Genomic DNA, 57671 nt, shown 5'->3' with positions numbered 1-57671 from the left:
CACACGGTTTCGGACTGGTAGAGAACCTGGCAGTGCAGGCAGTTGATGCACTCGTTCGGGTTGATCTCGCCGGTCTTGTGGATCGCCTGCACCGGACACTGGATGGCGCAGGTCTGGCAGGGGTTTCCGCATTCGTGGTAGCGCTTCAGCCAGTCGAACATGCGCATGCGCGCGGGGATGGCGAGCGCCGCGCCGAGCGGGCAGAGATAGCGGCAGTAGAACCGCTCGACGAAGAGCCCGGCGACGAGAAGCGCGACGGCATAGGCGACGAACGGCCAGGCGCGGATGAACTTCAGGATGATCGCGGTCTTGAACGGCTCGATCTCGGCGAGGTGTTCGGCCTGCTCGACGCTCATCAGCGACACGCCGAAAAGCCCGAGGAAGATCATGTATTTCACCGGCCAGAGCCGCTCGTGCAGGCCCCATGGCAGCGTCCATTGCGGGATGCGGAGCTTGCGGGCGATCTGGTTGGTCAGCTCCTGAAGCGCGCCGAAGGGGCAGAGCCAGCCGCAATAGGCCCCCCGCCCCCAGAAGAGCAGCGCGGCGGCGACGGCGAACCACAGGATGAAGGTCAGCGGATCGAGCAGGAAGGCCTGCCAGCTGAAGCCGCTGACGAGGCTGCCGAACAGCGCCATCAGGTTCACCACCGAGAGCTGCGCATTGGCGTACCAGCCGAGGAAGACCAGCGTCACGGTCAGGAAGACGATGCGGAAGATGTAGAAGCCGCGGGCGTTCCTGACCGCATAGGTCTGGAAGAAGAACACCCCGGTCAGCACCGCCAGCATGCCGGCGAGCACGACGATCTTCAGCTTCGAATCGCCCCAGATGCGCTTCCAGAGGTCTGCCTGCGCCGAGCCTTCCTCCTGCGGGGGGACGGCGGCGACCTCCTTTGCGGGCGGCGCGACGGCGCGCAGGTATTTCTGCGGCAGCTGGTAGCCGAGATCGAAGGTGTGGAAGACCTTCTCGATCGGCCCGACCTCGCGCTGCGCCAGAAGCTGGATGCGGAAAGGCTTTGCGGGATCGAAACCGACGCCGGCCGGGATGCGGAACAGGTCCATCTCGGAAAATTCCGGCGCGCCGGCAAGTGCGATGGCGCCGAGGCGGCGATGGTCGCGGTCGCGGAAGCGCACCGAGACGTCGTCCTGGATCAGCACGATGCGGTCGAAGATGCCGCCGCGCACATAGCCCGAGCCCTTGAAGGAATAGAGGCCGCGGCCCACCACGGCGATGGCGTTCTCGCCCTCCTTCAGCCAGCCCTTCAGGTTGGCCTCCTCGGCCGGACCGAGCAGCGCCTTGCCGATGGCCGGCACGGAGACCAGCGCCGCCTGCATGTCGATGAAGGTGGTCTGCGGCGCCTCGGTCAGCGCCCGGTCACGGGCGCGAACGTCCGGATGTTCGGCGAAGGCGGCGTTGACCTGTGCAACGTCGAGCGACAGCCGGCGCAGCGTGCCGTCCCCTTCCGCCTCGATCCAGTCGGCCGGCGCGGCGGCATCGGGATCGATCTCGAAACGGGGGCCGGCGCTTTCGGTTTCCGGGGCAAGGCCGCCGAGGCCGAGCGCGCGGGCGACCTTCAGCCCCGAGCGGACGATGGAATCGTCGATCACCATCACCGTCACGGTCGCGCCGGAGATGATGTCCACCTCATGCGCCGTGCCGCCGGACTTCGCCTCGGCGACGAGGTCGAGGCCGGCATAGCTGGCGACCAGCGCCTTCACCTTGGCCTCGGGAATGCCGATGAGGACGATGGGCTCGGAATGCTTGACGAGCTGCACGCCGACGATCTTCGCATCCTTGCCGACGGCGACGAGCGTGTGGATCGGCTTGCCGGAATAGCCCGTCGTGCCGACGAAATCCGAGGTCATGAAGACCCAGGCCACCGTCTCGCCACCCTTGAGCACCGGCGCCACCACCAGGTCGTCGCGGATCGGCCCGAAGCCTTCCGCACCGGGAACCAGATCGGAGGCCGTCGCGGCGGGCAGATACTGCTGCAGGACCGAGGCCGCATGGGCGGGGACGGCGAGGCACAGGCCGATGCAGAGCAGAAGGACGAGACGGATGAATTTCATTCCAGGGCGTTCCAGCAAATCGTTGCCGGAGCATTGGAATGTTCATGCCGAACGGTCGTTGCGCTAAATCAAACGGACGAGAATAGTTCCCGTCCATCCGTACCCGATGGCGAGAGCCCAAGCCCCGCCCCATGCGCCATGGCGGCGCTCACGGCCACTGCTTCGCCCATTCCCGCAACTCCGCCCTGGCCTTTTCCGGCCAGTCCTTCACCGGTGCGGGAAAGACCGCGATCTTTCCGCCATCCGGCTTCCAGGCCGCGTAGGCGCGGCGCTCGCCGGAGGAAAGGAAGATCAATCCCGCCTCGTCGAGGCAGGCGTGTGGCCGGCAGGCCGTGCCGACGAAGTCGTCGCCCTTGAATTCACCGCTTCCCACCCCGGTCATCAGCGTCTGGAAATGCTCGAAATCCGAGCCGAGCACCATCTTGAGGCTCGCGGCGATCTCGCCGTTGCCGAAGGCGTCCGAGGGATGGGCGAAGGTGCGCTCGCGCAGATTGGCCCAGCCGCTCGCCGCATCCGCCTGGAAGGCGACGGAAGCGAGCGGCGCGATGCCGCGCTCGGCGGTCCATTGCCAGCGCTCCGTTTCGCGGCCGGGGACGCTCACCGTCGAAAAGACGAGGCCCGCGCCCTCGACGGCCCAGGATACGGAGACGCAACTGTCGATGGGCCCGTCTATCCGCGGCGCGCCGCGACCGGGAAAGGACAGGACGAACGGCGCGCCGTCGCAGGCATTGCCGCCGCCCGAGCTGGTGCCGACGAGCGCGAGGGTATCGCCGAAGGCATAGACGTCATCGAGGAAGACGATCTGGTTCGTGTGCAGTTCACGGCCGTCGACGACGAGCACCTTCTCGAAGTCCTTTTCCCTGATCTCGACCGTGTGGCCGGCGACCTTCGCCAGCTCCACCCCACGGGCCGGGGTCAATGCACCGAGAAGAAAACCAACCAGGGAAAACGCGCGAACCCATTGCCGACTCATGAAAATCTCCTGCATTTGCCCCGAACTTGCTTTGCAGGGCTTCGGATCGCAATGGCACGGGCCGCATTTTCGATGATGTCGTTGCCAAAGCATTTCAATCCGAATGAACCGGCGCCCTGCGCCGTTTCCGATATGTCGATACCTTCAGGCCAAATCATTTTCAGGCAGACCATGACCTTTCCCACGATCAAGCTTCCCGCCCGTCCCCTCGCCCTGCAGCGCGGGGCGATCTCCATCCCGCTCGCCTACTACTTCTCCACGCCGATCCTGTTGGCGATCGCCGCCTTGATGATCTTCATGGAAGCGCCCGGCATCCTGCGCGACTATACGATCAGCCAGAATCCGCTCATCGTGGAAGGCAATATCGACGGGAGCTGCAAAACGCGGAAAGCCTTCTTCACCACCTGCGAGGTGGACCTTTCCTACGAGCAGAACGGCCAGCGCTACGACAAGAATGTCGAAGTCATGTTCGTCGACCTCCATAGCGGCGACTACGAGACGGGCCTCGTCGTTTCGGCCGATCACCCCGAGCTTGCGACGATCACGCTGGGGCTGGACATGCTCTGGAACCGGATCATCACGCTGGCGGTCTTCACTCTCCTCCTCGGCGGCGGCGGCCTTGCAATGATCTTCTTCGCGTTTCGCATCTTCCGCGCCCGCGGCCAGTTGCAGAACCCCGCACCCCTCACCGTCATCCCGGTCGAGATCACCGGCATGGAGACGAAGCGCGGCCGCCTTGCGGTCACCTATGCGGACCGGCTGAGCGAGCGGAAGACCAAGCGGGTCGCCCATACCCATTTCGAGAGCGGGCACGAGCCGATCATCGTCGGCGATGCCGGCAGCCACCCGGTCGCCCTCGCCGTCTGGCACGGCGCCACGTCGCTGCCCGTCCTCCTCGACGATCGGCTGGAGCGGATCGAGATGACGCCCGAGGAGCGCACTCAGGCGCTGGAGCCGCTTTACGCATCGGCGGCCGCGGCCGGCCACGGGATGGCGGCAGCCGCCCCCGCGCCGGCAAAAAAAGGCCTGTCGCTCGCGCGGCGGCTGGGGCTTGCGCTCCTCGTCGTGCTGCTCATCGTCGGCGGCATTTTCGGATACTGGCTCTGGTACGTGACCAGCGCGCCCTCGCAGTACAATTCGCCGGGCATGGACATCAACAACATGATGCCGGAAGCGCTCAACCGGTGGGGCTGCGACCAGCTCAAGGCCCGCTTCGGCGACGGCCTTGCTCCCTTCGGATGCACGGCCGCGGACTACCAGAGCTGGAAGTAATTCCGGGGCGGAAACCCTGATCCGGCGCGCGTCCCGATACCGAAGGGGCGCGCGCTTTCCCCTGCGACGCTATTGCGCTTTCATCGCGGGAATCCTTGCGCTAAAAGTGGTATCCACAATACCTTTTATCCACCGGTGACCGGATATCACGGATGCGGATGACGCTTCATACCGACTATGCCCTGCGCATGCTGATCTACGTCGCCACGCGGCGGGACGGGGCGTGCACGGTGAACGACGTCGCCGGGGCCTACGGGCTTTCGCGCAACCATCTCCTGAAAGTCGCGCAGACGCTGCGCGATCTCGGCCTCGTCGAGACGACGCGCGGCCGGGCCGGCGGCATCCGCCTGGCGCGGGCGCCGCGCGAGATCGGCATCGGGGCGCTGGTCAGGGCGACGGAAGAGGAATTCTCGCTGGCCGAATGCATGCAGGCCGGGGGGCGCGCCTGCGCCATCTCGCCCGCCTGCCGGCTGAAGGGCATGCTGCACGAAGCGCTCGGCGCCTTCCTGTCCGTGCTCGACAAATACACGCTTGCGGATATCGTACGCGACAGGGCCTCGCTCGGCCCGCTGCTCGGCATCGATCTCGCGGCGGCGTGAAGGAAAGGGGAACGCAATGCTATCCGGATTGACGGTTTCGGAGCGCCATGCCGCGCTCTTCGTGCTCGGCGCGCTGGCGCTGGTAGGGCTTGCCATGGCGGTGGCCGGCCAGGGCGATCCGCTCGCCGTGCACGGCTATATCGTGCTCGCCTTCAGCCTCGCCTTCGGCTTTGCGGTCCTTTCCGTCCTCTTCGCGCCCGAGCCGCCGGAAAGCCGGCTTTCGGAATATTACGACGATCCGACGCGGGTCGGCATCATCCTGTCGCTCGCCTGGGCGGTCGCCGGCATGTTCGTCGGCGTCTGGGTGGCCGCGCTGCTCGCATGGCCGGAGCTGACCTTCGTGGATTCGGCCTGGGCGAGCTTCGGGCGGCTGCGGCCGGTGCACACGTCCGGCGTCATCTTCGGCTTCGGCGGCAATGCGCTGATCGCCACCTCCTTCCACGTCCTCCAGCGCACCTGTCGCGCGCGGCTGCCCGACCAGTTCAGCCCATGGTTCGTGCTGATCGGCTACAACCTCTTCTGTCTCGTCGCGGCGACCGGCTACCTGATGGGCCTCACCCAGTCGAAGGAATATGCCGAGCCGGAATGGTATGCCGACATCTGGCTGGTCATCGTCTGGGTCGTCTATTTCCTGATCTACATCCGCACGCTCCAGCGCCGCAAGGAGCCGCATATCTACGTGGCGAACTGGTACTACATGGCCTTCATCCTGGTCGTGGCGGTGCTGCACATCGTCAACAACCTCGCCGTGCCGGTCTCCTTCGGCCATGCGAAGAGCTATTCGCTGTTTTCCGGCGTGCAGGACGCCATGACGCAATGGTGGTACGGCCACAACGCCGTCGCCTTCTTCCTGACGTCCGGCTTCCTCGGCATGATGTACTACTACCTGCCGAAGCGCGCGGAGCGGCCGATCTTCTCCTATCGGCTCTCCATCATCAGCTTCTGGGGCATCACCTTCATGTATATGTGGGCGGGCGCGCACCACCTGCACTACACCGCCCTGCCGCAATGGGTGCAGACGCTCGGCATGACCTTCTCCATCGTGCTGCTGGTGCCCTCCTGGGCGTCTGCCGGCAACGCGCTCGCCACGCTCAACGGCGCCTGGCACAAGGTGCGCGACGACGCGACGCTGCGCTTCATGATGGTCGCCGCCGTCTTCTACGGCCTCTCGACCTTCGAGGGCTCGTTCATGGCGATCCGTGCCGTCAACTCGCTCTCGCACTATACCGACTGGACCGTCGGCCATGTCCATGCCGGCGCGCTCGGCTGGGTGGCAATGATCACCTTCGGCTCGCTCTATGCCCTCGTGCCGTGGATGTGGAAGACGGAACGCATGTATTCGCCGAGGCTCATCGAGGTCCACTTCTGGCTCGCGCTGGCCGGCACCGTCGTCTACGTCTTCGCCATGTGGAATTCGGGCATCATCCAGGGCCTGATGTGGCGCACCTACAATGACAGCGGCACGCTCGCCTATTCCTTCATCGACAGTCTCGTGGCCATGCATCCCTACTATATCGCCCGCGCCTTCGGCGGCCTGCTCTTCCTCGCCGGCGCGGTGGTCTGCTGCATCAATGTCGGCATGACGATCCGCATGGCGCGCCGTGCGCAGAAAGCTGAGGCGGGCGGCGACGTCCCCGTCCTCGCACCGGCAGGAGAATGACCATGAAGGAATTCTTCCACCGTAAGATCGAGCGCAACGCCATCGGCTTCGTGCTCGCCATCGTCGGCGTCGCCTCCATCGGCGGCCTCGTCGAGATCGCCCCGCTCTTCACCATCCACGAGACGGTGGAGGACGCGCCGGACATGCGGCTCTACACGCCGCTGGAGCTGGCCGGCCGCAACATCTACATCCGCGAGGGCTGTTACGCCTGTCATTCGCAGATGATCCGCACGCTGCGCGACGAGGTGGAGCGCTACGGCCCCTATTCGCTGGCCGTGGAATCGAAATACGACCACCCGATGCTCTGGGGCTCCAAGCGCACCGGGCCGGACCTTGCCCGCCTCGGCGGCAAGTATTCCGACGCCTGGCACGTCGCCCACCTGATGAACCCGCGCGACGTGGTGCCGGAATCGGTGATGCCGCGCTACGGCTGGCTGAAGACCAACGCGCTGAGGATCGACGATCTCGGCGAGCACCTTTCCGCCCAGCGCACGGTCGGCGTTCCCTATACGGACGAAATGATCGAACATGCGGTGGCGGACGCCCGCGGCCAGGCGAACCCCGACGGCAACGAGGCCTCCGGCGTCAGCGAGCGCTACGGCGAGAAGACGAATGTGCGCGCCTTCGACGGCAATCCGGGCCTGCTGACGGAGATGGACGCACTCGTCGCCTATCTCCAGATCGTCGGCCAGCTCACCGGGGCCGCCCACCAGGAAGCAGCAGTGAAGGAGGAATGACATGGACGCGGATCACGGCACCATCGTCGCCTTCGCCAAGAGCTGGGGCCTGTTCTACCTCATCGCGATGGCCGTGGGCGTGCTGATCTACGCCCTCTGGCCGGGCAACCGGAAGCGCTTCAACCGCGCGAAGAAGAGCATTCTCGACAAAGACGACCGGCCGGGGGACTAGACGATGGCAACGGAAAGAAAAGATCCCGCCACCGGGCGGCTGACCACCGGGCATGAATGGAACGGCATCGAGGAGCTGGAGACGCCGATCCCGCGCGTCGTCATCTTCTTCCTGACGGTCACCACCCTGTTCGCCATCGGCTACTGGATCCTGATGCCGGCCTGGCCGCTCGGCGTCACCTATACGAAGGGCCTGCTCGGCATCGACCAGCGCGCCGTCGTGACGAAGCAGGTCGAGGACGCCGCCGCGACCCGCGCGGCCTGGACCGGCCGCATCGCCGAGGCGAGCCTCGAGGACATCGCCGCCAACCCGGACCTGATGAACCATGTGCGCGAGACGGGCCGCACGCTCTTCATCGACAATTGCGCCGCCTGCCACGGCACGCGCGGCACCGGCGGGCCCGGCTTCCCCAACCTTGCCGCCAAGGCCTGGCTCTGGGGTGGCGAGCCGGACACCATCGCCGAGACGATCCGCATCGGCATCAACGCCACCAACGAGGAGACGCGCGTCTCGCAGATGATGGCCTTCGGCCGCGACGGCGTGCTCGACGACAGGCAGGTCCGCGCCGTCGCCGCCTATGTGCGCTCGCTCTCGGACCTGCCGATGGGGGCAAGCGACAAGGCGCTGGTCGAGGACGGCAAGCAGGTCTTCGCCGACAATTGCGTCGCCTGCCACGGCGAGGACGGGCATGGCAGCACGGATGTCGGTGCGCCGAACCTTACCGACGCGACATGGATCTACGGCAGCGACGCGCAGACGGTCTACACCACGATCTATTCCGGGCGGCAGGGCCACATGCCGCACTGGGAGGGCCGGCTCTCGCCGGTCGACATCAAGATCCTGGCGCTCTATGTCGGCACGCTCGGGGAGGTCGCCCGATGAACACGCTTGCGGAAAAGCCGCGCCTCAACTGGCGGCTCGTCTCCTTCCTGATCGTCGGGGCGGGCGTGCTGGTCTTCATCGGCGCCAATGCGCATCTCGTCCATGTCGCCCTCTCCTCGCAGCCCGACTGCGTGGAGCACCTGAAGACGCAAGGCCGGGACGGCGCATACCGCGCCGCCGGCCCGGCCTGCTGAACGGAGGAGACCCCATGGGAACGACCGAAAAGACCGGCAACGCGCCCCTGCCGCTCGCCGAGCAGCGCCGCCGCCGCCTTCCCGCCAGCGCCGCCCTCGGCTGGCTTTCCGCCGGCTGGCGTGACCTCTGGCACACGCCGCTGCCGAGCCTCCTCTACGGGCTTGCCGTCTTCCTTATCTCCATCGCGGTGGTCTGGTGCCTCTTCCGCTGGGAGCTGGACTATATCCTCTTCCCGGCGCTCGCCGGCTTCATGGTGGTCGGCCCGCTGGTGGCGATCGGCCTCTACCGCAAGAGCCGGGACCTGGAGGACGGCATCGCGCCGAGCCTGTCGCGCATGATCTTCGTCAAGGCCGCTTCAGGCGGGCAGGTCTGGTATACCGGCGCGATCCTCTGCTTGCTGATGGTCGTCTGGATGCGCGCCGCGGTCATCATCTATGCGCTCTTCGTGGGGCTTCGCCCCTTCCCCGGCCTCGACGGTGTCGTCGCCATGCTGTTCTCGACGCCCGAGGGGCTCGGCATGCTCGTCGTCGGCACGGCGGTGGGCGGGCTCTTCGCCGCCTTCTCCTTCGCCATCAGCACCTTCGCCATCCCCATGCTGCTGGCCGAGAAGACGGATGCCTTCACGGCCATGGGCACCAGCATCTCGCTGGTCTTCCGCAACCTGCCGGTCATGCTCGCCTGGGGCGCCATCGTGCTCGTCCTCACCGCGCTCGGCATCGCCACGGGCTTCCTCGGCCTCATCGTCATCTTCCCGCTGCTCGGCCACGGCACCTGGCACAGCTACAGGGCGATCCGATGAGGGGCCGGCCCGCGCCGCAGCGCACCATCGTCATCGACGGCAAGCCCCTGCCGGAAGTTCTGGACGAGGCGATGGTCCATGCCGTCGTCCACGGCTTCTACGACGAGATCCGCAGGGACGACCTGCTCGGCCCGATCTTCAACGGCCATATCGCGCCGGCGGACTGGCCGGTGCACCTTGCGAAGATGTGCGATTTCTGGTCGGCGACGCTGCTGCGCACCGACCGCTACGAGGGCCGCCCGCTGCCGCCGCACCTCGCCATCCCGGAGCTTCAGGAAGCGCATTTCCGCCGCTGGCTCTCGCTCTTCCGGGCGACGGTCGAGCGGCTCTGCCCGCCCGAAGTCGCCGATCTCTTCCTCGACCGGGCGCTGCGCATCGCCCATTCCTTCCGCCTCGCCATCGCCTTCCACCGCGGCGAGGATTCCATGGCGATCGCGCCGATCTCGCGGGACATGCTTTCCAAGGATGCGCCGCCGGACGGCAAGGGTTGAACCGGCATCAGCCAATCGTCACAGAGCGGTGCTAGACTAATGCGATTGTGATCGACGCATTCGCAGGAGCCGCAGCATGAGTGTCACCCTTGCCCAGATGAAGGCCGTGGAGGCGCTGTCGCGCACGGGGAAGTTTTCCGCCGCGGCCGAGGAACTGGGCATCAGCCAGCCGACCGTCTCCTCGCAGGTGCAGGCCTTCGAGCAGCTCTGCAAGCGGCGCATCTTCCAGCGCAAGGGGCATACGGTGAAGGTCGCGGCCGGGGCGCAGGAGCTGATCGCGAAGATCCGCGTCACGCTGAAATGCCTCGCCGACGTCAACGAGGCGCTCTATTCCGAAGCGCGCATGGAGCGCGGCACGCTCGGCGTCGGCTTTTCCGCCCATCGCCTGATCATGCCGGCGCTGACCGCCTTCGTGCGGCGCTATCCGGCGATCCACATCAACACGCAAGGAGGCCCCTCGCTCTCCCTGCTCGGCGACGTGCTGAACGGCGATCTCGACCTTGCCGCCGTCTCCATGCCGCTCGCCGACGAGCGGCTGTTCTGCGAGGAGATCCTGCGCAGCCGCATCGTCATCTACGGCCCCAAGGGGCATCCGGCACTGCAGGGCAGCGCGCTGACGCTGCAGCAGCTCGCCCCCGAAAAGCTCGTCCTGTGGAACCGGATGTCCGGCACGCGCTCGACGCTCGACCTCGCCGCGCGGCAGGCGGGCGTCACGCTCAACTGCGTGCTGGAAGTCGCCACGCTCGACGTCGCCTATGCATCGGCGGCCGCCGGCATCGGGCTCGGCTGCGCCATCGAGGGCGAGGTGCAGGCGGACAGCAATATCGACGTGGTGCCGCTGGCCGATCCGGAACTTTCCATCGGCCACTATCTCGTCTGCCTGCCGGAATGCCGCGAACATGCCGCCGTCGAAGCGTTTTTCGGCATTGCCCGCGCCCATTACGGGCTGGCCGGCGGCCCGGTTCCCGGCGACGGATCAATCGATCATAGACAAAATCTATGATTTAGCGCGTTTCATATGCCTGTCATATAACAGGGCTAGCTGTTCCCTCGAACTCAATCCCCACATTCGAGAGGGCTCCCGATGAAGAACCACCTTTTCGCCGCCACGCTTTCGCTGGCTGCGCTTGCCGCCGGCTCGGCTTTCGCCGAGACGAGGCTGACCGTCTACACCGCCTTCGAGGCCGAGCAGCTCGAGGCCTACAAGGCCGCCTTCGAGAAGGCGAACCCGGACATCAAGATCGACTGGATCCGCGATTCCACCGGCGTCGTCACCGCCAAGCTGCTCGCCGAGAAGGAAAACCCGCAGGCCGACGTGGTCTGGGGCCTTGCCGCCACCTCGCTGCTGCTGCTCAAGCAGGAAGGCATGCTGGAAGCCTATGCCCCGGCCGGCGCCGACAAGCTGGACCCGCGCTTCCGGGACGAAGCCAATCCGCCGGCCTGGGTCGGCCTCGATGCCTGGTCTGCGGCGCTCTGCGTGAACACCGTCGAGCTTGAAAAGGCCGGCGCCGCCATGCCGAAGAGCTGGGCCGACCTCACCAAGCCGGAATACAAGGGCATGATCGCCATGCCGAACCCGGCCTCCTCCGGCACCGGCTTCCTCGATGTCGCCGCCTGGCTGCAGATGATGGGCGAGGAGAAGGGCTGGTCCTACATGGACGCGCTCGACGCCAACATCTCCAGCTACATGCATTCCGGCTCCAAGCCCTGCAAGGACGCCGCCCGCGGTGAAGTGACCATCGGCATCTCCTTCGACTTCCGCGGCGCGCAGGAAAAGACCCGCGGCGCACCGGTCGAGGTGGTGGTTCCGGAAGAAGGCATCGGCTGGGATGCGGAAGCCGCCGCCATCGTCGCCGACACGGACAAGCTGGACGCGGCCAAGAAGCTCCTCGACTTCTCGATCTCCGAGGACGCGATGAAGCTCTACAACCAGAACTACGCGATCCTCGCCGTTCCGGGCATCGCCCAGCCGGTGGAGAACTTCCCGGCCGACGTCGACAAGAAGATGATCAAGAACGACTTCCAGTGGTCGGCCTCCAACCGCGAGCGCATCCTGACCGAATGGGAAAAGCGCTACGGCAGCAAGAACGAGCCGAAGGGCTGATCGCGAAACCCCTCCCCAACCCCTCCCCACAAGGGGGAGGGGCTTACCTCGCCGCTCCGTTTGCATTCGATTTCGAGCAGTGAGCAAGCCTCTATCCTTCTCCCCCCTTGTGGGGGAGATGCCGGCAGGCAGAGGGGGTCTTTTCCCGTATTTCCATTTCCACAGGCAGAGGCAACTCATGCAGACCGACAACCTGAAGCACCAGCCGCATGTGCGGATCGACCACGTCACGAAATCCTTCGGCGATTTCTCCGCGCTGCGGGACGTCTCGCTCGATATCTGGCCGGGCGAGTTCATCTGCTTCCTCGGCCCGTCCGGCTGCGGCAAGACCACGCTTTTGCGCGCCATTGCCGGCCTCGACATTCAGAGCGAGGGGCAGATATTCATGAACGGCCGCGACGTCTCGGCCCTGCCGCCCTCTCAGCGCGATTTCGGCATCGTCTTCCAGTCCTATGCGCTGTTCCCCAACCTCACGGTCAACCAGAACGTCGCCTATGGCCTCGTCGGGCGCGGCCTGAAGCGCGCCGAGATGGACAGGCGCGTCGCTTCCCTGCTCGATACCGTCGGCCTGCCCGACCAGGGCAGGAAACATCCGACGAAGCTTTCCGGCGGCCAGCAGCAGCGCGTGGCGCTCGCCCGCGCGCTGGCGACCGAGCCGAAGCTCCTCCTCCTCGACGAGCCGCTTTCCGCGCTCGACGCCAAGGTGCGCAACCACCTGCGCCGCGAGATGAAGGACCTCCAGCGCAATCTCGGCGTCACCACCATCATGGTCACGCACGACCAGCACGAGGCGCTGACCATGGCCGACCGCATCGTCGTCATGAGCGGCGGCCAGATCGAGCAGGTCGGCACGCCCGAGGAGATCTACCAGAACCCGGCCAGCGCCTTCGTCGCCGATTTCGTCGGCGAGATGAACTTCATCCCCGCCGAGATCGTCGCCGACAACCGCGTGCGCATCGGCCGCATCGAGTTCGACGCCGACACGTCCGGCCAGCGCGAGCGTTCCGTCCTTGCGGCCGTGCGCCCGGAGGATGTCGTCGTCAGCACCGCCGACGGCCGGCCGAACAGTTTTCGCGCCCGCATCGAGGAGGGCGAGTTCCTCGGCTCCTTCTTCCGCGCCCGCTTCGGCGGCGGCGATCTCGGCGAGAACAGCCTGCGCGCCGACGTCGCCATGCACGACATCCGCAACCTGAAGCTCCGCCCCGGCGAGGAAATGCCCGTCGCGATCCCGCGCGAGCGCATCCGCGTCTATGCGCAGGCGGTCTAGCAGCTCCAGGAAAAGTGCGAAGCGGTTTTCCGTCCGGAACTGCGCCAGAACAGAGAGAAACCCATGCCGGATATCGCAGCCGCCCGCGGCATCGTCATTCCCCCCGCCTATCGCCGCACCCGCATCCGGCCGAAGCTCGCCGGCGACGAGCTGATCCAGCGGGGCCTCCTCGGCCTCGTCATGCTCTATCTCGTCGTCGCGCTGGTGCTGCCGCTGTCGCTGGTCGGCATGAAGGCCCTGCAGACCTTCCACTTCCCGCTGCAGCAGGTGAGCGTCGAGTTCCGCAAGGACGGCGCCTGGACGCCGCAGGGCACGCTGGCCGACTGGGCGCTGAAATCCGGCTTCGTGCAGAACCCCGACCTTATGCCGAGCGAGCGCAGCCGCATCGAGCCCGCCGCCATCATTCCCAAGCGCGAGCGCCGCGACATCGAGGCCGTGCGCCTCAGCGACACCTCGCCCGCCGGGGGCCTCATCGTCATCGGCGGCAAGCCGACGCTCGGCAAGACCGTGGAGGTGGCGAAGGCCGACTTCGGCGCCGTGCAGATGAAGCCGGCCATGGCCTACGGGCTCGACAATTTCGCCTTCTACTTCCGCACGGCGAGCCTTCGCCAGTCGATCTTCAACTCGCTGATCGTCGCCATGCTCGTCGCCGGCATCGTCACGCCGCTTTCCTTCGCCTTCGCCTACGGGCTGATGCGCACCCATATGCGCGGCAAGGGCGTCTTCCGGCTCATCGCCTCCATTCCGGTGCTCGTGCCCTCGCTGCTGCCGGCCATCGGCCTCGTCTATCTCTTCGGCAAGCAGGGCGTGCTGACGCCGATCCTCCTCGGCGTGCCGATCTACGGGCCGCTCGGCATCGTGCTCGCCTCGGTCTTCTTCACCCTGCCGCATGCGCTCGTCATCATGACCGTGGCGCTCTCGGCCAGCGACCAGCGGCTCTACGAGGCGGCCGAGGTGCTGCGCGCCTCGCCCTTCCGCATCTTCCGCACCGTGACCCTCCCCGGCGCGCGCTACGGCCTGATCTCCGCCTTCTTCGTGGTCTTCACGCTCGTCGTCACCGATTTCGGCGTGCCGAAGGTGATCGGCGGCGATTTCCCGATGCTGGCGCTCGACATCTACAAGCAGGTGATCGGCCAGCAGAACTTCCAGATGGGCGCGGTCGTCTCGCTCGTCCTGCTGCTGCCCGCCATCGTCGCCTTCGTGGTCGACCGCATGGTCAGCCGCCGCCAGGTGGCGCAGATGACGGCGCGCGCCATGCCCTATACGCCGAAGGAGGACAAGCGCCGCGACCGCGTCTTCTTCGCCTTCTGCGCGGTTGTCTCGCTGTTCCTGCTTTCGATCATCGGCATGTGCCAGCTCGCCGCGCTCGCCAGGTTCTGGCCCTACGACCTGACGCCCGGCCTGCAGCACTACGACTTCAACCGCATGGACGGCGGCGGCTGGCGCTCCTATGCCAATTCACTGCAGCTCGCCGTGCTGGTCGCGACCATCGGCGCGGGCATCGTCTTCCTCGGCGCCTATCTGGTCGAGAAGACACGCAATTTCGAGACGCCGCGCCTCATCATGCAGATGCTCGCCATGATCCCCATGGCGGTGCCCGGCATGGTGCTCGGCCTTGCCTATATCTTCTTCTTCAACAACCCTTCCAATCCGCTGAACTTCATCTACGGCACGATGGCGATCCTCGTCGTCTGCACGATCAGCCATCTCTACACCGTGCCGCACCTGACGGCGGCGACGGCGCTGAAGCAGCTCGACGGCGAGTTCGAGGCGGTCTCCATGTCGCTGAAGCAGCCCTTCTGGCGCACGCTCGGCCGCGTCAGCATACCGGTCTGCTTCCCCGCCATGGCGGAGGTGTGGATCTACCTCTTCGTCAATGCCATGACGACGGTCTCGGCGGTGGTCTTCATCTATTCCTCCACCACCACCCTCTCCTCCATCGCCGTGCTCAACATGGACGATGCCGGCGACATCGCGCCGGCCGCCGCCATGGGCATGATGATCTTCTACACCAATGTCGTCGTCCGGGTGCTGCACGGCTGGGGCGCGGATGCCGTGGTGCGCCGCCTCCAGACCTGGCGCACGCGCTGAACCGGGAAACCACCATGCGCAGCAATCAGGGATTCGATCTCGTCGTCGTCGGCGCCGGAATCGTCGGCCTCGGCACGGCACTCGCCGCCGCCCGCAAGGGCAAGAGGGTCGCCGTCGTCGAGCGCAACGCCAGGGCCGTCGGCGCCTCCATCCGCAATTTCGGCTTCGTCACCGTTTCCGGCCAGAAGGCCGGCGAGCATTGGGCAAGGGCCCTCCGCGCCCGCGACGTCTGGGCGGAGATCGTCGGGCAGGCCGGCATCGAGGTGGTGCATCGCGGCCTCGTCATGCCGGCCTATCGCAGGGAGGCCGCGGACGTGCTCGACGCCTTCCTCGAAACCCCGATGGGCGCCGATTGCCACAGCATCACACCGGGCAAAGCGCTGGACTACGTGCCGGCGCTTCGCGAAAACGGGATGCGCAGCGCCCTCTACAGCCCGCACGAATTGCGGGTGGAATCGAAGGACGCCATCCCGAAGCTCGCCGCCTGGCTGGAAGAGAAGCACGGCGTCTCCTTCCACTGGAGCACTGCCGTCACCGGCATCGACGGCGAGCGCATCGAGACGAGCCGCGGCATGCTGAATGCCGGGGCGGTCGCCGTCTGCCCGGGCGACGATTTCTCGACGCTCTTTCCCGGGCGCATCGCGCCCTACGGCCTGAAGGTCTGCACGCTGCAGATGCTGCGCATCGCCCCTGCGGCGCCCGTGCGCTTCGGCGCGGCCGTCATGTCGGACCTCAGCTTCGGCCGCTACGAGGGCTTCGCCGACCTGCCGGAAGGCCGCGCGCTCGCCGCCCGGCTCGATGCCGACTGCGCCGAGATGCGCGCCGCCGGCATCCATGTCATCGCCGTGCAGTCCTCGGACGGCTCGCTGGTCGTCGGCGACAGCCATGTCTACGGCAACGCCCCTCAGCCCTTTGCCGAGGAGCGCATCGACGACCTGATCCTCAAGGGCTTCGACGAGATCTTCGACATGCCGGGCCGGCGCGTCACGGCGCGCTGGGTCGGCACCTATGCCTCGGCCAGCGACCGCACCGTCCTCGTCGACCGGCCCGCCGACAATATCCGCCTCGTCATGGTCACGGGCGGCACCGGCGCCTCGACGGGCTTCGCGCTCGGCGAGGAGGTCATTTCCGATATCTATGCTTAGGAGAACATCATGAGCCATCTCAAGGCTGTCGTCTTCGATTGGGCCGGCACGGTCATCGACTTCGGGTCCTTCGCGCCGATGGGCGTTTTCGTCGAGGCCTTCCGCCGCTTCGGCGTCGAAGTTTCCATCGCGGAGGCCCGCGAGCCGATGGGCCGGCCGAAATGGGACCATATCGAGGCCATGCTCGCCCAGCCGCGCATCCGCGCCGCCTGGGCGGAAAAGCACGGCCGCGCACCGGCGACCGAGGATATCCAGGCCGTCTACGACGTCTTCGTGCCGCTCAACGAGGAGGTCGTCAGCGACTATTGCGACCTCGTGCCCGGCACGGTCGAGACCGTCGCGGCGCTGCGCGGGCGGGGCCTGAAGATCGGCTCCACCACCGGCTATACGCGCTCGATCATGGCCCGCGTGCTGCCGCTTGCCGAAAAGCAGGGCTACGCCCCCGACAACCTCGTCTGCGCCGGCGACCTGCCGCACGGCCGTCCGACGCCGATGAACATGTACAGGTGCTTCCTCGACCTCGACGTCTGGCCGGCCTCTGCCGTCGTGAAGGTGGACGATACCGGCGTCGGCATCGACGAGGGCCGGGAAGCCGGCACCTGGACGGTGGGCCTCGCGCTCTCCGGCAACGAGGCCGGCGTCACCGCGGACGAACTCGCCGCCCTGCCGGAAGCGGAGCGCAAGGCGCTGCGCGAAAAGGCAAGCGCCGCCCTCGGCCGCCACCGCCCCCACTACATCATCGACACGGTCGCCGACCTGCCGCCGATCATCGAGGAGATCGAGGCGCGCATGGCAAGGGGCGAAAGGCCCTGACACCCGCGCGGCGTCCGGCGAATGGCCACCGGATGGCGCCCGCAGGAGCGGCACCATGCTCCGGCCACTTTCGCCGGCTCATGAAAAAAGGCCCGCCACCGGGGCGGGCCAAGTCGCTCGGGGAGTAAAAGCCGAGCGGGGGAAATGAAACTTCATGTGTGGGCGCTGGCACGCTTACCCCAAGCCGCGAGTGCGAGGCCGCCGAGAACAAGCGCCACACCCGCGGCGAACAGCAGGCCGAGCCTGTCGCCGAACAGAAACGCACTGGCGCCAATACCGAATACGGGTTGCAGATATTGCACGCTCGCAGCGATGCGGGCGGGAACAGCCTTCAGAAGATAGAGCCACAGGATCAGCCCGATCACGGTGACCACGACGCCGAGATAGACGATGGCTGCCAGAGCCTGTGCGGTGATGCCGACAGGCTGGCGGGACATTTCCCAGCCCGCGAGCGGCAGGACCGTCAGGAGCCCGACGAGCATGTTCCATGCCGCGACGGGCAGCAGGCCGTACTTCTCCGCCAGTTCGGCGCTCCAGATGTAATAGGCCGCGATGCCGGCGGACGAGATCAGCATCAGGGCCACCCCGGAGACCGTCGTTCTCGACATGTCGTCGACGCCCGGTCCACTGCCGACGGCGACGAGGGCGATTCCAAGGAAAGCGGCAAGGAGGCCGCTCCATTGCAGCGGCGTCACCGACTGCCTGAAGCGGATGGCGGCCAGGATGACGATGAACAGCGGGATGGTTGCCGAAAGGATGGTCGCAACGGAGGCCGACGTGCCCTGCACGCCGAAGGACTGCGCGACGTTGCCGAGCGTGATGCCCATGACGCCGAGGCCGATGATGGGAAGAACCGCCTTTGCGGGAACCCGCAGTTCCCGCCGAGCCAGGAACATCATCAGCGGCACGGCGACCATGAAGCGGAGCGCCGTCAGGGTCATGGGCGGGATGCTGCCGAGGCCAAGCTTGGTGATCGGGATCGAAAGTCCCCACATCAGCGCCAGCAGGAACATGGCTCCGAAGCTCTTCATCGAGAGGGAACCTATCGAGGTGAGCGATTGCGGCGCGACGGTTACGTCAGGGGAATTCTGAGACACTTCCAGGGGGCCTTGCGGATTGGCACTCGCTTGCGACTGTGTCATGTGTAGGCCGGGATTTACCCGCCCGACAAACCATTTGTTCTCACAGGACGCGTGATGCCAGATCACGCATATGACCATGACCGACCAGCTTCCCCCGCTTCAGACACTCCGGGCCTTCGAGGCGACGGGGCGGCGCCTGAGCATGACGCTCGCGGCGCAGGAGCTCCACCTGACCCACGGCGCCGTGAGCCGCCAGATCAAGGCGCTGGAGGATCATCTGGGCGTGCCGCTCTTTCGCCGCCTCACCCGCAGGATCGAGCTGACCGATGCGGGGCAGGCTTTCTTCAGCACGGTGACGCGGCTCCTGTCGGAACTGGCGCGTGAGGCGGAGGAACTGCGCCGGAAGAACGACACGTCCCGCCTGGTCGTGAATTGCAGCGTCTCCTTTGCCAGCAAGTGGCTAACGCAGCGCCTTCATCGGCTGATGGCGACCTCTCCCGATCTCGATATCCATCTGGAAGTAACCGACGCACCGGTGGATTTCGCGGCAGGCCATGTCGACGTGGCGCTGCGCTATGGCGACGGCGAGTATGCCTTCGCGGCATCCGAGCGCATCATGAACGAAACGGTCTCGCCGGTCTGCTCCCCTGACTATCGCGACAGGATGGGCGGGTTCCATGCGATGGACGATCTGGCGAAATGCCAGCTCATCCACGAGATCGGGATGAACACGACATGGGAACGGTGGTTCGCGATGATGGCGCTGCCCTATCCGGGCAGGCGCGGCCCCGGATACAGCCACGGCAGCATGTCCATCGACGCTGCCGTGCGCGGGGCGGGTGTCGCGCTCGGCCGGAGCGTCCTCGTCGCGGAGGACCTTGCCGCCGGCCGCCTGATATCGCTCTTCCCGCAGGCGACGCTTGAAGTCGAATGGGGCTACGACCTGATCTACAGGATCGGCAATCAGGACCACCCGAAGGTCCGCATTTTCCGGGACTGGATCCTGCGGGAAGTGCGGGAGTTCACGCGAAGCACGCAGCCGTGACACGCCCGCTTTCAGCGTAGAGCCTCCATGCCGCTCCTAGGCGAACATCGCGCGACGCGCCCACGGGCGCGCAACCGCCAACGCGACAAGGGCGGAAGCTGCCATCGTCACGGCGGTCAGGACAAAGGGGCTCCACCAGCCGACGTGATCGAACAACAGGCCGCCGGCAAATGCGCCCGACGTGATGGCGAACTGGATGAGTGCGACGAACCACGCTCCGCCTTCCTCAAGACGATCGGGAATCGTCCTGGTCATCCATGTCGTCCATGCCGCCGGAACAGGAGTCGTGAACAATCCCCAGAGAAGCAGCAGGCCCGCCGTCGCGAAGGCGAACGAACCGAGGCCGACGAGGGCGAGCGCGACAATCACCAGAAACGCGGGAAAGCCGATCAGGACGTGCCCCATATGGGAGCGCAGAATGCCGGGAATCAACCAGGTGCCGCCGAGACCCGCAAGACCGACCCCGAGGAGGACGAGCGAGAGCGCGTTGACGTCGAGGAGCGTGATGTCTTCGAGAAACGGCCGCAGATAGGTCGATAGTGCGAACTGCCCCATGAAGAACAGGATCATCGCGGTCATGCCGAGTGCGAAGGTGCGGTTCGCCATGAGGGCGAACGTCCGGCCGAGCGATCCATGCCGGGCGCCCGGCATCCGGGGAAGGACGGCAAGCTGCCAGAGGAAGGCGGCGGCGCCGATCGGCACCACGATGAAGAACGCGCCGCGCCAGCCTATCAGGCCGCCGAGGAAGCTGCCGAGCGGGGCCGCGATCACGGCCGCGAGTGCACTGCCGCCCTGAAGCATGGCAAGCGCCTTCGGCACGTCGGACGTGGAGGCGATGCGGGCGATGATCGCCGTCGACAGCGACCAGTAGCCGCCGATCGATATGCCGATGAGCGCGCGGCCGATCATGAACACGAGATAGTTCGGCGCGAGCGTCACGATCAGACCGGAGGCGACGAGCACGATGGTGTAGCCGAGGACGACCAGACGACGGTCGAAACGGCCGAGCACGACGTTGCTGAACAGAGCCGTGAAGACCGCGAAGAAGCCGGAAATCGATATCGCCTGCCCCGCCTGGCCGGCGGTGATCGCGAGTTCATCCGCGATCGGCGTGAGAAGGCTGACAGGCATGAACTCGGAGGCGACGAGCGTGAAGGAGGTCAGCATCATGCAGATGACGGCGCTCCACGGCGTCGTCCGGATTTCGATTTTCATGTCGTATGCGGTGTCCATATCGATGTTTCGCTTCAAAAGGGGCTGTTCATGGAATCCGGCGAGGGGTGCGTGTTGCCGTTGGGGCATCCCCGTGCGCCGGGACGCCATGTCCGACGATGGCCGGCCCCTATCGGGGCGCAGCGCCTGCCTCGCTTCGTCGAGAGACAAGTAGCACCCTTCGATAATGCGGATTAGCTGCCGCAATTTGCATGGACTTATCGAGTTCGGCTATTAATGGAGAAAGCCCGTCAACCAGAGAATCCAGCATGGCCCGCGGAAATTTCAACGAACTGCTGCTTTTCCTCGCGGTCGCCGAGGAGCGAAGCTTCACCAGGGCGGCCGCCAAGCTCGGCGTTGCGCAATCCACCCTGAGCTACGCGGTCAAGGAACTGGAAGCCCGGATGGGGCTGCGGCTGCTGACGCGGACGACGCGCAGCGTGTCGACCACCGAGGCCGGGGAGCGTCTCAAGCAATCGCTCGGACCGCGCATCTCGGAGATCGAGGCCGACATCGAAGCCCTGATGGCCTACCGTGACAAGCCTGCGGGCACGGTCAAGATCACCTTGTCGAACCACGCAATGGAGAGTGTGGTCTGGCCCAAGCTCGCGCCGATCCTCGGGGAATATCCCGACATCAAGCTGGAGCTCAGCGTCGACAACTCGTTCCGCGATATCGTCCAGGACGGTTTCGACGCGGGCGTGCGCCTTGGCGAGAGCCTCGAGAAGGACATGATCGCCGTCCGGATCGGGCCAGACTGGCGGCTGGTCGCCGTCGGCTCGCCGGGCTATTTCACGGCGCATCCCGTACCGACCACGCCGCAGGAACTGATGCGCCACGATTGCATCAATCGGCGGCTGGACCGCGTGGGGGGCCTCTACGCCTGGGAATTCGAGAAGAACGAGGAAGAGGTGCGGGTGCGGGTGGAGGGCCGGTTCACCTTCAACACCGACAACGAGATGGTGAATGCCGCATTGCAGGGATACGGCATTGCCTTTGTGCCCGAGAGCTATGTCGAGGAGCATGTCAGGGAAGGACGCCTGACACTCGTCCTCGAGGACTGGACGCCGAAATTTCAAGGCTACTACCTCTATTATCCGAGCCGCCGGCAAAACCTGCCGGCGTTCTCGGTTATCGCGGACGCTCTTCGCGAGAGGGGGGCCTGAGCCTGTCGAGCCTGCGATAAGAATAAGGCCGCAGACCCAGGCGATCCCGATCAGAGGTTTTCCCTGTAGAAGGGGATCAGTTTTGCGAGCGCCTGCCCGACCGGCTCGGGCTTGTCATAGAGGTCGTAATGCGACCAGCCCTCGATCACGACCAGTTCCTTCTTCTTCGAGGCGGCACGGCCGATGATCTCGCAGCCGTCGCGATAGGCGCCAAAGGCGCCGACCTGATCGCCGACAACGACGCAGAGCGGCTGGGTCAGGAGGACTTCGGCCAGGTGGAAGGCATCCCAGCCAACGGCCGCGGCCTGATGCGAGGGCATCGAGCGATTGAGGCCGTTCGGCTGCCGGCCGCGCGGCGTGCGATAGTATTCGGTCGCCTCCAGGGGATCCCGATCCGTGACGCCGAGGCGTCGGGCCTCTGCCGGCGACGGCGGCAACAGGTCGTCGACCTTGAACTCCGCGCCGCGGGCCTCGGCCGTGCGCTGCCTGGCCATCGCTTCCAGCGCACCAATCGGATCGTAGCCGGTGAAGCCTTCACGCATCAGCCGGCCGTAGTTTGCGCCTGTGACGGTGCCGACGGCCTTGATGCGCCGTTCGGTCATCGCGGCATTGATCGAATAACCGCCACCGCCGCAGATACCGAGCACGCCGATGCGGTTCTCATCGACATAGGGCAGCGTCACCAGATAGTCGGTGACGTGGCGAAAATCCTCGACGCGCAGGGTCGGGTCTTCGATGAAGCGTGGCTCTCCCCCGCTCGCCCCCTGGAAGCTGGCATCGAAGGCGATGACGACGAAGCCTTCCCTCGCCAGTGCAACGCCATAGACATTGCCCGAGGTCTGGTCCTTGCAGCTCCCGATCGGATGGGCGCTGATGATGGCCGGATAGGTCTTCGACCTGTCGAAGTCCGGCGGAAAATGGATATCGGCGGCGATGTCCCAGGACATGTCGCGGTTGCGGATTTTCACGGTTTCCATGATGCAGTCTCCTCTTTCGTCAATTCCGATTGACTGGTGGCCGGATCGCTTCGGGCGAGGTCACATGAAGGCGGGCTTGCCGCCATCCGTTCCGGGCTTGTTGATGCCGATATTGCGATTGCCGAGAGGGCCGGACGCCTCGGCAAGCTGGACGACCACGGCCGCGACGCTCCTGCGCGACACTTCCGTTCCCTTGAACGGTTCGTTGCGTTCGGTGAGTTCGAAATCCACCTCTTCCGCATCGGTCAGCCATGCCGGACGCAGGATCGCATAATCCAGCCCGGAGGCCTCGATCAGGTCGGCGGCCTTGCGATAGGGCGGAAGATAATCGCCGATTTCGCGGTTGTTCCACTCGCCGAACTTGCCGGGCACCTCGTCGTAGATTCCCAGCGTCGTGCAGAAGACCAGCTTTTCCGTACCGGTCTCCTTCATGGCGGCGATGATCGCAGCTGCCTGCAGATCGATATCGCCTGCAAGGTTTGCATAGACGATGTCCTGCCCGGCCACCGCCGCCTTCAGCATGGCACCGTCGAGCACGTCGGCCGCGATCACGCGGGCATTGCCCGGAATGTCCCGGCCGAGCCTCTTCGCATCGCGCAGGAACAAGGTCATCGCGACGCCCTCCCGCCCCGCCAGCATGTTCACGACATGGCGGGCGATCTGGCCGCTCGCACCGAGGATCGATATCTTCGTCACGGTCATCTCCTTGCAGATTTCCCGGGAAGCGGGCACCTGCCGCTTACCATCCGTCGACAAAGATAATCCCCTGGACGGCTTCGAAAAATCCGGGCATTCTTCAATGAGTTTGAAGCCTACCTTCACAATTAGGAGCCCATGGACCGTAATCTGCTTCCCGCGCTCGCGGCATTTGCGGAAGTGGCCCGCGCGGGAAGCTTTACTCGCGCGGCCGCCCAGATGCGCATTTCGCCTTCCGCGCTTTCGCAGATCATCCGCACGCTGGAAAAACGGCTCGATGTCCGTCTGCTGAACCGTTCGACCCGGTCGGTGTCCGTCACCGAGGACGGCCGCAGGCTTCTGGCCGAGGTGAATCCGGGCCTCGCGATGATCACGGATGCGGTGGGCAATCTCGGCGCCTCGGCGAGGCGCCCGACGGGCGAACTGCGCATCAATACCTCGGGCTTTGCCGCCCGCTATTTCCTGGAGCCGCATCTCGGCGAATTCAGACGGCGTTATCCGCTCGTCCATCTGGAAATCATCATCGACGACGGCCTCGGCGACATCATCGGCGAGGGATGCGACGCGGGCATTCGCCTGCGCGAGAGCGTCAACGACAGCATGATCGCCATTCCGATCAGCCCGCCCATGGCGATGGCGGTGGTCGGTTCCCCCGCCTTCTTCGCGGGAAAGCCCCCGCCGCAGGTGCCGTCCGAGCTTGAGCGGTTCGACTGCGTGGGCTTTCGGCCCAGCAGAGGCGGCGGCCTCTATCGCTGGGATTTCACGGACCCGGCGACCGGACGACAGTTCGAGATCGCCCCGCGTGGAAGCCTCGTCACCAACAGCGACGAGATGATGATAAGCGCGGCGCTGCAGAGCGCGGGGCTCGTCATGCATATGGAAATCGCCCTGCGCGAGCATATAGCCGGCGGGGCGCTGCTGCGCGTGCTCGATGCCTGGTGTCCGCCTTTCGACGGCTTCGATCTCTATCTGCCCTCTCGCGAGCAGATGCCGGCGAAGCTTCGCGCGCTGGTCGATTTCCTCGTCGAGAAAAGGGACGCTCTTTCCGAGCCTTAGCCGCTCCCGCTCCCTCCAGCCATCCCAGGCGATTCCGATACCGGCAGAGGTCGGGGCCGCCCCTTCCGGAGGCTGGCGGCGCGTTTCGCGCGCCTCTCATGCATTCCACGTAAAGAGCCCTGTTCATTTTGTATATTTTATGCAAATCTAGCTCGACAATAGACTGGCAAGCCGCCCCGGCAAGGAACTGGCAATGACGTCAATAAACCTTTCGCTCGATCGAATCCGGTCGATTACGATGCTGGCGCTCACTCGCAACGGATTTTCGGACAAGCAGGCGCGCGCCGTTGCGGATGTCGTCACCCGGGCGGAAGCGGACGGTTGCCAATCCCATGGACTGTACCGTGTGCCGGGCTATGTCGCGGCCGTGCGGTCGGGACGAGCCAACGGGGCCGCGGAACCTCGAGTGAACATGCGGGCTCCCGGCGTCCTATATGTCGACGGCGACAGGGGTTTCGCGCCGGCCGCCTTCGAAGCCGCAAGGACCGCACTCATCTCCGCCGCGCGGCAAAACGGTATCGCGGCGCTGGCATGCGGAAACACGCATCACTTCTCCGCCCTGTGGGCGGACCTCGAACCGCTGATTGCAGCCGATCTGGTGGCATGGTGCTATGTCGTCGGGCAATGCGCCGTCGCGCCCCACGGCGGCGTGCGGCGACTGCTGGGCACGAACCCCGTGGCCTTCGGCTGGCCGCGACCCGAAGGGGGTGCCTTCATCTTCGATTTTGCGACAAGCGCCGCCGCGCGCGGTGAGGTCGAGCTGCGGAACCAGGCGGGCGAACGGCTCCCCGAGGGATGGGCCATCGACAGCGAAGGAAACCCGACCGTGCATGCCGGAAGCGCCTTGGGCGGCGCGCTTTTGCCGTTCGGCGGTCACAAGGGTTCGGCCTTGTCGATGATGGTCGAGCTGATCGCCGGCCCGCTCATCGGTGAACGCACAAGCGGCCAGGTCGCCCGCCTTGACATTTCGGACGGAGGACCTCCGCCGGGCGGCGAGCTTTTTGTGGTCATCGATCCGGGCGTGTTCGGCGTTGACGCCCGCGAGGCCGGGGAAGGCTTCTTCGCCGAAGCCTTGTCTCAGCCGGGCGTCCGGCTGCCGTCGCAGCGGCGATACGAAACAAGGAAGAGAAGCGAGGCCGACGGGGTGGAGGTTTCTTCGGCGCTCCTGCAAAAGATCGAGATGCTCGGTCACGACGCCTGAACGGGCGCGCGCCCGCTGGCTCCCCGAGCTTCGTTCTCACGCCCACGACTGCCCGCACCATCCCTGCCGGATTGGACAGGCCTCTTTCAGCATCATATAAATCAACAAATCGATTTCATGAGAGACGGGCGATACGGCATGGCAACGGTCGGCAAAGGGTTGATGCACAAAACCATGGCCGAGGCCGCTGCGTCCGCCATCCGCGAACGCATCCTCGGCGGCGCCTATCCACCGGGAATGCGGTTGCGTCAGGACGCACTGGCGGAAGAGTTCGGCATGAGCCGGATTCCGATTCGAGAAGCCCTGCTGGTTCTCGAGCGGGAAGGCATCCTCACGATGATGCCCCACCGCGGAGCCGTCGTCGTCGAACTGTCGGTCGACGAGATCGAAGAGCTCTTCAACATGCGGCTGCTGCTGGAGCCGTTCCTGTTCCTCCGCTCCGCCCCGAAGCTCACAGCCGAAGACTTCCAGCATCTTGCCGAAAACCTGGAACGGTACACGGCTGCGATGGAAGCGGTCGATGTCGACAGCTGGAACGACCTGAACACCGACTTTCACATGACGCTTTACCGGCACGCGCGCAGCCCCCGTATCCTGGCGACGGTGCAAAATCTTCTTGCGGAATGCGACCGGCATACCCGCATCCAATTGACGAATATCACGCCGGATCGAAACCGGGCGGTCGAAGAGCACAAGTCGATCCTGAAGCTCTGCCGCGAAGGCAGGTTCGAACAAGGTGCGGCGCTCATGCGCGAGCACGTCGATCACATCCGCCTCGTGCTGCTCGACCTTCTGAAGGACCGAGACGCCGGCGCCGAGACACGTGCGGCAGAGTAACGGAGATCGTCGTAAGCGGGCTCCAAGTAAAAGGAAACCTTCAAGCATGGCATTTCCGATACATGAATATCGCCATGACTGAATCCGAGCTGATTGCAGCGGGACTTTGCAAAACGATAGATGGCAGCTGTGTCCTGAACGACGTCAGTCTCTCGATCGGCCGGGGCGACATCGTCGCGCTACTCGGGCCGGCCGGCGCCGGCAAGTCGACCTGCTTCAAAATCCTGACAGGCGTCATGAGGCCTGACAGCGGGCGCATCGGGCTGTCCGGAGAGGACGTGACGAACTGGACCATCGACAGTCGCGCCCGCCTGGGGCTCGGCTATGTCCCGCAGGCGCCGGAGCTTTTCGAGCGTCTCAGTGTGAGGGACAACCTGGAAATCGCCGCAATGGCGCAGGCGTCCCAAAGAAAGGACGTGGAAGAGATACGGGATCGTGTCGTTTCGAACCTGCACCTTAAGGAAATCCAGTCGCAACCGGTGGCGCACTTGTCCGGGGGACAAAGGCGTCTGGTTGAAATCGCCTTTGCGGTCTGCACGCGCCCCCGCTTCCTTCTGCTGGACGAGCCATTCGCCGGGCTTGACCCCATCGTGGTCGAGCGGGTCACCGCGACGATCCGCACGCTCGCGGCCTCCGGCATCGGCATACTTTTGACGGACCATAAGGCACGCCTCGCCCTGACCCTCGCCGACAGGGCCGTCGTCATCGCGCATGGCGCGATGATCGCCGAGGGCCCCTCGGACTCGGTGGCGGCCAATCGCGCTGTCCGCCAGGTGTTTCTCGGGGATGGGGAAGAGGCATCGGCTTTGTTCCCGCCGGTCGCCATGCCCACTTGCAAACAGGTGGAAAAGATTTCAGTTTCGCCGGGCGCTGCAGCGCTGGAGGAGCCTTGTGAAATCATTTCGTGCGCCTGATGTGGTCGTAACCGGCAGCGGGGTGTTGTCGAGCCTCGGTCTCTCCGCCGGCCCGTTTCTTGAGGCGGTCTTTTCCGGTCAATCCTCCATCGGCTCCCTATCGGCCAACGACTGGGGCCTGCGCTTTTCCAACGCCGCGGTCATCCGGGATTTCGACCCGCTGGCGCACTTCTCGGAGCGGGATCTGAGCCAGATCGACCGCTTCGCGCAATTCGGCACAGTCGCCGCGCGCGAGGCCTGGGCGGCTTCGGGACTGGCAATGGCCACACTCGACAAATCACGGGTCGCCGTCATCGTCGGCTCGGCCAATGGCGGAATCGACGTGCTGGAGGACGGATTTCGCCGCGTCCTCGTCGGCGGGCTGACGCCGCAGCCAATGACGGTGCCCAAGGGTATGGGCAACGCACCCGCCTGCCGCATCGCCTTCGAAATCGGTGCGAGAGGCCCCGTCTTCGGCGTGACCAGCGCCTGCGCTTCCGCCGCGCATGCAATCCTCCTCGGTGCGAGCCTCATACGCGGCGGGCTCGTGGATGTCGCGGTCGTCGGCGGTACGGACTCGACGCACAACGAGGGTAGCCTGCGGGCCTGGAATGCCCTGCGCGCCGTCTCGGCCGATACGTGCCGCCCGTTCTCGACGGGTCGGCAGGGCCTTATCCTCGGCGAGGGAGCCGGCGTCCTCGTGCTGGAATCCGCAGCCCATGCGGCAAGGCGCGGCGCCGATGTGCTCGGTCGCTATCTGGGCGGCGGCATGGGGTGCGACGCCGGGCACCTCCTCGCCCCCGACTCCACGGGAATGGCCGACACCATGCGGGCCGCCCTGACCGACAGCCAGCTTGCGGCGGAAGATATCGACTATATCAACGCGCACGGCACCGGCACCGTCGCCAACGACCGTGCAGAAGCCCAGGCCATCAACAGCATCTTCGGCAATCGCGTGCCGACCTCTTCCACCAAGTCGATGATCGGCCACGCGCTCGGGGCGTCGGGCGCGCTGGAGGCGATCGTCACCATTGCCGCGCTGGACCGGGGTCTGCTGCCGCCGACGCTCAATTATCTGGGCGCCGACCCGGAGATCGACCTCGATCCGGTCCCCCATCACGCAAGGGCGGCAGACACACGCTACGCCCTGTCCAACTCCTTCGCTTTCGGGGGGCTCAATGTCGTCCTCGCCTTCGGCCGCCCGGATGCGTGACGGCGGGCGCGCCGCCGCGGTTGGACGCTGATGTTCTTTCGCGTCATCCTGAAGGACGTCCTGCTCTTCTATGCTCTCGCCTTCACGACGCTCGTCGTCATCTCGATCATCGAGAAGTTCGACTACATCGCGAGGTTTGCCATCGAATACGGTCTGGACCTTCGCAGCTTCCTCACGCTTCAGATAGCCTCGATCCCGCAGATCATGGACCTCGTGCTGCCCATCGCGACGGTGGTCACGTTCTACTTCGCACTCCTGAACGCGAGAGAGCGCCGGGAATTGATCGTCATGGCCACAGCGGGCGCCGGCCCGTCGCGACTGATGATTCTCGCAGTCATGATCGGAACGGCGGCGACGCTCGCCTCCATCCTCATCTCCGGCTTTCTCAAGCCCGCCGCGAACTACGTCTTCCGTCGCGAATATGAGCGGGCGGTCGCAGAACTCGTGACGCGGCGTCCGCTCCATCAGGCATTTTTCGAGATACCGGGCGGAACGGTGGAGGCTATTCCGGGGAAAGCCGACGACCGGCGCAGCTTCAGGCTTTACGACCTCAACGCAGACTGGCCGAAGTCCGTGCTGTCCGCCGTCTGCGACAACGGGCAATTCCGGTCGAACACGTTCTCGTCGGAAAAGTGCCTGCTGCAGAGCTACCTATTCCCTCCCCGCCCCGCAGCCACCGAAAAGGCGGCGCGCACGACAGCGGCGAATTGCGAGACATGTAGCGATCCCGGCGACACCCTGAAGGTGATCGCCACGCGGGTGGGACAGATAGGAAGGCAGATCGACCTCTCCTCCCTGCTGGCCGTGGACCAGAACCGGCGGATCGAGGAACGCTACATGCCCGACCTGCTGCGCAGCGACGACAAGGGCTTCCTCTCTCCCGAGCAGGCGCGGCCGGCCGTCAAGGCGCTGCTCGTCGCCAGCGTCAATATCTTCGCGGTCTTCTGCGCGGTGGTTGCGGTGGCGTTCACGAACCTGCGGACACGTCTTTACGCCCCCGTACTCGGCATCGTCGCGCTTCTTGCCGGATTGGTCGCGGCGGGATCGGACGCCCTTCTTCCCTCTTCCCTGCTCCAGCCGGCCGGAGCAGCGATCCTCGTCGCCTCCACCGCCGCCGCTCTGCTCGCACTCCTGCTCATGGCAATCCTGTATCTGCAAAACGCCCTGCTCGTCCCGGCGACACGGCGGGCCTGATGGCAGGCTACTCGCCGATGGCAATGGAATGGCCGCGCCAGACATAGCTGCGCCGCACCCAGGCCGTCACCCAGAGCGGCAACCCCAGCATCTCGCGCGCGAGGCTGGCGAGCGGCGTCAAAGGGCTTACGGGCCATCGACAGATGCCGGACAGGACGGTATCGACCAGGAGCCAGAGCGCGCAGGACAACAGGCATCCGGCAAGCGGCCCCAGCCCCAGCAGAGGGGCAGACAGGAGCGCGGCCACCCCCGGCAGGACGAAGGTGCCCAGCGGCTCCAGCGCGAAGATGGGGCCGACCTGCGCCTTGCGCAGTATCGCCCATCGCAACTGCCGGTCCCAGACCTGCTGCAGGCTGCGCAGGCCGAGCGGCTGCCGCACGACGAGATCGGCATAGCGCGTCTTCAGGCCGTCGCGCTGCGCCAGAAGGCTCGCGCCGCCATCCTCGGCGGCATAGGCGCGAAGTGCCTGCAGCCCGCCCCGTTCGTCATACCAGCGACGGTCGAGAAGCAGGACCTTCCCGATGGCCCAGGCGGGGGTAAGCAGGTCCGAAACGAAAAGCATGCGCGCCTGGAAAGGCCCGAGAAACGCACATTCGACATGGGCGAAGAAATTCCCGGGCATATCGCCAGCAATGGCGGCGCAAACTGGGCCGGTCCTGCCATCCAGTTTTCCTGTCAGGCGGCCGATAATATCTGGCGGCACCACGACATTGTCGTCGACGATCAGCACATGGTCGCCCCGCGCCGCCGCCCAGCCCTTTTCGAGATTGTCGAGTTTCGGGTTGGCGGAAACCGTCGCCCGCCCGGTCATGACGCAGACGTGATCCTCCCCCCGCAACTTCCGGCGCGCCAGCGCCACCGCCGGTTCGCTTTCGTCGAAGGCGCAGAAGATAATCTCGAGCGGCCGGGGCTCGATCGCCAGCAGCGCCGACATGCATTGCTCGGAGAACGGACCGACGGCATCGATGGGCGCGAGCACCGTGACGGAACCGGACGCGGCGGCCGGGCAACTTGCCTGACGGCGCGGCCGCAGCCGGTGGATGCAGTAGCCGGCGCTGAGGAGCTGGAAGGCATGCGCGGCGGCCAGAACCACGAGGGCAAGATACGGGACGACCGTCATCCGGCCCGCTCTTCCGCGCCCAGTGCGGATTTGAGAACGCCGAACGTGCGCTCGACAAGCGGCCGCGACGTATCGGCGGAGAGGAAGAAGCGGATGCGCGGAGCATCCGTCGGCACGCCGACCCGGATGACCGGAGGCACATAGATGCCCGCTTCCGCCAGCCTTTGCGACACGGCGAGCGTCGTCTCCTGCCGGTCGAACAGCAGCGGCACGATCCCCTTGCCGATGGCCGGCCCGGTCGCGATGCCCGCGGCCTGTGCGACATCGAGAAAATAGCGCGATATGACGGTCAGCCGTTCCACACGTTCCGGCTCGTCCCTCAGCATGCGCAGCGCCGCAAGGGCGGTCGCGGTGAGGACGGGCGACAGGCCCGCGCTGAAGACGAAGCCCGGCAGGGTCAACTTCAGCCACTCGATCAGAATGCGGCGACCACCGAGGAAACCGCCCATCGAGACGAAGCTCTTCGACAACGTTCCAAGCACGATATCCACCTCGTCCGGCGCGATATCGAAATGCTCGCAAATGCCACGTCCGGTCTTGCCGAGCACGCCGATGGAATGGGCCTCGTCGACCATCAGCCAGGAATTCCATTGCTTCTTCAGTTCGACCACGCGGGGCAAGTCCACGATGTCGCCATCCATGGAATAGAGCCCTTCCACGACGATCAGGCAGGCGCGGAAGCGCGCGCGCTCCCGCTTGAGAATCTCTTCGAGGTGATCGAGATCGCCGTGGCGGAAGGTGAGCATCTTCGCCCGCGATGCCTTGCAGCCGTTGACGATGGAATTGTGCGACAGGTTGTCTATGACGATGAGGTCGTTGCTCGTCATCAGGTGCGGGATGAGGGTCATGCTGACGAGATAGCCCGCCGGCAGGCAGAGCGCGGCCTGCTGTCCGAGAAACGACGCCATCTCCCGCTCGAGCTGGCGGTGGACCGTCCGCTCCCCGCCGACGAGACGGGAGGCGCCGGCCCCCGCGCCATAGCGCAGAAGTGCGTCCTGCCCTGCCTCGATCACGCGCGGATGCGCCGAGAGGGAAAGATAGTCGTAATGCGCGAAACTCGCGAAGACGCCGCCGGCCTCGTTCGTGCTTGTCTTCAATGCATCGACGGCGACGAACCAGGGGTTCTTCGCCAGGAGCAGATTCATGATCCCCGGTATCGCCCGCGTAGCCATGTCAGCCCTGCGCAGGACGTAGTCTTCAAGCGTATTGCTGTCGTTCATGGCTCTGGGGCAACCTGATGGAGACGGCCACCCCGCATGCGGGCGAGCCATGGGAAATCGAAGCGCGATTGCGGCCCGGGATCAAGAGGGAATTTCCGCCCGATAGAATCTGTATTGCTTGGCCGGCGCGCCGGCGGCCATCCGGCAGAGGGAGAACATCGGGCGGTTGGCTTCGAGCACCCAGGAAAGCTCGACCCAGTCGTATGCCCTGAGATGCGTCTTTTCCAGAAGCGCGGTGACGAGCAGCGCCAGGATTTTCGCGCCGAGCACGGACCTCTGGTATTCGCGACGGATCCCGAGCAGCGGGATCCGGAACCGGCGCGAGCGGACATCTTTCATATCCCGATAAAGCCGCCACCAGTTGAATGGCAGAAGCCGGCCGCCGAAGGATGCGATGACCTCATTGAAGTCCGGAATAATCATCGCAAATCCCACCGGCTGGCCGCCGATCTCAACCACCGCACCGAACTCGTCCCGAAAGAACGGCTTGATATCCCGAGCCATCGCCCGGACATCGGCGTCGGTCCAGGGTACGAAACCCCAGTTACCGCTCCAGGCGTCGTTGAAGATCTCCACGAACTGGCGCATTTCATCGGCAAGGCGCTCGCCCCGCGCCTTGCGAACGGTGAGTTCGCCCCCCTCCAGCGCCAACCGGGCGAGCTTGCGGATGGGCGTCGCATCGACCGAGCCGCGCACCCGGAAGGCATAGGCATCCATCGCCTTGGAAAAGCCGGCACCCTCTACCAGCCTTGCAGCATAGGGCCTCGACTGGTCCATCAGCATGGCGGCGGGTTCGTCGAAACCGTCGACCAGCAATCCCGATTCCTCATTGATCGTCAGCGAGAACGGGCCGATGACCGATCGGCATCCGCGCAGGGCAAGCCAGGCCTTGGCCGCCCCGAACAAGGCATTCGAAACATCCATGTCATCGATGCAGTCGAAGAAGCCGAAATGGCCGGCGTCTGGATCATGCAGGGCCTGGAAGGCCGGGTTGACCTGCGCACTTACGCGGCCAACCGGTCTGCCGCCCCTGTAGGCGACGAAAAAGGCCGCGGTTCCGGTTTTGAAGAAGGGGCTGAACCAACGGGCGATCCGCAAGCGTTCCTTGATGTCCAACTGGCGAATGAAATGCGGATCGTCCTTGTGAACCAGAACGGGCACGGCAACCCAGTCGGAGAACGCCGCGCCATGACCAAGCTCGCGTATTTCGATCGGGCTCACGTCACATATCCCGCTTTCGGATGGCGACGAGAATCCAGTCGGCCAAGGGGCGCGGCAGAAGGCACAGCAGGTGCAAGCCGATATCAAGCGGCAGCGGGAACCGCAGGGTCGCCCTCCCCCTCTCTGCCGCCCGCCTGATGCGCCGGGCCGCCTTGTCCGCGCTCCAGAGGAAGACCAGCCCGGGAACACCCTTCGACATCGGCGTATCGACGAAACCCGGCTCGATCAGCGTCACCCCGACGCCCGCGGGGCGCAGGAGACGCCGCAACCCGTCGGCATAGATCTCGAGCCCCGCTTTCGTGGCGGAATAGGTCGGACATTGCGGCAGGCCGGCGCGTCCCGCAAGCGAGCCGATCAGCACGATCCGCCCACGTCCGCGCGGCTTCAATCGTGCGGCGGCGGCCGTGGCCGTCGCGATCGCCGCGCCCATATTGACGCGAATAAGATCGGCGGAAACCTCCGGGTCCTCGCCATCCGGCCCGGCGACGGACGCAATGCCGCCCAATCCGGCGCAGGCATAGACGAGGTCGATCTCCCGTTCACCGTCGGCCGCGGCGATCCAGTCGGCGAGCGCCTTGCCGTCACGCAGGTCGAAGAGGGAAAGACGCACCTGCGCACCCACGGCCTTACAGAGACCGGCGACGGCCTGCAGGCGCCCGGCATCGCGCCCGCACAGGCTGAGAAGCACACCGGGGGCGGCATGTTCCCTCGCGAGCGCCGCGCCGATGCCGCTGGACGCCCCCGTGATTGCGACATGTACGAAAGCGTCAGCCATTCAGGCGTCCAGTTTCATCGAATGGGAAGAGTTTCGCCGCCTATTCCGCTTTCTGGCGGAATGCCAGCACCACGTCGGACAGCGCGTTCACGATATCGCCGACCGTCTTGGGCTCCAGGTTGCTGGGCGGATCGATGGGGCAGCCGTAGCGCTCCTCGATATTGAACACGACATGGATGATATCGATGGAATCGATCGCCACCGCGTCCGTCGGGGTATCCATCGTCAGATCGATTTCCTGATCCTGGATCTCCTTCTTCACCAGCGCCAGAATCTCCCGGTTCAACGTTTCCTTGTCGGCGATCTCGGCCGGCTTGACTGCGGACTCACTCATAAAATCGGCTACTCCTCCAAGGATACCGCCCGGCGCTGCTCTTCAGGCGGTACATGCCGGAAACGTTATATTTTCCCGCAGACCGGCACAAGCTGTCTTCCCGCTAGCTATCGCTCCCGATAAACCTGCCGCCGCTGCGCCAGACCGAAGAGCCAGAATGTCAGGGCAACCAGCGCTCCCAGCAGGAAAAGGCAGGATACGATCGAGGAGACAGGCGCGTTTTCGACGACAAGGCTCGACACGCGGATGAAGAAGTGCCCGAAATAGGCGAAGAACAGCGTGGCTGCGACGGTGACCTCAAGCCCTCGGCGGTCGAGCAGATAGGCGAAGAGGGCGCAGACCGAAATCGCCAGCAGGCCCGTGACCAGAGGCAGGAGGAAACGGATATCGCGCCAGGCAGCATAGGCCGGCGCGTTGTTCGGCACATCCCGGTCACTCGCCAGCCGCATCAGGCCGGGAAGCGGAATATATTTGGGCTCGATGGTGCGGTAGCCGAGCCATTCCGGGCTGATCGCCAACCCGATTTCCTCCGCCGCCCCGTCCCAGCCGCGCCAGAGCACCTTGCCGAATTGCGGATCCCCCATGCTACCGAGATGAACGCGCGTGGCGTTTCTGAGAACCCAGCCGCGTGCGGCTGTCGCGTTCCTTGCGATATCCTCGGCAGTGACGACGGAGCCGAGATCGCCGGCCGGGTTGAACTGGTAGATCACGGCCTTCGCGAATGACGGCTCCGGTCCATCCCGGACGACCGCCCTGAGAACGGTTCCGCCAAAAGCGAACCACCGCTCGGCGGGCGCAGTGTCGCGTTCGTATTTCCAGCCGAACTCGCCGAGGCGTTCATGCGCCAGCGTCAGATAGGCCCAGGGGCGCACCCAGTTGTCGAGCACGAATTGCGACGGGACAGCGGCGGCGGCGAGGATGATGACGGCCGTGGCCCGCCGGCCGAACGACAAGCCCGCGGAGCGCACCATGAGCAGCCGCCCGCCCCGGGCATGCATCGCCTCCGACCAGACAAGCCCGAGCAGCAGGGAGATGCTGAACGCCTGCGCCGCGTTGTCGAGAAGCCGGCAGAGGATGTAGAGCGCGCAGGCCCTGGCGCCCGCCGCAAAACCGGCAGCGGCCTTTTCCTGCCAGATAACCCCGATCTCGACCGCGAAATTCAACGCGGTGATCGCCGAGACCACGATGACAAGGACCAGAACGCAGTATCGAAGATGCTGGCGGAGCATGTATCTTGTATATGCGCTCATCAAGCCGCCCAGTGCCAGACTTCGACCGCCACACGCTATTCACGCGCGCCGTTCCATGGAAGTGCCTGCATTGATGAACCCGTGATGTGCTGATAGCAATAGTTCGCCGCAACGCCCCCCTCCGAAAACATGTCCCGCACGATCAGCTTCGACCTTTCCCACCTGACAGCGCGAACGACCTGGCCGTTTGCCGACGGCATAACCAATGTCGACCTCGCCTTCGGACGACATTTTCTGGCCGCCTCGCCGGAGACTTTCGTGCGCTATGGCCTGAGGGGACCGGTGCAGGTCGACGCCTGGTATGCAAAGCGCGTCATCGAGCTGGCGGACCGGATCATCTCGCCTGTCTCCAGGGCCGATGAAAACCATGGGCTGGATATCCTGAAGCATGCGCTTGAGGGCGGCACGCCCCTCGTGTCCCGGGCTACCCAAAGGATTACGCGCCATCTCGGCTTCGTGACGGCGGGCGCAGGCAAGCTCGCCGCCCTGAAGACCCGCGAATTCGTGACGTCTCGCCGGCGGGGCTTGCGGGAAAACGCGGTCTACCTGAATGTCGGGCAGTTCCTTTTCGAACATGACTGGCTGTTCCAATGGCTGCCCCGCAGGCCGGATGTCCGGGCCTGCTTCCTCATCCACGACCTGTTGCCGCTCGACTATCCGGAATTCTTTCTGCCGATAGAGGCCCGCGCGTTTCAAAAACGCATCGCCATGGCGCTGAACCGCGCCCATGGCTTCGTCGTGACCAGCGCCGCCGTCGCCGAACGTCTTGAAGAGGAGCTTCGGCGACGGCATCTGCCCGGCAGGCCCGTCCTCGTCCAGCCCCTTCCCTCGCCGCTGGAGCGCAGTGTCACCGGCAGCCTCGACGATGCCGGTCTGGCGCAAACTCGCTATTTCGTGATGATCGGCACGCTGGAGCCGCGCAAGAACCACCAGATGCTCCTCGCCCTCTGGCGGCAGATGGCCGAACGGGATCGCACCGCCGGCAAGACCCCGCCCAAGCTTGTGCTGGTCGGACGCAACGGCTGGATGAATGCGCATATCCGCAACGAGATCGAGCGCGGCGGCTTCATCAAGCCCCATATCATCGAATCTCCGCATCTTTCCCAGAGCGAACTCAGCCGCCTGCTCGCCAATGCCCGCGCACTCCTGATGCCCTCCTTCGCCGAAGGTTACGGGCTTCCGCTCGTCGAGGCCCTGTCACTCGGCACCCCTGTCGTCGTGACGGACCGGCCGGTCTTCCGCGAAGTCACCCAGCAGAAGGCGCACTACTGCGGCGCGCTCGACGGCGCGGCCTGGCTGGAGGCCATCGACGCGCTGGCCGATCCCGCCTCGGCGCGGTCCCTCGACCTGCGCGCCGCCGCCCGGCAATTCAAGCCGCCGCGATGGTCGGGGTATTTCGACGCCATCGAACGCTTCGCGCGGTCGCTCTGAGATGGGGCAGGCCGTCGCGGAATTCCTCGGCACCGGCGTGCTCGCCTTTGCCCTTATGGGCGGGCTGGCCTTCCTGATTGCCGGAAGTGCCGTGCGCCGGGTCCGCCCGGAACAGAATGCCACGCCACCCGGCGTCGCAGACCGCCCCTTCAGAACCGTCACCGTCCAGCTTCCCCTCTTTAACGAGGGAGCCGTCGCGCTCGACGTCCTGAGGGCGGTCTGCGCGCTCGACTATCCGCGCGCCTTCATCGACATCCAGATTCTCGACGATTCGACTGACGACACCCCCGACCTGCTGATGCCGGAAATCGAGACGATGCGGGCGCGGGGCCACACGATCCTTTATCTCCGGCGGAGCGAGCGAACCGGCTGGAAGGCGGGCGCCCTTGCGGCGGGCCTCCAGAACTCCAAAGCCGAATTCATCGCGATCTTCGACGCGGATTTCACGCCTCCGCCCGCTTTTCTCCTATCGGCGCTTGTCCGCAGTCCCGCCTTCGACGACGCATCCGTCGCCTTCCTTCAGGGCCGCTGGACCTTCCGGAATGCAGACCAGAACTACCTGACACGCGCCCAGGCGCTTCTGCTCGACTGGCAGTTCCTGATCCAGAAGCCGGCCATCCGGTCCGGGCAATTGAGCTCGACGTTCAACGGCTCCGCAGGAATCTGGCGGCGCAAAGCCATCGAGGAGGCGGGCGAATGGCAAACGGATACACTGGCCGAGGACCTGGATCTCAGCCTGCGTGCCTCGCTTTGCGGCGGCCGTGGCGTCTATGATGAATGCCTGACCTGCCCCAGCGAGCTTCCAACGAGCCTATTGTCCTATCGCCTGCAGCAGCGCAGATGGGCAAAAGGGACCGCACAATGCCTTCGAAAAGCCCTGCCCCGATACATGCGCGCCGCGAGTTTTCGGCAGGTCAGGAGCCTCTTTGCGGCGGCGAGCCTTGCGCTCTATCCCCTGCTTCTCGCCGGGCTTGTCCTCTGGCCGATGCTATGCCTGTGGATCGATCTCCGGCTGCTGGAAGCCGCCGGGATGGCGATCCTCCTCATCGCCTTCGCGCTCATCCTGTCAGGGCCGTTCTCCGCCGCCGCCGTTTCCGGCCGCGGGCGCAATATCCGTACCGGACTGGATGTAATCACGGCAACGGCGCTGACCCTCGGCTCCCTGCCGAACAATTCGCTGGCATTCCTGACGGGGCTATTCGGCGGCAGGGGCGTTTTCGAGCGCACGCCGAAAAACGGCTCGGCAGCCCTCCCCCGCCCGCCGCGCACGGTCCAGAAACCGCACCCGACGCTCGTCATCGAAACCGTCGTCGCGGCCCAGATGGCGTGGGCCGCCTGGAGCCTCTGCGCCGCCGGCCGGGCGCCGCTCGCCTGGCCTTGCCTTATCTTTCTTACCGCCCTTTCGGGCATTATCGCCGGCCAGATCGCTGCCTGGCTCCGCGCTGTCCTGGCACGCGGATGACAGGGCAAATCTCAGCTCGCCCGGGAAATGCGCTGCAGCGCCGCCCAGATATCCGTCGCCACATGCTCCCAGGTCCGCATCGGCATGCCGGCAATCATCGCAGTGCGGGAAGCGAGACGGTCGGGATCGAGCAGACGCTCCACGGCCGCTTCAAGACCGCCGATATCCAAGGGATCGACATAATCGACATAGTGCGCGGCAACTTCCGGCATGGCGCTGGCGCGCGACGCGATCACCGGCCGCCCGAACCAGAGCGACTCGCCGATGGGCAGGCCCCAGCCTTCGTAAAGGCTGGGGTAGACGGAAAACAGGCAGTTGCGATAAAGCGACGCGAGGACGTCATCGGTCGGGGACTCGATGATCGTCACATGACCGGACAGGCGCTTCTCCCGCATCAAGAAGGCTTTGAAATCCTCGTTGAGCCAACCTTGCTTGCCGGCGAACACCAGCCTTGGAAGGCCGCGGCCATGGCGCGCCAGCAGATTGGCCCAGGCTTTCGCCAGCACGAGATTGTTCTTCCGCGCCTCCAGCGTCCCCACGCACAGCACATAGCCGCGCTCGCCCTCCTTGGCCGGCGCACCTGCCCCCGACCGGGGAAAGCCGACAAATTCATGGGCATGCGGAACCACCTCGACCGGTAGAGGCCTTATGCCGCTCCTGACGAAAAAACCTTCCAGGTCCCGCCGGGTGGACTGGGAGCACGTCAAGAAGCATGCGGAGATTGCGCTCATCCGCCGGAGCCACCGCTCAAACCTGTCGGCAAGACGCGGATCCTCGACAAGGTGGGGCATTACCAATGGAATGAGATCGTGGACGAACACCACGATCCTCACACCGGTTTCGGCATGAATTCTCTCAAGCTTGCGGACATATCCCTCGAAGGCCCAGATACCGCCGGGGAAATAGAGCACATCGTTCGAGCCGAAGATCGGGCGCTGCCATCCGGGGCCACTGGAACGCCAACCGGATGCTGCGATCTTCCATTGGCAGTCCAACCACACCCGCAGCAGCCTCATGATACGGACCGCCTGCGCCGGGAAAGCCTCGCCGGCTTTTGTTTTGCCGATCTCCGGCAGATGTACGACATTGAAGTGGGAACAGAAACGTGCCGCGTCGGACGGGCCAGACTGAAAGAACTCGGTTCCCGTCGCCAGGATGCGCGGCATCTCGACATGGCGCGCGACGAGCTTGAAACCGGACGACCCCGCCAGATCGACAAGTTTCGCCAGCGTTTGCATGCTGACCCGCTGTATGCCGGTCACATGCGTTCGCTCACGGCAGAAAGACATCAAGTCCGATATGTCGACGTAGATCATGAACGCGACCACAACAAAGGCTGGCAATCCATCCTTCGGAACTCACACGAATTCGAAACGCTCGCTACTATCCTTCGCATTGAGAATATCCTCCTCGTAGGCGGCGCAGACCTTGGCTGGATCGCCCTGCATGCGCACCACGCCGCGATCAATGAAGACCGCCCGGTCGCATATCTCGCGTGTCAATTCCGTGCTGTGCGAGACGAAGAGCAGCGTGCCTCTCTTTCGGAAGTCATGGATGAAGTCGAAACACTTCTTCTGGAACGCAGCATCACCGACGGCCAATGCCTCATCTACCACCAGGATGGTCGCATCGGCCTGCGTGCAGACCGCGAATGCGACGCGAGCCTGCATGCCGGACGAATAGAACTTCACAGGCTGATCGAAAAAGTCGCCAAGGCCGGCGAAATCCGCGATCGCATCCATACGCGCCTCCAGTGTCTTCCGTCCAACGCCGAGAATGGCTCCGGAGACAAACGCATTCTGGCGACCCGTCAAATCAAGATCGAAGGTGGCGCCGAGCGCAAGGATCGGCGCGACATTCCCCTTCACCCTGAGATCGCCGGTCGTCGGCGCGGTGATACCACACACCATCTGGAGGAACGTCGTCTTGCCCGAGCCGTTTCGCCCGACAAAGCCGACGCATTCGCCGCGGCGAATGTCGAGGGTCACGTCGCGCAGGGCCCAGTATTTGCGATGAAAATCACGGAAGCGGCCGAAGAGCGCCTGCTTCATGCGATCCTCGTAATGGTCATAGATATTGTAGGCCTTGCCGACATTTAAGGCATGGATGACGATGTCGTCAGATAACGTCGACGAGGACATCTTTGTACCTTGTGAAGATGACATTCCCGCCAGCAAAGACCAGCAGAGCCCCCAGCGTGGACACGCCGTAGAGCCAGGGCGAAGGCATAAGACCGAACACCATCGTATCCCGCACCATCTCGACGACCGGGGTCAGCGGATTGAGATAGGCAAGCATCCGAACATTCGCCGGCAATTGCTGCACCGTGTAGAATACGGGAGTAACGAAAATCAGGATCGGTGAGAACGAGACGACCAGATAGGCGAGGTCACGGGTGAACGCCCCGATTGCGGCCAGCCCCAGAGCCAATCCCACCAGAAACAGCGTCAGCGGTACAATGATGAACGGCAGGAACAGGGCGGTGAGCGGTACGGCATGGCGGAAAAGCAACAATGCAACGACGAGCACGGCGCTTGCCACGCCGGCATAAACGAGTGCACGCAAGACCGCTATCCAGCCAAGAAGGGCGGACGGAAACAGCGAGCGCTTGATGAACGCCAAGTGTTCATGCATCAGGAGCGGGCCGCGCCCAAGTATCTCCATCGCCAGATTGAATACGATGAGGCCGGCAAACACCGACAACGCATCCGGAGCCTGAAAGCCAGCCGCCTGCGCGAAGGCGGCGGAGAAGGTGGCCATGTAGATACCGAGCATAACGAGCGGCGCCATCACTGCCCATGCTTGCCCAAAGAGAGAGTTGACGAAGCGGACTGCCAGCTCCCTCCGTAAAATGACCAGAAGAAGCTCTCTGTACCGGAACGGAATCAATAGAGGCGCGACGAATACGCTGTAAAAGTCGAGCGCCCATCTCTTGCGGCTTTCGGATGTACTTTCGTAAACGCGCTCCTGCATGAACCATGCTCTATTCGCTTTGGAGAGAAAACTCAAGGGAAAGTGGCAGTAACACACGGATCGGGAAATGGAGACCGGCACAGAAGTGCCTTGGCAACTTGCTAAATCAAAGAAGATTCATGGCTCTCTGGCCTGAAGCTGCTTCATTATCACCGCGTAGAATACAATTTCGAGATTTCCCCTCTTTCTTACGCAATTTGTCTCAAAAATCCGAAGCAAAACAGAACGGTCCGCCAGGGAAATTCTATCAAGCGTCTGACTTCCTAATAATCAGACCGAAGCATGTACAGGGGAAGCCATCGATCGCGAGCTTGAGGTGAGCAGGATTCTCCCGCTGCCCCCTGAGTTGCCCATGGCCCGACAAACGGTCCCAGTCATAAGGGGGGATATCGATAAAGTTGTCGAGAGGACCGTCGCCAACATCGAAGTCCAATGGGGCAACCCAATGGCCGCGGGCCCGTAGGCGGCCGGCGATCTCCTCGAAATGTTTTCGCTGGAAGAGAACCGTCATCCAGTTATCGAGCGTCGGCCCATCGCCCGCAATATTGAATTCGGTCGTGTGCACGGCAAGGCCACCAGGCCTCAACACCTGAAGTGAGTTCTCTATGAACTTCAGGCCGTGCTCGATCGAACCAAGATGCTCCAGCGAACAGATGGACCAGCAGAAATCGTAATTTTCCAGTGTTGGCGGAATGGCATTCATGTCCACATATTGAAGGCGGACATTTTCAGCGAAGAGCGCGCGATCGACCAGGTCGGGGTAGAACAGTTTCTCGATAGTTGAAGAGTGCTGCCCCGTCTCGGCCCAGCCAAGGCCTGCGACTTTCTCCGGCTCAAGGTCGGTTGCGGTGACGGCCACGCCCTGGGACGCGAGAAAGCTGGGAATTGGCTCCTCGCCGCATGCAAAGCCAATACCCCTGCGTCCCGGTCCGAGCATGCCTCCGTCGTGCAAGGCCTGAAGCAGAAAACAATATTCCCAAATCTTTCGATGATACGTGACAGGAATGTTAAGTCGGGAGCACCAGTAGGCGAACCACGGCGCCTCCACGTCCGCTTGAAGGGTCGCCTTCGATTTCAATGGCATGTCGGTCAGCATACCGGTTGCCACGGGACGTTGTTCCGCCAATTGCCGCGCAAGAAGATAGCCGAAGTTTTTTATGTTCCAGTTGATGATACCTATATCTTTCGTCTGGGCCCACAAAGGGTTGATATTCGGATGCCCGTTCGGCTTGACCAGGCGAAGGTGCTCATCCGTCAGCCATCCCAGTTTCCTCCCGAGAGAAAACGACCGCAGCGATGAGAGTATCCGGCGGGCAGCGCTTTGAATTCGCGATGAGTTTAATTTAAACATGGAGTGAATTTTCAAAAGTGCCCCTGGAAGAATTTACCGGATCGTCGGCAGCAAGGATCGTTTCGACCACAGTTCTTGCGGTGCTTTCCCAGGTCGTGCTTTTATACTCTGCTGCGATCTTCTGGGTGAACGCGTTCCGCAATGGCTCGTCGAAGATAAAGGCTTCAATAGCCTGAAAGATTTCCTCAAGGTTGTGAGGATCGACATATCTGCACAGCGCGCCTCCAACCTCGGGAATCGATGTGGCCTTTGAAGCGACGCAAGCCTTTCCGAACATGAGGCTCTCCGCGACGGGAAACCCCCATCCTTCTGCGAGAGAAGGGAAAACTGTAAACAGGCAATTTTCGTAGTATCGAGCCACGGCTGCATCATCCGCGTCCTGGACGAACCTGACGCGTTCCGACAGGATTTCAGATCGCGCGACCATCGCGTGGATATCGGCATGTCCGATCGAATCCTTGCCGATCAGGACAAGATCCGGAATGGCCTCGCCATGTTCCTTGATGAGCCTGTTCCAGACAAACAGCAGCGCCATCTGGTTCTTCCGCACGTCGATCGAGGACACCATCAGCACGAAGTTTCGCGTTGTGACAAGCTTCGTTTGATGCGCTCGAGGAGCTGGAGGCCGATTGAGAATCGGATCTCCAAATCGCAAGACTTTGATCGGCTTCCCTTTGATGCCTGCCTTTGCGAGATGGTCTTCAAGCGTTGACGCCGTCACCATCGAATTGACAAATATACCTTCCGAGGCCCTGATTAACCGCTCGATCTTGTCCTGCCACCCGGTAACGTAATCCCCCGAAAACCAGCTCCTATGCGAAACAGGAATAATGTCGTGAACGAGGACGTGCAATTTCAGGCGATGGGAAAAAGACACATCGATCAGCCTGTTTACATGACTATCGTTCTGCCAGAACGCGCCCAGGAAAAGGATGCTGTCACCAGCTTTAAAAGCGCATTCTTCCTGCCTGCGAGGCTTCCGAAATTTTGACAGCAGTGCCCCGAAAATTTCGGCACCTTTCCTAAACAGGGCCGAATTCAAAACAATTTTTCTCGTTATATTTCCCCTCACCGCCCCCTCAGAGCGAGTTCTGCACAGAATATCTCCGGCCTCTATTTCCCGAAAGGAGCCGGTTCTTTCATCAAAAGCGATCAGACGAACCATATCATATTCGCTTGAGATCGGCTCTATAATACTTACTGCGACCCGCTGAATTCCCGTTACCGTATCGCAGCGCAGGAAATACTCATGAATGTCGGAGACATCGATCCAAATCATCTGGTTATCCAATTTCCACGCATCAATCTCCCAATTGAACATGAAAAATCAAGGACGGTTAAGCTGCTTCATAACCTGACACGATTGTGGGTGTAAGCTCTCGTATCCATTCACGCAACGAACCGACGCCCAATTGGAACAGGTCTGCCGACTTCGCCCTTGAAGATTTCGGGATGCGCATTGAGCGGAACTCTTGAGGCCGCCCCTGCCGCAACAAACATTCCCGGTATGCAAAAGCCCCGGGGACCGTTCGATCACCGGGGCTTTGTCGATTTGGTTGCGGGGCTCGACTGCATCTCGCCGCCTAGCGCCCCTATGGGTCTATCCCGGTATCAAAACCCCATCGGTGCGGCGTCCAGCAGGCTCGGTTTGCCATGTGCCAGACGGTAAACGGCGAAACGGCGCTCTACGCGGCCTTGTGCGTCGAAGCGAAAGACGCCAGTGGCGCCTGCAAAACCCGATGTGGCATGAAGGGCGTCGGCCGTCAGCGCCTGATCTCCCTTTGCCTGCACGATGCCTGCCGCAACGGCGACCGCATCGAATGCATAGGCGGCATCAAGGGACAAGGGCCGGCCATAGGCCTCCTGGAAGGGCTTGGAGATGCGTTTCAGCGCGGTCTGATCCACCAAGGCCAGCATCGCGCCTTCCAGCGCCGGTTCGGCATAGCTACTGGCCGGCCAGGTCGCCGTGCCGAGGAACGGAACGTCCGCCGGCAGCGCGCCGCCCTGGCGAAGGATGGGTGCAATTACCTTCGGCGCATCCTCGCCGATCAGCAGCACCGCCTGCACGCTGGCGAGCTTGGCGAGGCTCTTCTTGCCGGCTGGCGAACTCGGATCCGTGACGATGTCGAGAAGGTTGGCACCAGCCTTCTTCAGGCCGCTACGCAGGCGCTGCGCCTCCACATCGCTCAGGTGCCGCGAAGCGACCGCCATGATGTCTTTCCGCCCGGCACCCGCGGCATAGGCGGCCACCTCGATGAGGCCATCGACCTCATCGGAAATGATGGCGCCGCCACCTGCCACCGGCTCGCTGGCCAGAAGCACGACAGCGGATCCGCTTGCCGCCGCAGCAGCGGCTCCCGAAAGGGACGGCGGTCCGATGAAGAACTTCGAGCCGCCGGCAGCCGCCTTGCGGACCTCGCCTGCGAGATCCCCCGTGCTCGAACGCAGATCGTGCACGGAAAGCGCCAGCTTGCCGGCTCCAAGTTTCTTGGCTGCCAGTGCCGCGCCGTCCCGATAGTCGTCGGCGGTGCCCGGCATGCTGCGATCGATGAAGAGATCGACATGGGCGCTGCCCGATCCGACACGCGTGGAAACGTCGGCCGCCGCATGGCTTTCGTGCGCGGCGCTGTCCAATGCCTCAGGCGCCGAGCCCGACTGACAGGCGGCCAACAGTGCGACCGCAAGCGAGCAGGCGCTGAAAACGCGGCAACCGCGAAGAAGAACGCGCATGGATCAGTTCATGTATTGAAGCATGCGCGAATGGAAACACTCGCACTTGTTGAGCCAGTCCTCGTCGCGATAGCTCGCCTTGAGATAACCATAGGCCTTGCCGCAGGCGACCTTCGCCTCTGAAGCCCAGGTAAAGGCCGGCTGGCGCGAATTGATCCAGCGGGGATCGTCGGCGACCCCCACGGCCTCGTTCATCAGCCGCACCACCTCGTCGGAAAGCGCTTTGTTGTTCTGCTGGCCGGCAAGGGTCGAGCCCGTCGCCAGCGCACACTGCGCATACCCTTCACCAATGTCCGCAGCCTGAGCCGTCACGCTTCCTGCCAGCAGAAGCCCCGCGGCAAGAGCCTTTCGCATCGAAAACATGAAATCCCCCGGAAGACTGAAAAGCCTCATTTTCGCTTATTCTAATTTTACACTCGTTTCAACACCCGCCAGTCCGGAGAGGACTGCCGGGCGCAATCGTATCCTCAAGGATGCGGAATAGTCGTTTCCGTATGGTCCGTATTATAGAGAATCTTGACGCCTGCATCCGTGTTCAGAACCGCGACTGTGTGGAAGTCGCTGGCATTGCCGGTGGTGCTGACCTGCAATTCATCCGCGACGGCCCCGTCCGCGCCATGGTCGATGACCTTCACATAGTTGCTGATGGGGTTCGCCTCCGTCACGGTGATGCCATGCAGCAATTCGCTCAGGTCGACCACATCATGCTCTCCACTCTGGCCGTTGTGATAGTCCATGATCATGTCCGACAGCGCCCCCGACAGTGCCTTCGACGCGTCAATTACGAACGTGTCGTTGCCTCCGCCGCCATACAGCGTGTTATGGCCCAGCCCGCCAATGAGAATGTCATTACCGTCCCCCCCGTAGAGGATGTCATCACCAAGCCCGCCGATCAGGGTATCGCTACCGGCGGCTCCGTGCAGCGTGTCGTTATCCGATGTTCCGGCAACGGCTTCCACCGTCAAATGATCGCCGGACGCTCCGCCGATATGAACGTCGAATTTCTGCGTGGCGGTATCGCCATCGCCATCCGTGATCTTTATTTCGATGCCCTTGAAGTCGAGATCGGCCGGCGGAGTGACATGGTCGGCGCCAACCGCGATGTCATCCAGGCGGAAAGTACCCTTATTTGTCGCGTTGAGAACCCGTACGCCGAATATCGGATCGCCCGAATGGTAACTTCCATTGCCGGCAGCCGCCGACCAGTCGAGATGGCTGATCTGGAAACTGTCTCCCTGCTTTGCAGAAACCGTGACCTCATCGTATTTCGTCATCCCGGCGTCAAGGTAGACCCTGACGATGACGGAGGCCACCGCGTCGTCCTTGGGACCAGGGAATCCGTTGAGACTTGTTGTCGTGAATTGGAAATCATAAGCACGATGGCCAGCGGCGGCGTTCACTGCAGCGGGATTCGAGGGGTCGCTGAGATTGTCGACAAACTTGAACAGGATAGCTTCGTTCTTGTTGATGTTGCCGTTGTCGACACCCCATCCATTGTTGGAATTCACCTGATCCTTGGAGCCGTTCTTGGTGGCGGATGCGACGACATCGAAGTCCGCCAAGTCTATGACCTTGAAGTCGACCGGCTTTCCGCCGCCACCGTTGTTCGTCGGGAAGGGGGTAAAGTCGACCTTGCCTTCCCGGTGCATCACCTCCAGTGAATCGGTGCCGTTGGCATTCAGCGTCAGCTTGGCGACGACGGTGCCGTTCTCCTTCAGGTCGAGCACAATCTTGTCCGGTCCCGAGGAGACCGTCTCCACCTTCAGATTGCCGGTTTGCAGCGTCGGCATCGTGATACTTTTGTATCCATCCGCCCCATAATGCCACTCCGCGAACTGGCCGGTATAGGTAACATTCGCCCCCGGGTTGGACGCCGACAGCTCCACGACCCCATTGCGGTTGCCGTCGTTGACAAGGGTGAAGGCCGGAATGTCGTCGACGACATTAACCTGCACCGTCCCCTGGACAAGATTGCCGAAAGCATCCTTGGCCGTATAGGCGAACTGATCGCCCGACACCGTATTGTCGCCCTGGACAGCGCCGCTGTCATAAGGTGACGTCAGCGTATATGTCCAGGAACCGTCTGTCTTCAGCTCGAAGACCCCGTGCGCTGTGGTCTTGGTAAAGGCCTCGTAGACAATTCCTTGGCTGCCGGATACGTGGAGTTGCCCCGCAACAGTTTCCAACGGGCTCGCAGGATTCGAGCCCTTTACCGTTCCGACGGCAAGGTCAGCCGGATCTTTCACCAGATCAAGCGCAGCCTCATGGACGACCCCGACCTGATTGTCGGGAGTGAGGACGACGTTCGCGACATTGATCGTCAGCGTCGTCGTCGAGAAATCCCCATCCCCATCCATGATGGAATAGACGAACTTGTCCTGCGCATCCGGAGGGATGTGGCTGGCGGTGACCTTGTATTCATAAGAGCCGTTCGCCTGTAGCGTCAGCGTGCCATACAATCCCACAATCGCGGTGTTGATGCCGACCTGCACGGCAGTCGTGATATCGTTGCCGTTGAGAACGGCCCGGACACCGACGACACCCCCTTCCGATGCATACCCGTCCGCGCCGGCGAAATCGTTATGCAAGACGCCATCGTCCGCCGATACCGTGAGCGTCGCGCCCTTGACGACATTTCCATCGTCGGTGCGGGCGGTCGGGCCATCATCGAGGATGTCGATGACCAGCTTGCCGGATATATCGGCGCCGCCCGCATCCTTCACAGCCACGTCGAACGCGACCGACCGGCCGTCACCGGACGTATTGTCTTTTAATGTGTAGACGTAGTGGATTTCACCCTTACCCGTCGTCGTGTCGTAGACGTACCAGGCTTTCAGCGCGCCGGCGGCGTCGTCCTTGACGGTCGTGGGGTTGTCCTTGTCGGAAGACAGGGCCTTGCCTTCCAGTGTGACTTCGGCGGGAGCGCCCTGCGAGGTGAAGGCGACCGTTCCTTTTGCGGTGTCCACACCCGTACCGGCCTTCGAACCGGCTGCCTCCTGATGTCCGTCGATGATACGCACCGAGAGGCCCGCTTCATCAACCAAGGTGCCGGCGTCAGCCTTACCTGCGGCAGGGATGGCGATGGTCGGCCCGGAAGCATGCATCCCGACGGTGAAATCGGCGGAGACGGTGTCGCCGTCGCCATCCGTTGCGGAGACGCCAAAGGTCAGCTTGTCGAGGGGAACCGTCGTCTGCGTCTCGCCGCCGACGCCCGTCAGTTTGAAGTTTGGCGCATGCGGGCTGGGGGCACTCCCCAAAGCAACCTCGACACTGAGGGACTGGAACACGACGCCCGCCGGCGGTGTGATCGCCACGCTCGAAGCATCTTTGCCAAAGGCGTTGGTATACCCGTCCGCAACCTGATTGCCATCTGCGTCATAGGCAGTCCAGTGCAGCAAAAGCGTGCCCTGCCCCTGCGCCTTGATGCCGAGATCGGCCGACACCATCGCGTGGTCGAACGAAATCTTGAAACTGTCGCCGGCATCCATGTTGCCGTCGCTCACGCCGACACCGTTGGAACCGCTCAGCGGTCCACTCACACCGACAAGCGTGAAGCCGGCGAAGCTCTTCGGATCATATGTCGGTCCGAAGCCGCCGCCGGTCGAGACCATCGGCAGACTTCCAACGCCACCCGGCAACTCGTTGTGCTGTACGAAGGTATAGCTGCCGTCATTGTTTAAGGTCAGCGTATAGAGAAGCTTGTCTGTTCCGTCGATTTTTGCAGTCACCGTCCTTCCATCATCTGACAAGGTTTCCGTAACCCCAGCCAGGTGATGGTTGTAGTCGGTGATTTTCAGACCGTCAGCCTCTCCCGCCGCGTTCGCATGCTGACCGTCCGAGCCAAATTTTATGTGGACGTCGCCACTCGCCGTCCACGTCCCGTGATCGTCCTGGACCGTGCTGTCGCGGCTCCCGCTGGAAGCGAACTCCGGCGAGTCGTCATTCACGGTCACGGAAAGCTTAGCGGAAGCGGTATCGCCGTCACCGTCGGTCACCGTGTAGCTGAACTCGATTTTGAGATTGTCTTCCCAGGAGGTCGCAATATCGCTTCCGCTTTCACTCGTCAGCGGGTGATCGAGGGGGGCATGCATCTGGAGCGTATAAGTTCCATCGGCATTCACCTTGAGTGTAAACACATCAAAGGAAGTCCCGCCGTATTCTGCCGTACCTTTGAGCGTGCCTCCGCCGCTGCCGTTCTCGGTCCATCCGACCGTCACATCGCAAGCGTGCCCAACACCCTGACCATCGACAAAGATCGCCTTCAGGACTGCCGACGAATCGCCTTTGTCATTAACAACATTGACGGCCTCCGAAACGAAAACCTGCTTCACCCCGTCCATACCGCCATTCAAGGGCAGAACACCGGCGAGCTTGGGAACCAAGTCAGGAGAAGTGTCGCCCGGCCCGCCCTTGATGCCGTCGTGGAAGCTTTCATCGTCGAGCGTCCAGAGCCCCTTCGCGTCCCGGGCATCCGGCCCGTCGTCGCGGAAGCCTATTCGTCCGGAAATATCGACGGTCTTGCTGACCTTGTCGCCATCTCCATCCTCAGCAGTCACCACGACAGACACCGCGCCCGCGGCGAGATGGTCCACTTCGTTGTAGTCGGCCGCGTTGCCGCCTGCCTGCGTGTTATGGATGGAAAGCCACTGCGCCACCGTGACCTCGCCGTTTCCGTCGATGTGCAGCGCGAATGCGGCCTTGCCTTCCGGATTTGCGGTATCGCCCTCGCCAAGGCGACCGACGATATAGGTGATGCCGTTATAGGTTTCGGCATAGAGAAAGATCCTGCCACCTTCCGTTGTCGACAGGCCGGAATCCGTTCCCGCCTCCGTCGCAAGCGAATAGGACAGCGGCTTGCCTTGCCCGTCCGCTCCATGATTGACCGTGACGTCTACAATCGCTCCTTTGCTATGGGCGAACCCGAGCGGCAGACCGAATGGAGACTGCGGGTCCTTGCCCTTGGATGCGATTGGTGCAAACAGCGCCAGCGCTTGTAGATTGGGGATGGTCTTGCTGATATCGTTCGCGCCTTGGCCCTGAGGGCCGAAGCTTTCATCGTGAACGACCTGAACGGCATTTCCTTGGACGTCGAGCTTGGGCACGTCATCGACGATATCGATTTTCAGCGTTGCCGACGCGCCGAGGCCGCCCTTGTCGGTGACCGTGAGCGTGAAGATATCCTTGTCCTGCTCGATATTGAAACCATCGTTGTTCACGTGGTCGGTAACCGGCGATGTGAGTTTGTAGGTGTACGTCACGACGCCCGTCGCAGGATCGTATCCGGTAATGGACAGGCTGCCATGGGCGCCCACGATCGGATTGACGTTGCCCGCCGCCAGCTCGGCCATCGTCAGCGTCGTGGTGGTTCCGCCGACCGTGATGGAGAGCTTGGCAAGATCGTTCGAGCCATCGGGATCGGAGATGCGGAACGTGCCCTTGACGGTATCCGTCCCCATCTCCCCACGTTCATGCGTTCCTTTGGACAGAAACGCCTCGTTGACCTGCTGATCGAGAACGTCGATGCCGCCGGCGCCGCCTTCTCCCTGCGGGGGGAATTCTATCCCCGGGCCGCGATTGGGCGCATCGAACGCGGCAAGAAGCTGCCGATCCTCGGGCGCGCCGAACTGCAGTGCCGTCGGAGGCAGGAGGTCGATTGCCGGGCCCGCGTCGCCGATGCCGGGAATGGCTTCGCTGAAGTTGCCGCCCGCGCTTTCGCTGCCGGCAGCCGCTGCCGTCAGCGTGCCGTCGGGGCCGGCCGCCACGTTGATGTTGCTTGCTTCGAGCGCGGCGACCAGGGCTTCCTGCGGAATCTCGACATCGTCGATAACGAAGGTCGGAACGTGCAGGGCGGCGTGCTCGATGACGATGCGGCTGCCGTCAGGCTGGACGAGGATCAGGTTGTCGCCGTCGATTTCGACCTTTTCGATGGACGTGCCTGCGGGAAGCTTGACGACATTATCCACGGCGACAACGATTTGCTCGCCCGACTGCGGGACGGCTGCTGCGCCTTGCTGCGTCTCCGCCTGCGCGATCTGCTGCGCCTCGTGCGCCAGCCCGACAGCTTCGGCGGGGAACGCCGCCGGGCGCTCGCCGGCGCCGTGCGAAGCGTCGGAAACAGACAGATTTTCGATAAAGCCCTCGGTAGTCATAGCCGAACCCCTTCTACAATTGCGCTAGTCAAGCCACGGAATTTTTGGCCGATCAATAGCGGGGCATCGGGTGCCATATATCGGGCTATATCGGCCTGGTTCCTTTTTTACGATTGGTTAACTTACGGACTGTCCCGGTCCACAGGCGGCAGGCTTTCCCGCCGTCGGATCGCGCTTCCCATCCAAGGGTGGCGTTACTGGAGTCTCGCCGCGCCGTCCTGTGGCCATCCGCCCAGCGACGTGTAGCGGATCCAGTCCTCCCCCTGCTCCCTGGTCATTTCCAGGGTGCCGACAGCCGCCTTCAGCAGGTCGTCGAATTTCGCCCGGTCGGCGAGAATGACCGCGCCTGCCCGGATCGAGAGCGGATAACGGACGCCGGCGGGCAGGAAATCGAGGCCGGTGACGCTTTCGTGGATGCGGTCGGCGACGCCCTTCGCATTCGTCTCGTCCGCACCGGGAAGGAAGACGCCAAACTGGTTGCCGGAGATACGGCCCACGATATCGCCCTGCCGGACAGTCCCGCGAATGGCGGCGGCGATCCGGACGAGAGCTTCGTTGCCCCAGCTATAACCGAAGCGATCGTTGACGATCGGGAGGTCATCGACATGAATGAGCAGGACGGTTCCGCGGCTGGAGCCGTCCGGGGCCGCGCGGCGGTCCGCATAGGTATCGACGAGCGCCGAGAATGTGGGCTCGTTGAGACAGGCCGTCAGCCCGTCACGCTGCCCGAGATGCTGGACCTCCCTGCGCAAGGCGGCGATCCGTTTCGCCATGCGGCTGCAGGTGTAGAGAAGCGGAAGGGATACGGCGAGCGCCACCCCGCCGGCAAGCACGGCGCTGCCCGCTGCCGATACGGTCGAGGAAACGGCGTTCGTGACGGCCGCGGCCGCCAGCCCCAGCCCGAGCGCGGCAGCACCGCCCCCCGCCAGCCAGCCGCTCGTCGTCCCGCGAAGGAAAAAGGTGTCCCGCATGCCCATCGTCCTCATGTCTGCCGAGTTCCGGTATGACGAGGCTTATAAAGCAGGCGTGTAAAATCGCCGTTTCCGACATCTGTCAGATTCTACCAATAGGCGATATAAATCGGTCATACCTACCGGGAGCCTTTTCATGCGGGTAGTTCGGCCCATCGTTTCGCGCAGCCGCATCGCGGCGTTTTCCATTCTCTCCGCCCTGTTCGCCGCCTCCCCGGCCCTTGCCGATCAGGCGGTCCGCCAGTTCGACGCCAGAACCGGCACATGGACCGTGAAGCGGATCGATACCCGCAAGCTTTCGGGACGGCTGAGCGCCTCCCCGATCCCCGCGCAGACCGTCGCCTATGCCGGTGAATTCAAGCGCGGCACGATCATCGTGGATACGGGAAAGCGGCGGCTGCTCTATATCAATGGAGACGGCACTGCCCGCCAATATGCGATCGGCGTCGGCCGCGAGGGCTTCGCGTGGAAGGGCAAGCAGAAGATCAGCCGCAAGGCGGAATGGCCGAGCTGGACGCCCCCGGCGGAAATGGTGAGCCGCGAAGCCCGGAAGGGAAGGATTCTGCCGGCAACGATGGAAGGCGGACCTGAAAACCCGCTCGGCGCACGCGCGCTCTATCTCGGCGATACGCTCTATCGCATCCACGGAACCAATGAGCCCTGGACCCTGGGCAAGGCCGTCTCTTCCGGCTGCATCCGCATGGCCAATGACGATGTCGTCGAGCTTTTCGACAGGGTCAGCGTCGGAAGCCTCGTCGTCGTCCGGTAAGCCCAAGGGAAAATGTGGCGGAATCGCCACATGGTTGCATATAATATTGCTTGTTAAGGATGTTTGCGAATCGTCCGATTGCTGCACGCCTCGCGACGTGCCTAAGAATGAGTGAAGGAAGTGAACCTGCGCTGCCGATTGGGCGTCGGCGCGGTTCATATGGGGTCGGGGGCAATAATGCACAGGTCGTTTCTAGGCGCCATTTCGGCTGCTCTGTTGGTAGGGGCGGCCTTTGTGCCGGTCAATGCGCATGCGCTGACCCTGAAGGAAGCGATGGCGGTTACGCTGGAATCCAACCCTGAGATCGGTCAGGCGCTGGAAAACCGGGAAGCCATCGAGTTCGAGCTTCGCCAGGCGCGCGGCCTCTACCTGCCGAGTGTCGATCTGGAAGCGGGTGCCGGCATCGAGAGGCTCGACAATAATTCCCGACGCCTCACCAGCATCGAGGATGATCCGCTCTACCCCGCCGATGTCGGCCTCTCCGTCACGCAGAAGCTCTTTGACGGCGGCGGTCGCCGGGCGGAGCTGGAGCGTCAGGCCGCCCGCGTGGATAGCGCCTCGTTCCGTGTGCTGGAGCGTTCCGAGACGATCGCGCTGCAGGTCGTGCGCGAATATCTCGAGATCATGCTCCAGGGCGAGATCGTCCAGGAATCGCGCCGCAACGCGGCCGTCCATCAGCAGATGCTCGGCGATATCAGTTCACTGATCTCCGGCGGCACGTTGACGGATGCCGACCGCCAGCAGGCACAGGAGCGGCTGCTTGCCGCCAAGGCCCGCCAAAAGGAAGCCGAAGAAGAGCTGGAATCGGCGAAGATTCGCTTCCAGCGGCTCGTCGGCAAGCCGTTCTCCAATCCCACCATGCCGGGCTCCATGGCTGCGGCCCTGCCCAAGTCGCTCGACGAGGCCATCGGCCTCGCCCGCACCAACAATGCGCGCATCAAGGTCGCCAACTCCGATATCGACGCGGCGGACGCCATGGTGAAGGGCGCCCGCTCCGACATGTTCCCGACGGTCTCGCTCGAAGGCCGCGCCCGCACGGGCATGGACATCGATGGAAACGACGGCCGCAGCACCAGCCTTCAGGCGCGCGTCGTGGCGAGATGGAACCTCTATCGCGGCGGCATCGACATCGCCAACGAGCAGGAACAGATTCGCCGTGCCAGCGAGCAGCGCCTCGTACTGCACCAGAGCTACCGCGAAGTGGAAGAGGCCGTCCGCGTCTCCTGGGATCGCCGCATCCGCCAGACGGAACTTGCCGCCACCTTGAAGCAGCAGGCGGGCGTCAACGGCAACCTCGTGGAATCCTATCGCGAACAGCTCGCGGTCGGCCGGCGCTCGCTGCTCGACGTGCTCGGCGCGCAGAACTCGCGCTATACCGTCAACGTCCTGTCGCGCACGGCCGTTTATGCCGCCCGTTTTGCCGAATACCGCATCCTCGCGGCCAGCGGCATGCTGCTCAGCAGCATGAACCTGACGCCGGCGAAGCAGTCGGATGCCTATGCCCGCGCGGAATTCCATGTACCGGAAACGGCGCCGACGGAAACCTACCGCCGCATGCCCTCACGGCAAGTGAACGACCTGCCGATGGACCTGCTGGCCAACATGAAGTAACGAGCGGAAAGCAATACGCATGCTCTGTCGCGGACCGATTGGCTTGAGCGGGAGCGATATCTCGCTCTTCGCGACAGGCACGACGCCGTCGTCCTTTCGCGGGCGATGGCCGTGACGCTGGCCGCCGAAACGGCCGGCATTGTACATCCCGCTCCTGAGCCGGCCTCGATCGGCGGAGAAACCTTCAGGACAGCCTTTCAGCGGGTCGCCGTCTTTCTCGGCCGGCCGGGGTCTGAAGTCGTCCTTTTTTCGGGCGTGCCCTTCGACGAGCCCATGCCGTCGCTGGAGGACGTCCAGCGTTTGAGCGACCGGGTCGGCCTCGATGTACGCGCCTTCGGCTGGCGCGATCTCGCCGCCGGCAATTTCGACCTGCCCGCCATCATCCTTTTCAACGACGGATCCGCAGTCTCGCTGCTGGAAATCCACGGGGCGGGCAATACGTCCTATGTCGAGGCCATGCGCAGCCAGTTGCAAGGCCGCCTGCCCGCCAGGGAAAGCATCCGGGCAGTGCTGGCCTTCAGCACGGTCAGCGCGGATACGATGAAATCCGCCATCGAAGGCAGGGACGGCACAATCGTGCGCCAGCACTGGCTGGTAAGCGCGCTCGTTCCGTTCTGGCGCTCCTATGCGCAGGTCGCCGTCGCCGCCCTGTTCATCAATCTGCTGGCGCTCACCTCGCCGCTCTTCACGATGAACGTCTACGACCGCATCCTGCCGAACGACGCCAAGGCGACGCTCTGGGTGCTGGCGCTCGGCGTCTCGGGCGCGATCCTCTTCGACCTCGTGCTGAAGACCGCCCGGTCCGCGCTGATCGACTATGCCGGCCGCCGCGCCGACCTCAAGCTTTCCTATCTGCTCTTCGAGAAGGTGCTCAACGCCAGCATGTCGGCACGGCCCATGCAGACCGGCGAATATGCAAGCCGCATCACGCAATACGAGTTCGTCCGCGAATTCTTCACCTCCAACACGATCAGCGTGCTCATCGATACGGTCTTCGTCTTCGTCTTCCTGATCGTCATCTATCTGGTGTCGGGCTGGATCGTCATCGTTCCGGCCGGCGCCTTCCTCCTGGCGCTGGCGATCGGCCTCATCGCACAGCACCGGATCGGCCGGCGGGTCGCGGCCGCCACGAATGAATCCTCGATGAAGCAATCGCTGCTCGTCGAGACGATCTCGACCATCGAGACCGTCAAGTCGCTGAAGGCGGAGCGCAACCTGCTGCGCAAATGGCACGAGCTCTCCAAGAAGGCGGCGCTGACCTCGGAGGAGATCAAGCAGCTTTCCTCCTCGGCGGCCAACTGGACGCAGTTCGTCTCGCAGCTCGTCTCGGTGGTCATCATCCTCGCCGGCGCCTACCAGTTCTCGCAGGGCAAGATGTCGTCGGGCGCCATCATCGCGGCGGTCATGCTGTCCGGCCGGGCCGTCGCGCCCATGGGGCAGATCGCCATGACGCTCGCGCGCCTGCGCCAGGCGCTGCTGTCGCTGCGCATCCTCAATTCGATCATGGAGATGCCCGAGGACCTGCCGAGCGCCACCGGCTTCGTGAACCGCGATATCGCCAAGGGCGGCTTTGCCTTCAATCAGGTGGAATTCTCCTATCCGGGATCCGACCAGAAGGTGCTGAATGGCCTCACCTTCACTGTCCGGCCAGGCGAACGCGTCGGCGTGATCGGCCGCATCGGCTCGGGCAAGACGACCATCGGCCGCCTGCTCGGCGCGCTGTATCCCCCGACCGGCGGCAGCCTGATGATCGACGGCATCGACATCCGCCAGTATCACCCGGCGGTGGTGCGCACGGCGGTCGCCGTCGCCTCGCAGTCGGCGGACCTGTTCTCCGGCTCGGTGAAGGAAAACCTCCTGATGGCCAATCCGGAGGCGAGCGACGCCGATATCATCGAGGTCGCGCGCCGCACGGGCGTCGACGAATTCGTCTCCCGCCATCCCCGCGGCTACGACATGCCGGTCGGCGAGCGCGGCGGCAATCTCTCCGGCGGCCAGCGGCAAGCGGTGGCCATCGCCCGCCTGCTGCTCGCCCAGCCGAAGATCATCTTCCTCGACGAGCCTTCGGGCGCGATGGACCTTGCCTCGGAGCGCCGGCTGATCACCAACCTGTCCACCGCCTTCGGTCCGGAAACGACCATCGTCATCTCCACCCATCGCTACAGCATGCTCGAGCTGGTCGACCGGCTGATCGTCCTCGAGGCCGGCCGCGTCATCGCCGACGGGCCGAAGGGCGCGGTCATCGAGGAGCTGCAGAAGAAAGCGGGACGGCCTTCATGACGGATTCCCCTCCCTTCTGGGCGCGGATGAGCCTCGTCTCCGTTGGCCTCCTGATCGTGTTCTTCGTCGTCTGGGCGGCGATCACCGAAGTGGACGAGATCGCCCGCGGACAGGGCAAGGTCGTTCCCGTCTCCCGCACGCAGCTCATCCAGGCGACGGAAGCAAGCGTGGTGCAGGAAATCGCCG

Annotated in this window: 51 protein-coding genes (2 of these 51 only partly in view); 29 read left to right on the top strand and 22 right to left on the bottom strand. The window is 63.9% G+C overall.

The window, feature by feature from the left end; genetic code table 11:
* The 3 genes from ACZ48C_RS03320 to ACZ48C_RS03310 form a co-directional block, all read right to left on the bottom strand.
* Positions 1–2066, bottom strand: the 5' portion of a protein-coding gene (locus ACZ48C_RS03320; protein ID WP_464782171.1) for a 4Fe-4S binding protein. It extends 91 nt beyond the left edge of the window; the window shows 2066 of its 2157 coding nt (coding positions 1–2066); the start codon lies at positions 2064–2066; its stop codon lies off the left edge, out of view.
* A 148-nt stretch (positions 2067–2214) separates the two neighbouring features.
* The gene (locus tag ACZ48C_RS03315) at positions 2215–3039 is read right to left on the bottom strand and encodes a hypothetical protein (RefSeq protein WP_464782170.1); all 825 of its coding nucleotides are present in this window, start codon (positions 3037–3039) and stop codon (positions 2215–2217) included.
* A complete protein-coding gene (locus tag ACZ48C_RS03310) occupies positions 3036–3212 on the bottom strand; it encodes a hypothetical protein (RefSeq protein ID WP_464782169.1) in 177 nt (58 codons plus the stop codon). The genes ACZ48C_RS03315 and ACZ48C_RS03310 overlap by 4 nt, the downstream gene beginning before the upstream one ends.
* On the opposite strand from ACZ48C_RS03310, the gene ACZ48C_RS03305 reads away from it, so the two are divergent.
* From ACZ48C_RS03305 to phnX, 15 genes are all read left to right on the top strand, one after another.
* Entirely contained in the window at positions 3211–4311 is a 1101-nt protein-coding gene (locus ACZ48C_RS03305; protein ID WP_464782168.1) for a hypothetical protein, read from the top strand. The genes ACZ48C_RS03310 and ACZ48C_RS03305 overlap by 2 nt on opposite strands.
* A gap of 152 nt (positions 4312–4463) precedes the next feature.
* Entirely contained in the window at positions 4464–4910 is a 447-nt protein-coding gene (locus ACZ48C_RS03300) for an Rrf2 family transcriptional regulator (protein ID WP_464782167.1), read from the top strand.
* Between the two features lie 16 nt (positions 4911–4926).
* Positions 4927–6570 (top strand): cytochrome-c oxidase, cbb3-type subunit I, encoded by a 1644-nt coding sequence (gene ccoN, locus ACZ48C_RS03295; protein WP_424548369.1) that lies wholly within the window; start codon positions 4927–4929, stop codon positions 6568–6570.
* A 2-nt stretch (positions 6571–6572) separates the two neighbouring features.
* Positions 6573–7307 carry a cytochrome-c oxidase, cbb3-type subunit II gene (gene ccoO, locus ACZ48C_RS03290; protein WP_424548370.1) on the top strand — a complete coding sequence of 245 codons (735 nt, stop codon included), beginning with the start codon at positions 6573–6575 and terminating at the stop codon, positions 7305–7307.
* A gap of 1 nt (position 7308) precedes the next feature.
* Entirely contained in the window at positions 7309–7479 is a 171-nt protein-coding gene (locus ACZ48C_RS03285; RefSeq protein ID WP_119258083.1) for a cbb3-type cytochrome c oxidase subunit 3, read from the top strand.
* Positions 7480–7482: 3 nt separating this feature from the next.
* Positions 7483–8361 (top strand): cytochrome-c oxidase, cbb3-type subunit III, encoded by an 879-nt coding sequence (gene ccoP, locus ACZ48C_RS03280; RefSeq protein ID WP_464782166.1) that lies wholly within the window; start codon positions 7483–7485, stop codon positions 8359–8361.
* Positions 8358–8555: a hypothetical protein gene (locus ACZ48C_RS03275; RefSeq protein ID WP_119258081.1), complete on the top strand. Its 198-nt coding sequence runs from the start codon at positions 8358–8360 to the stop codon at positions 8553–8555. Before ccoP ends, ACZ48C_RS03275 begins: the two co-directional genes overlap by 4 nt.
* Before the next feature lie 14 nt (positions 8556–8569).
* The gene (locus ACZ48C_RS03270) at positions 8570–9355 is read left to right on the top strand and encodes a DUF2189 domain-containing protein (RefSeq protein WP_464782165.1); all 786 of its coding nucleotides are present in this window, start codon (positions 8570–8572) and stop codon (positions 9353–9355) included.
* Positions 9352–9846 (top strand): group III truncated hemoglobin, encoded by a 495-nt coding sequence (locus ACZ48C_RS03265; protein ID WP_464782164.1) that lies wholly within the window; start codon positions 9352–9354, stop codon positions 9844–9846. Before ACZ48C_RS03270 ends, ACZ48C_RS03265 begins: the two co-directional genes overlap by 4 nt.
* Before the next feature lie 76 nt (positions 9847–9922).
* On the top strand, positions 9923–10849 hold the full coding sequence (locus ACZ48C_RS03260; RefSeq protein WP_313193969.1) for a LysR family transcriptional regulator: 927 nt from the start codon (positions 9923–9925) through the stop codon (positions 10847–10849).
* An 81-nt stretch (positions 10850–10930) separates the two neighbouring features.
* Complete coding sequence (locus ACZ48C_RS03255) at positions 10931–11950, top strand: putative 2-aminoethylphosphonate ABC transporter substrate-binding protein (protein WP_119258077.1); 1020 nt, start codon at positions 10931–10933, stop codon at positions 11948–11950.
* Positions 11951–12128: 178 nt separating this feature from the next.
* Positions 12129–13217: a putative 2-aminoethylphosphonate ABC transporter ATP-binding protein gene (locus ACZ48C_RS03250; protein WP_119258076.1), complete on the top strand. Its 1089-nt coding sequence runs from the start codon at positions 12129–12131 to the stop codon at positions 13215–13217.
* Positions 13218–13280: 63 nt separating this feature from the next.
* The gene (locus tag ACZ48C_RS03245) at positions 13281–15308 is read left to right on the top strand and encodes a putative 2-aminoethylphosphonate ABC transporter permease subunit (RefSeq protein ID WP_464782163.1); all 2028 of its coding nucleotides are present in this window, start codon (positions 13281–13283) and stop codon (positions 15306–15308) included.
* A gap of 14 nt (positions 15309–15322) precedes the next feature.
* Positions 15323–16453 (top strand): TIGR03364 family FAD-dependent oxidoreductase, encoded by a 1131-nt coding sequence (locus tag ACZ48C_RS03240; RefSeq protein WP_464782162.1) that lies wholly within the window; start codon positions 15323–15325, stop codon positions 16451–16453.
* Between the two features lie 9 nt (positions 16454–16462).
* Positions 16463–17266: a phosphonoacetaldehyde hydrolase gene (gene phnX / locus ACZ48C_RS03235; protein ID WP_415214363.1), complete on the top strand. Its 804-nt coding sequence runs from the start codon at positions 16463–16465 to the stop codon at positions 17264–17266.
* A gap of 152 nt (positions 17267–17418) precedes the next feature.
* Here the strand turns inward: phnX and ACZ48C_RS03230 are convergent, their stop codons facing one another.
* Positions 17419–18297 carry a DMT family transporter gene (locus ACZ48C_RS03230; RefSeq protein WP_245424881.1) on the bottom strand — a complete coding sequence of 293 codons (879 nt, stop codon included), beginning with the start codon at positions 18295–18297 and terminating at the stop codon, positions 17419–17421.
* A gap of 187 nt (positions 18298–18484) precedes the next feature.
* Here ACZ48C_RS03230 and gcvA point away from each other — a divergent pair, with 187 nt between their 5' ends.
* Positions 18485–19393: a transcriptional regulator GcvA gene (gene gcvA, locus ACZ48C_RS03225; RefSeq protein WP_464782768.1), complete on the top strand. Its 909-nt coding sequence runs from the start codon at positions 18485–18487 to the stop codon at positions 19391–19393.
* 36 nt (positions 19394–19429) lie between these two features.
* Here the strand turns inward: gcvA and ACZ48C_RS03220 are convergent, their stop codons facing one another.
* Complete coding sequence (locus tag ACZ48C_RS03220) at positions 19430–20626, bottom strand: MFS transporter (protein ID WP_464782767.1); 1197 nt, start codon at positions 20624–20626, stop codon at positions 19430–19432.
* A gap of 248 nt (positions 20627–20874) precedes the next feature.
* On the opposite strand from ACZ48C_RS03220, the gene ACZ48C_RS03215 reads away from it, so the two are divergent.
* The gene (locus tag ACZ48C_RS03215; RefSeq protein ID WP_464782161.1) at positions 20875–21771 is read left to right on the top strand and encodes a LysR family transcriptional regulator; all 897 of its coding nucleotides are present in this window, start codon (positions 20875–20877) and stop codon (positions 21769–21771) included.
* A 50-nt stretch (positions 21772–21821) separates the two neighbouring features.
* Here ACZ48C_RS03215 and ACZ48C_RS03210 read toward each other — a convergent pair whose 3' ends face one another.
* Positions 21822–22748, bottom strand: a complete 927-nt coding sequence (locus ACZ48C_RS03210) for an alpha/beta hydrolase (protein ID WP_454634718.1) — start codon at positions 22746–22748, stop codon at positions 21822–21824.
* 60 nt (positions 22749–22808) lie between these two features.
* Positions 22809–23450: an SDR family oxidoreductase gene (locus ACZ48C_RS03205; protein ID WP_245424880.1), complete on the bottom strand. Its 642-nt coding sequence runs from the start codon at positions 23448–23450 to the stop codon at positions 22809–22811.
* A 132-nt stretch (positions 23451–23582) separates the two neighbouring features.
* On the opposite strand from ACZ48C_RS03205, the gene ACZ48C_RS03200 reads away from it, so the two are divergent.
* The 6 genes from ACZ48C_RS03200 to ACZ48C_RS03175 all read left to right on the top strand — a co-directional run bounded on the left by ACZ48C_RS03200 (position 23583) and on the right by ACZ48C_RS03175 (position 29838).
* Positions 23583–24500, top strand: coding sequence for a LysR family transcriptional regulator (locus tag ACZ48C_RS03200; RefSeq protein ID WP_464782160.1), 918 nt, complete (start codon positions 23583–23585; stop codon positions 24498–24500).
* 193 nt (positions 24501–24693) lie between these two features.
* Positions 24694–25701, top strand: coding sequence for an Ldh family oxidoreductase (locus ACZ48C_RS03195; protein ID WP_464782159.1), 1008 nt, complete (start codon positions 24694–24696; stop codon positions 25699–25701).
* Positions 25702–25839: 138 nt separating this feature from the next.
* Positions 25840–26538 (top strand): GntR family transcriptional regulator, encoded by a 699-nt coding sequence (locus ACZ48C_RS03190; RefSeq protein ID WP_454634712.1) that lies wholly within the window; start codon positions 25840–25842, stop codon positions 26536–26538.
* 74 nt (positions 26539–26612) lie between these two features.
* A complete protein-coding gene (gene lptB, locus ACZ48C_RS03185) occupies positions 26613–27452 on the top strand; it encodes an LPS export ABC transporter ATP-binding protein (protein WP_464782158.1) in 840 nt (279 codons plus the stop codon).
* Complete coding sequence (locus ACZ48C_RS03180) at positions 27430–28644, top strand: beta-ketoacyl-[acyl-carrier-protein] synthase family protein (RefSeq protein WP_464782157.1); 1215 nt, start codon at positions 27430–27432, stop codon at positions 28642–28644. The genes lptB and ACZ48C_RS03180 overlap by 23 nt, the downstream gene beginning before the upstream one ends.
* Positions 28645–28674: 30 nt before the next feature.
* Positions 28675–29838 (top strand): LptF/LptG family permease, encoded by a 1164-nt coding sequence (locus tag ACZ48C_RS03175; protein ID WP_464782156.1) that lies wholly within the window; start codon positions 28675–28677, stop codon positions 29836–29838.
* Positions 29839–29845: 7 nt separating this feature from the next.
* Here ACZ48C_RS03175 and ACZ48C_RS03170 read toward each other — a convergent pair whose 3' ends face one another.
* From ACZ48C_RS03170 to ACZ48C_RS03145, 6 genes are all read right to left on the bottom strand, one after another.
* On the bottom strand, positions 29846–30958 hold the full coding sequence (locus tag ACZ48C_RS03170) for a glycosyltransferase (protein ID WP_464782155.1): 1113 nt from the start codon (positions 30956–30958) through the stop codon (positions 29846–29848).
* A complete protein-coding gene (locus tag ACZ48C_RS03165; protein WP_464782154.1) occupies positions 30955–32178 on the bottom strand; it encodes an aminotransferase class I/II-fold pyridoxal phosphate-dependent enzyme in 1224 nt (407 codons plus the stop codon). Before ACZ48C_RS03165 ends, ACZ48C_RS03170 begins: the two co-directional genes overlap by 4 nt.
* 81 nt (positions 32179–32259) lie before the next feature.
* A complete protein-coding gene (locus tag ACZ48C_RS03160; RefSeq protein ID WP_464782153.1) occupies positions 32260–33399 on the bottom strand; it encodes a hypothetical protein in 1140 nt (379 codons plus the stop codon).
* Position 33400: 1 nt separating this feature from the next.
* Positions 33401–34174 (bottom strand): SDR family NAD(P)-dependent oxidoreductase, encoded by a 774-nt coding sequence (locus ACZ48C_RS03155; RefSeq protein ID WP_464782152.1) that lies wholly within the window; start codon positions 34172–34174, stop codon positions 33401–33403.
* Positions 34175–34214: 40 nt separating this feature from the next.
* Positions 34215–34508: an acyl carrier protein gene (locus ACZ48C_RS03150; protein WP_424548392.1), complete on the bottom strand. Its 294-nt coding sequence runs from the start codon at positions 34506–34508 to the stop codon at positions 34215–34217.
* A gap of 107 nt (positions 34509–34615) precedes the next feature.
* On the bottom strand, positions 34616–35758 hold the full coding sequence (locus tag ACZ48C_RS03145) for an LptF/LptG family permease (protein ID WP_464782151.1): 1143 nt from the start codon (positions 35756–35758) through the stop codon (positions 34616–34618).
* Positions 35759–35887: 129 nt separating this feature from the next.
* On the opposite strand from ACZ48C_RS03145, the gene ACZ48C_RS03140 reads away from it, so the two are divergent.
* Together ACZ48C_RS03140 and ACZ48C_RS03135 are read left to right on the top strand one after the other, a co-directional pair.
* A complete protein-coding gene (locus ACZ48C_RS03140) occupies positions 35888–37189 on the top strand; it encodes a glycosyltransferase family 4 protein (RefSeq protein WP_464782150.1) in 1302 nt (433 codons plus the stop codon).
* Between the two features lie 55 nt (positions 37190–37244).
* Positions 37245–38651 (top strand): glycosyltransferase family 2 protein, encoded by a 1407-nt coding sequence (locus ACZ48C_RS03135; RefSeq protein ID WP_464782149.1) that lies wholly within the window; start codon positions 37245–37247, stop codon positions 38649–38651.
* A gap of 11 nt (positions 38652–38662) precedes the next feature.
* On the opposite strand, the gene ACZ48C_RS03130 is transcribed toward ACZ48C_RS03135, so the two are convergent.
* The 9 genes from ACZ48C_RS03130 to ACZ48C_RS03090 all read right to left on the bottom strand — a co-directional run bounded on the left by ACZ48C_RS03130 (position 38663) and on the right by ACZ48C_RS03090 (position 52825).
* On the bottom strand, positions 38663–39967 hold the full coding sequence (locus ACZ48C_RS03130; protein ID WP_464782148.1) for a glycosyltransferase family 4 protein: 1305 nt from the start codon (positions 39965–39967) through the stop codon (positions 38663–38665).
* Positions 39968–40009: 42 nt separating this feature from the next.
* Positions 40010–40702 (bottom strand): ABC transporter ATP-binding protein, encoded by a 693-nt coding sequence (locus ACZ48C_RS03125; RefSeq protein ID WP_464782147.1) that lies wholly within the window; start codon positions 40700–40702, stop codon positions 40010–40012.
* 67 nt (positions 40703–40769) lie between these two features.
* On the bottom strand, positions 40770–41624 hold the full coding sequence (locus tag ACZ48C_RS03120) for an ABC transporter permease (RefSeq protein WP_464782146.1): 855 nt from the start codon (positions 41622–41624) through the stop codon (positions 40770–40772).
* Between the two features lie 247 nt (positions 41625–41871).
* Entirely contained in the window at positions 41872–42975 is a 1104-nt protein-coding gene (locus ACZ48C_RS03115) for an SAM-dependent methyltransferase (RefSeq protein ID WP_464782145.1), read from the bottom strand.
* A complete protein-coding gene (locus ACZ48C_RS03110; RefSeq protein ID WP_464782144.1) occupies positions 42968–44254 on the bottom strand; it encodes a glycosyltransferase family 4 protein in 1287 nt (428 codons plus the stop codon). Before ACZ48C_RS03110 ends, ACZ48C_RS03115 begins: the two co-directional genes overlap by 8 nt.
* Positions 44255–44586: 332 nt before the next feature.
* Positions 44587–45705 carry a type 1 periplasmic-binding domain-containing protein gene (locus ACZ48C_RS03105; protein WP_464782143.1) on the bottom strand — a complete coding sequence of 373 codons (1119 nt, stop codon included), beginning with the start codon at positions 45703–45705 and terminating at the stop codon, positions 44587–44589.
* A 3-nt stretch (positions 45706–45708) separates the two neighbouring features.
* A complete protein-coding gene (locus ACZ48C_RS03100; protein WP_464782142.1) occupies positions 45709–46068 on the bottom strand; it encodes a hypothetical protein in 360 nt (119 codons plus the stop codon).
* Between the two features lie 104 nt (positions 46069–46172).
* On the bottom strand, positions 46173–51854 hold the full coding sequence (locus ACZ48C_RS03095) for a DUF5801 repeats-in-toxin domain-containing protein (protein WP_464782141.1): 5682 nt from the start codon (positions 51852–51854) through the stop codon (positions 46173–46175).
* Between the two features lie 194 nt (positions 51855–52048).
* Entirely contained in the window at positions 52049–52825 is a 777-nt protein-coding gene (locus ACZ48C_RS03090) for a GGDEF domain-containing protein (RefSeq protein WP_162911470.1), read from the bottom strand.
* 136 nt (positions 52826–52961) lie between these two features.
* Between ACZ48C_RS03090 and ACZ48C_RS03085 the strand changes: the two genes are divergently transcribed.
* The 4 genes from ACZ48C_RS03085 to ACZ48C_RS03070 form a co-directional block, all read left to right on the top strand.
* The gene (locus ACZ48C_RS03085; RefSeq protein ID WP_464782140.1) at positions 52962–53594 is read left to right on the top strand and encodes a L,D-transpeptidase; all 633 of its coding nucleotides are present in this window, start codon (positions 52962–52964) and stop codon (positions 53592–53594) included.
* Between the two features lie 177 nt (positions 53595–53771).
* Positions 53772–55205, top strand: coding sequence for a TolC family outer membrane protein (locus tag ACZ48C_RS03080; RefSeq protein WP_119258061.1), 1434 nt, complete (start codon positions 53772–53774; stop codon positions 55203–55205).
* A 117-nt stretch (positions 55206–55322) separates the two neighbouring features.
* Positions 55323–57485 carry a type I secretion system permease/ATPase gene (locus ACZ48C_RS03075; RefSeq protein ID WP_464782766.1) on the top strand — a complete coding sequence of 721 codons (2163 nt, stop codon included), beginning with the start codon at positions 55323–55325 and terminating at the stop codon, positions 57483–57485.
* Positions 57482–57671, top strand: partial view of an HlyD family type I secretion periplasmic adaptor subunit gene (locus tag ACZ48C_RS03070; RefSeq protein WP_119258059.1) — the start only. 1091 nt of this gene lie beyond the right edge of the window; only the first 190 of its 1281 coding nucleotides appear in the window; it begins with the start codon at positions 57482–57484; the stop codon falls past the right edge of the window. Before ACZ48C_RS03075 ends, ACZ48C_RS03070 begins: the two co-directional genes overlap by 4 nt.

The organism is Shinella sp. 1A1 (genome assembly GCF_055379515.1).
Note: the sequence above shows the minus strand (reverse complement) of the source record. Positions and strands in the feature narration are given on the sequence as shown.

Bases quoted from the DNA above. Each gene is read 5' to 3' on its own strand.
- ACZ48C_RS03285 (WP_119258083.1), top strand. From the start codon at position 7,309: ATGGACGCGGATCACGGCACCATCGTCGCCTTCGCCAAGAGCTGGGGC.
- ACZ48C_RS03125 (WP_464782147.1), bottom strand. From the start codon at position 40,702: ATGAAGCAGGCGCTCTTCGGCCGCTTCCGTGATTTTCATCGCAAATAC.
- lptB (WP_464782158.1), top strand. From the start codon at position 26,613: ATGACTGAATCCGAGCTGATTGCAGCGGGACTTTGCAAAACGATAGAT.
- ccoN (WP_424548369.1), top strand. From the start codon at position 4,927: ATGCTATCCGGATTGACGGTTTCGGAGCGCCATGCCGCGCTCTTCGTG.
- ACZ48C_RS03250 (WP_119258076.1), top strand. From the start codon at position 12,129: ATGCAGACCGACAACCTGAAGCACCAGCCGCATGTGCGGATCGACCAC.
- ACZ48C_RS03210 (WP_454634718.1), bottom strand. From the start codon at position 22,748: ATGGAAACCGTGAAAATCCGCAACCGCGACATGTCCTGGGACATCGCC.
- ACZ48C_RS03255 (WP_119258077.1), top strand. From the start codon at position 10,931: ATGAAGAACCACCTTTTCGCCGCCACGCTTTCGCTGGCTGCGCTTGCC.
- ACZ48C_RS03190 (WP_454634712.1), top strand. From the start codon at position 25,840: ATGGCAACGGTCGGCAAAGGGTTGATGCACAAAACCATGGCCGAGGCC.
- ACZ48C_RS03200 (WP_464782160.1), top strand. From the start codon at position 23,583: ATGGACCGTAATCTGCTTCCCGCGCTCGCGGCATTTGCGGAAGTGGCC.
- ACZ48C_RS03095 (WP_464782141.1), bottom strand. From the start codon at position 51,854: ATGACTACCGAGGGCTTTATCGAAAATCTGTCTGTTTCCGACGCTTCG.
- ACZ48C_RS03195 (WP_464782159.1), top strand. From the start codon at position 24,694: ATGACGTCAATAAACCTTTCGCTCGATCGAATCCGGTCGATTACGATG.
- gcvA (WP_464782768.1), top strand. From the start codon at position 18,485: ATGACCGACCAGCTTCCCCCGCTTCAGACACTCCGGGCCTTCGAGGCG.
- ACZ48C_RS03315 (WP_464782170.1), bottom strand. From the start codon at position 3,039: ATGAGTCGGCAATGGGTTCGCGCGTTTTCCCTGGTTGGTTTTCTTCTC.
- ACZ48C_RS03145 (WP_464782151.1), bottom strand. From the start codon at position 35,758: ATGAGCGCATATACAAGATACATGCTCCGCCAGCATCTTCGATACTGC.
- ACZ48C_RS03265 (WP_464782164.1), top strand. From the start codon at position 9,352: ATGAGGGGCCGGCCCGCGCCGCAGCGCACCATCGTCATCGACGGCAAG.
- ACZ48C_RS03110 (WP_464782144.1), bottom strand. From the start codon at position 44,254: ATGATTTGGATCGATGTCTCCGACATTCATGAGTATTTCCTGCGCTGC.
- ACZ48C_RS03120 (WP_464782146.1), bottom strand. From the start codon at position 41,624: ATGCAGGAGCGCGTTTACGAAAGTACATCCGAAAGCCGCAAGAGATGG.
- ccoP (WP_464782166.1), top strand. From the start codon at position 7,483: ATGGCAACGGAAAGAAAAGATCCCGCCACCGGGCGGCTGACCACCGGG.
- ACZ48C_RS03165 (WP_464782154.1), bottom strand. From the start codon at position 32,178: ATGAACGACAGCAATACGCTTGAAGACTACGTCCTGCGCAGGGCTGAC.
- ACZ48C_RS03270 (WP_464782165.1), top strand. From the start codon at position 8,570: ATGGGAACGACCGAAAAGACCGGCAACGCGCCCCTGCCGCTCGCCGAG.
- ACZ48C_RS03215 (WP_464782161.1), top strand. From the start codon at position 20,875: ATGGCCCGCGGAAATTTCAACGAACTGCTGCTTTTCCTCGCGGTCGCC.
- ACZ48C_RS03305 (WP_464782168.1), top strand. From the start codon at position 3,211: ATGACCTTTCCCACGATCAAGCTTCCCGCCCGTCCCCTCGCCCTGCAG.
- ACZ48C_RS03240 (WP_464782162.1), top strand. From the start codon at position 15,323: ATGCGCAGCAATCAGGGATTCGATCTCGTCGTCGTCGGCGCCGGAATC.
- ACZ48C_RS03220 (WP_464782767.1), bottom strand. From the start codon at position 20,626: ATGGACACCGCATACGACATGAAAATCGAAATCCGGACGACGCCGTGG.
- ACZ48C_RS03230 (WP_245424881.1), bottom strand. From the start codon at position 18,297: ATGAAGAGCTTCGGAGCCATGTTCCTGCTGGCGCTGATGTGGGGACTT.
- ACZ48C_RS03100 (WP_464782142.1), bottom strand. From the start codon at position 46,068: ATGTTTTCGATGCGAAAGGCTCTTGCCGCGGGGCTTCTGCTGGCAGGA.
- ACZ48C_RS03310 (WP_464782169.1), bottom strand. From the start codon at position 3,212: ATGGTCTGCCTGAAAATGATTTGGCCTGAAGGTATCGACATATCGGAA.
- ACZ48C_RS03150 (WP_424548392.1), bottom strand. From the start codon at position 34,508: ATGAGTGAGTCCGCAGTCAAGCCGGCCGAGATCGCCGACAAGGAAACG.
- ACZ48C_RS03085 (WP_464782140.1), top strand. From the start codon at position 52,962: ATGCGGGTAGTTCGGCCCATCGTTTCGCGCAGCCGCATCGCGGCGTTT.
- ACZ48C_RS03080 (WP_119258061.1), top strand. From the start codon at position 53,772: ATGCACAGGTCGTTTCTAGGCGCCATTTCGGCTGCTCTGTTGGTAGGG.
- ccoO (WP_424548370.1), top strand. From the start codon at position 6,573: ATGAAGGAATTCTTCCACCGTAAGATCGAGCGCAACGCCATCGGCTTC.
- ACZ48C_RS03275 (WP_119258081.1), top strand. From the start codon at position 8,358: ATGAACACGCTTGCGGAAAAGCCGCGCCTCAACTGGCGGCTCGTCTCC.
- ACZ48C_RS03170 (WP_464782155.1), bottom strand. From the start codon at position 30,958: ATGACGGTCGTCCCGTATCTTGCCCTCGTGGTTCTGGCCGCCGCGCAT.
- ACZ48C_RS03090 (WP_162911470.1), bottom strand. From the start codon at position 52,825: ATGCGGGACACCTTTTTCCTTCGCGGGACGACGAGCGGCTGGCTGGCG.
- ACZ48C_RS03130 (WP_464782148.1), bottom strand. From the start codon at position 39,967: ATGATCTACGTCGACATATCGGACTTGATGTCTTTCTGCCGTGAGCGA.
- ACZ48C_RS03175 (WP_464782156.1), top strand. From the start codon at position 28,675: ATGTTCTTTCGCGTCATCCTGAAGGACGTCCTGCTCTTCTATGCTCTC.
- ACZ48C_RS03260 (WP_313193969.1), top strand. From the start codon at position 9,923: ATGAGTGTCACCCTTGCCCAGATGAAGGCCGTGGAGGCGCTGTCGCGC.
- phnX (WP_415214363.1), top strand. From the start codon at position 16,463: ATGAGCCATCTCAAGGCTGTCGTCTTCGATTGGGCCGGCACGGTCATC.
- ACZ48C_RS03205 (WP_245424880.1), bottom strand. From the start codon at position 23,450: ATGACCGTGACGAAGATATCGATCCTCGGTGCGAGCGGCCAGATCGCC.
- ACZ48C_RS03300 (WP_464782167.1), top strand. From the start codon at position 4,464: ATGCGGATGACGCTTCATACCGACTATGCCCTGCGCATGCTGATCTAC.
- ACZ48C_RS03155 (WP_464782152.1), bottom strand. From the start codon at position 34,174: ATGGCTGACGCTTTCGTACATGTCGCAATCACGGGGGCGTCCAGCGGC.
- ACZ48C_RS03140 (WP_464782150.1), top strand. From the start codon at position 35,888: ATGTCCCGCACGATCAGCTTCGACCTTTCCCACCTGACAGCGCGAACG.
- ACZ48C_RS03105 (WP_464782143.1), bottom strand. From the start codon at position 45,705: ATGCGCGTTCTTCTTCGCGGTTGCCGCGTTTTCAGCGCCTGCTCGCTT.
- ACZ48C_RS03115 (WP_464782145.1), bottom strand. From the start codon at position 42,975: ATGTTTAAATTAAACTCATCGCGAATTCAAAGCGCTGCCCGCCGGATA.
- ACZ48C_RS03135 (WP_464782149.1), top strand. From the start codon at position 37,245: ATGGGCGGGCTGGCCTTCCTGATTGCCGGAAGTGCCGTGCGCCGGGTC.
- ACZ48C_RS03245 (WP_464782163.1), top strand. From the start codon at position 13,281: ATGCCGGATATCGCAGCCGCCCGCGGCATCGTCATTCCCCCCGCCTAT.